General features: G+C 40.3%; 64 protein-coding genes and 1 pseudogene (1 of these 65 cut by a window edge). 25 read left to right on the forward strand and 40 right to left on the reverse strand.

Annotated features, from left to right (window positions below; all coding sequences use genetic code 11):
- Positions 1-373 precede the first annotated feature (373 nt).
- The 4 genes from CFT42_RS06245 to yugI all read right to left on the reverse strand — a co-directional run bounded on the left by CFT42_RS06245 (position 374) and on the right by yugI (position 3,583).
- Complete coding sequence (locus CFT42_RS06245; protein WP_088809834.1) at positions 374-1,132, reverse strand: DeoR/GlpR family DNA-binding transcription regulator; 759 nt, start codon at positions 1,130-1,132, stop codon at positions 374-376.
- Between the two features lie 64 nt (positions 1,133-1,196).
- Positions 1,197-2,549 carry a glucose-6-phosphate isomerase gene (locus CFT42_RS06250; RefSeq protein ID WP_088809833.1) on the reverse strand — a complete coding sequence of 451 codons (1,353 nt, stop codon included), beginning with the start codon at positions 2,547-2,549 and terminating at the stop codon, positions 1,197-1,199.
- 75 nt (positions 2,550-2,624) lie between these two features.
- The gene (locus tag CFT42_RS06255; RefSeq protein WP_088809832.1) at positions 2,625-3,047 is read right to left on the reverse strand and encodes an NUDIX hydrolase; all 423 of its coding nucleotides are present in this window, start codon (positions 3,045-3,047) and stop codon (positions 2,625-2,627) included.
- Positions 3,048-3,232: 185 nt separating this feature from the next.
- The gene (gene yugI, locus CFT42_RS06260) at positions 3,233-3,583 is read right to left on the reverse strand and encodes a S1 domain-containing post-transcriptional regulator GSP13 (RefSeq protein WP_088809831.1); all 351 of its coding nucleotides are present in this window, start codon (positions 3,581-3,583) and stop codon (positions 3,233-3,235) included.
- A gap of 165 nt (positions 3,584-3,748) precedes the next feature.
- Between yugI and CFT42_RS06265 the strand changes: the two genes are divergently transcribed.
- The 3 genes from CFT42_RS06265 (at position 3,749) to CFT42_RS06275 (ending at position 6,922) form a co-directional block, all read left to right on the forward strand.
- Positions 3,749-4,918, forward strand: a complete 1,170-nt coding sequence (locus CFT42_RS06265; protein WP_088809830.1) for a MalY/PatB family protein — start codon at positions 3,749-3,751, stop codon at positions 4,916-4,918.
- A 226-nt stretch (positions 4,919-5,144) separates the two neighbouring features.
- Positions 5,145-6,242 carry an ABC transporter permease gene (locus tag CFT42_RS06270; protein ID WP_088809829.1) on the forward strand — a complete coding sequence of 366 codons (1,098 nt, stop codon included), beginning with the start codon at positions 5,145-5,147 and terminating at the stop codon, positions 6,240-6,242.
- Complete coding sequence (locus tag CFT42_RS06275; protein ID WP_088809848.1) at positions 6,242-6,922, forward strand: ABC transporter ATP-binding protein; 681 nt, start codon at positions 6,242-6,244, stop codon at positions 6,920-6,922. Before CFT42_RS06270 ends, CFT42_RS06275 begins: the two co-directional genes overlap by 1 nt.
- A gap of 37 nt (positions 6,923-6,959) precedes the next feature.
- Here the strand turns inward: CFT42_RS06275 and CFT42_RS06280 are convergent, their stop codons facing one another.
- Positions 6,960-7,271, reverse strand: a complete 312-nt coding sequence (locus CFT42_RS06280) for a PTS sugar transporter subunit IIB (RefSeq protein ID WP_088809828.1) — start codon at positions 7,269-7,271, stop codon at positions 6,960-6,962.
- 225 nt (positions 7,272-7,496) lie between these two features.
- Between CFT42_RS06280 and CFT42_RS06285 the strand changes: the two genes are divergently transcribed.
- Positions 7,497-8,858 carry an aspartate kinase gene (locus CFT42_RS06285; RefSeq protein ID WP_088815733.1) on the forward strand — a complete coding sequence of 454 codons (1,362 nt, stop codon included), beginning with the start codon at positions 7,497-7,499 and terminating at the stop codon, positions 8,856-8,858.
- Positions 8,859-8,894: 36 nt separating this feature from the next.
- Here the strand turns inward: CFT42_RS06285 and CFT42_RS06290 are convergent, their stop codons facing one another.
- The gene (locus CFT42_RS06290; protein WP_088809826.1) at positions 8,895-9,482 is read right to left on the reverse strand and encodes a peptidylprolyl isomerase; all 588 of its coding nucleotides are present in this window, start codon (positions 9,480-9,482) and stop codon (positions 8,895-8,897) included.
- Positions 9,483-9,720: 238 nt separating this feature from the next.
- Here CFT42_RS06290 and CFT42_RS06295 point away from each other — a divergent pair, with 238 nt between their 5' ends.
- The 8 genes from CFT42_RS06295 to mnhG all read left to right on the forward strand — a co-directional run bounded on the left by CFT42_RS06295 (position 9,721) and on the right by mnhG (position 17,530).
- A complete protein-coding gene (locus tag CFT42_RS06295) occupies positions 9,721-10,929 on the forward strand; it encodes a lmo2377 family MFS transporter (protein WP_088815735.1) in 1,209 nt (402 codons plus the stop codon).
- Positions 10,930-11,543: 614 nt separating this feature from the next.
- Positions 11,544-13,958, forward strand: coding sequence for a Na+/H+ antiporter subunit A (locus CFT42_RS06300; protein WP_088809824.1), 2,415 nt, complete (start codon positions 11,544-11,546; stop codon positions 13,956-13,958).
- Positions 13,945-14,367 carry a Na(+)/H(+) antiporter subunit B gene (locus CFT42_RS06305; protein ID WP_088809823.1) on the forward strand — a complete coding sequence of 141 codons (423 nt, stop codon included), beginning with the start codon at positions 13,945-13,947 and terminating at the stop codon, positions 14,365-14,367. The genes CFT42_RS06300 and CFT42_RS06305 overlap by 14 nt, the downstream gene beginning before the upstream one ends.
- The gene (locus CFT42_RS06310) at positions 14,368-14,715 is read left to right on the forward strand and encodes a Na(+)/H(+) antiporter subunit C (protein WP_088809822.1); all 348 of its coding nucleotides are present in this window, start codon (positions 14,368-14,370) and stop codon (positions 14,713-14,715) included.
- On the forward strand, positions 14,708-16,192 hold the full coding sequence (locus CFT42_RS06315) for a Na+/H+ antiporter subunit D (protein WP_088809847.1): 1,485 nt from the start codon (positions 14,708-14,710) through the stop codon (positions 16,190-16,192). Before CFT42_RS06310 ends, CFT42_RS06315 begins: the two co-directional genes overlap by 8 nt.
- 6 nt (positions 16,193-16,198) lie before the next feature.
- A complete protein-coding gene (locus tag CFT42_RS06320; protein WP_088809821.1) occupies positions 16,199-16,678 on the forward strand; it encodes a Na+/H+ antiporter subunit E in 480 nt (159 codons plus the stop codon).
- Positions 16,675-16,962, forward strand: a complete 288-nt coding sequence (locus tag CFT42_RS06325) for a Na(+)/H(+) antiporter subunit F1 (protein ID WP_088815737.1) — start codon at positions 16,675-16,677, stop codon at positions 16,960-16,962. The genes CFT42_RS06320 and CFT42_RS06325 overlap by 4 nt, the downstream gene beginning before the upstream one ends.
- Positions 16,946-17,530 (forward strand): monovalent cation/H(+) antiporter subunit G, encoded by a 585-nt coding sequence (mnhG, locus tag CFT42_RS06330; protein ID WP_088809819.1) that lies wholly within the window; start codon positions 16,946-16,948, stop codon positions 17,528-17,530. The genes CFT42_RS06325 and mnhG overlap by 17 nt, the downstream gene beginning before the upstream one ends.
- Before the next feature lie 41 nt (positions 17,531-17,571).
- On the opposite strand, the gene menI is transcribed toward mnhG, so the two are convergent.
- Positions 17,572-17,943: a 1,4-dihydroxy-2-naphthoyl-CoA hydrolase MenI gene (menI, locus tag CFT42_RS06335; RefSeq protein WP_088809818.1), complete on the reverse strand. Its 372-nt coding sequence runs from the start codon at positions 17,941-17,943 to the stop codon at positions 17,572-17,574.
- A gap of 118 nt (positions 17,944-18,061) precedes the next feature.
- Between menI and CFT42_RS06340 the strand changes: the two genes are divergently transcribed.
- Together CFT42_RS06340 and CFT42_RS06345 are read left to right on the forward strand one after the other, a co-directional pair.
- Positions 18,062-18,544, forward strand: coding sequence for a divergent PAP2 family protein (locus CFT42_RS06340; RefSeq protein WP_088809817.1), 483 nt, complete (start codon positions 18,062-18,064; stop codon positions 18,542-18,544).
- Positions 18,545-18,633: 89 nt separating this feature from the next.
- On the forward strand, positions 18,634-19,047 hold the full coding sequence (locus tag CFT42_RS06345) for a hypothetical protein (protein WP_244169939.1): 414 nt from the start codon (positions 18,634-18,636) through the stop codon (positions 19,045-19,047).
- Between the two features lie 128 nt (positions 19,048-19,175).
- Here the strand turns inward: CFT42_RS06345 and CFT42_RS06350 are convergent, their stop codons facing one another.
- The 7 genes from CFT42_RS06350 to CFT42_RS06380 all read right to left on the reverse strand — a co-directional run bounded on the left by CFT42_RS06350 (position 19,176) and on the right by CFT42_RS06380 (position 24,081).
- Complete coding sequence (locus tag CFT42_RS06350; RefSeq protein ID WP_088815739.1) at positions 19,176-19,481, reverse strand: DUF4176 domain-containing protein; 306 nt, start codon at positions 19,479-19,481, stop codon at positions 19,176-19,178.
- A gap of 179 nt (positions 19,482-19,660) precedes the next feature.
- Positions 19,661-20,299, reverse strand: a complete 639-nt coding sequence (locus CFT42_RS06355; RefSeq protein WP_088815740.1) for a DUF443 family protein — start codon at positions 20,297-20,299, stop codon at positions 19,661-19,663.
- Between the two features lies 1 nt (position 20,300).
- Entirely contained in the window at positions 20,301-21,551 is a 1,251-nt protein-coding gene (locus CFT42_RS06360) for a T7SS effector LXG polymorphic toxin (protein WP_088815741.1), read from the reverse strand.
- Between the two features lie 6 nt (positions 21,552-21,557).
- Entirely contained in the window at positions 21,558-21,908 is a 351-nt protein-coding gene (locus CFT42_RS06365; RefSeq protein WP_088815742.1) for a DUF3958 family protein, read from the reverse strand.
- Between the two features lie 11 nt (positions 21,909-21,919).
- Positions 21,920-22,204, reverse strand: a complete 285-nt coding sequence (locus CFT42_RS06370) for a TIGR04197 family type VII secretion effector (RefSeq protein WP_088815743.1) — start codon at positions 22,202-22,204, stop codon at positions 21,920-21,922.
- A gap of 241 nt (positions 22,205-22,445) precedes the next feature.
- Positions 22,446-22,703 carry a hypothetical protein gene (locus CFT42_RS06375; protein ID WP_088815744.1) on the reverse strand — a complete coding sequence of 86 codons (258 nt, stop codon included), beginning with the start codon at positions 22,701-22,703 and terminating at the stop codon, positions 22,446-22,448.
- A 166-nt stretch (positions 22,704-22,869) separates the two neighbouring features.
- Complete coding sequence (locus CFT42_RS06380) at positions 22,870-24,081, reverse strand: NAD(P)/FAD-dependent oxidoreductase (RefSeq protein ID WP_088809815.1); 1,212 nt, start codon at positions 24,079-24,081, stop codon at positions 22,870-22,872.
- A 425-nt stretch (positions 24,082-24,506) separates the two neighbouring features.
- Here CFT42_RS06380 and CFT42_RS06385 point away from each other — a divergent pair, with 425 nt between their 5' ends.
- Positions 24,507-25,502 carry an NAD(P)/FAD-dependent oxidoreductase gene (locus tag CFT42_RS06385; RefSeq protein ID WP_088809814.1) on the forward strand — a complete coding sequence of 332 codons (996 nt, stop codon included), beginning with the start codon at positions 24,507-24,509 and terminating at the stop codon, positions 25,500-25,502.
- A gap of 86 nt (positions 25,503-25,588) precedes the next feature.
- Here the strand turns inward: CFT42_RS06385 and CFT42_RS14750 are convergent, their stop codons facing one another.
- Positions 25,589-25,738: a hypothetical protein gene (locus CFT42_RS14750; protein ID WP_159458153.1), complete on the reverse strand. Its 150-nt coding sequence runs from the start codon at positions 25,736-25,738 to the stop codon at positions 25,589-25,591.
- Between the two features lie 221 nt (positions 25,739-25,959).
- Between CFT42_RS14750 and CFT42_RS06390 the strand changes: the two genes are divergently transcribed.
- Positions 25,960-26,589 carry an SDR family oxidoreductase gene (locus tag CFT42_RS06390; RefSeq protein WP_088809812.1) on the forward strand — a complete coding sequence of 210 codons (630 nt, stop codon included), beginning with the start codon at positions 25,960-25,962 and terminating at the stop codon, positions 26,587-26,589.
- 33 nt (positions 26,590-26,622) lie between these two features.
- On the opposite strand, the gene CFT42_RS06395 is transcribed toward CFT42_RS06390, so the two are convergent.
- Both CFT42_RS06395 and CFT42_RS06400 read right to left on the reverse strand, forming a co-directional pair.
- Positions 26,623-26,856, reverse strand: coding sequence for a YuzB family protein (locus CFT42_RS06395; protein WP_088809811.1), 234 nt, complete (start codon positions 26,854-26,856; stop codon positions 26,623-26,625).
- Positions 26,857-26,906: 50 nt separating this feature from the next.
- Entirely contained in the window at positions 26,907-27,236 is a 330-nt protein-coding gene (locus tag CFT42_RS06400; protein ID WP_088809810.1) for a YuzD family protein, read from the reverse strand.
- Between the two features lie 391 nt (positions 27,237-27,627).
- Here CFT42_RS06400 and CFT42_RS06405 point away from each other — a divergent pair, with 391 nt between their 5' ends.
- Together CFT42_RS06405 and CFT42_RS06410 are read left to right on the forward strand one after the other, a co-directional pair.
- The gene (locus tag CFT42_RS06405) at positions 27,628-27,864 is read left to right on the forward strand and encodes a NifU family protein (RefSeq protein WP_088809809.1); all 237 of its coding nucleotides are present in this window, start codon (positions 27,628-27,630) and stop codon (positions 27,862-27,864) included.
- Between the two features lie 87 nt (positions 27,865-27,951).
- Complete coding sequence (locus CFT42_RS06410; RefSeq protein ID WP_088809808.1) at positions 27,952-28,452, forward strand: phosphatidylglycerophosphatase A family protein; 501 nt, start codon at positions 27,952-27,954, stop codon at positions 28,450-28,452.
- A 46-nt stretch (positions 28,453-28,498) separates the two neighbouring features.
- Here CFT42_RS06410 and treC read toward each other — a convergent pair whose 3' ends face one another.
- From treC to CFT42_RS06445, 7 genes are all read right to left on the reverse strand, one after another.
- Positions 28,499-30,160, reverse strand: a complete 1,662-nt coding sequence (gene treC, locus CFT42_RS06415; protein ID WP_088815745.1) for an alpha,alpha-phosphotrehalase — start codon at positions 30,158-30,160, stop codon at positions 28,499-28,501.
- A 46-nt stretch (positions 30,161-30,206) separates the two neighbouring features.
- On the reverse strand, positions 30,207-31,664 hold the full coding sequence (gene treP, locus CFT42_RS06420; RefSeq protein WP_088815746.1) for a PTS system trehalose-specific EIIBC component: 1,458 nt from the start codon (positions 31,662-31,664) through the stop codon (positions 30,207-30,209).
- 171 nt (positions 31,665-31,835) lie between these two features.
- Complete coding sequence (gene treR / locus CFT42_RS06425) at positions 31,836-32,534, reverse strand: trehalose operon repressor (protein WP_088809805.1); 699 nt, start codon at positions 32,532-32,534, stop codon at positions 31,836-31,838.
- Between the two features lie 59 nt (positions 32,535-32,593).
- A complete protein-coding gene (locus CFT42_RS06430) occupies positions 32,594-33,883 on the reverse strand; it encodes a hemolysin family protein (RefSeq protein WP_088815747.1) in 1,290 nt (429 codons plus the stop codon).
- A 47-nt stretch (positions 33,884-33,930) separates the two neighbouring features.
- Entirely contained in the window at positions 33,931-34,695 is a 765-nt protein-coding gene (locus CFT42_RS06435; protein ID WP_088815748.1) for a TIGR01457 family HAD-type hydrolase, read from the reverse strand.
- 15 nt (positions 34,696-34,710) lie between these two features.
- A complete protein-coding gene (locus CFT42_RS06440) occupies positions 34,711-35,022 on the reverse strand; it encodes a YutD family protein (RefSeq protein WP_369821464.1) in 312 nt (103 codons plus the stop codon).
- On the reverse strand, positions 34,983-36,359 hold the full coding sequence (locus CFT42_RS06445; RefSeq protein WP_088815749.1) for a bifunctional metallophosphatase/5'-nucleotidase: 1,377 nt from the start codon (positions 36,357-36,359) through the stop codon (positions 34,983-34,985). Before CFT42_RS06445 ends, CFT42_RS06440 begins: the two co-directional genes overlap by 40 nt.
- Positions 36,360-36,494: 135 nt before the next feature.
- On the opposite strand from CFT42_RS06445, the gene CFT42_RS06450 reads away from it, so the two are divergent.
- Positions 36,495-37,331 carry a sulfite exporter TauE/SafE family protein gene (locus CFT42_RS06450; protein WP_088809800.1) on the forward strand — a complete coding sequence of 279 codons (837 nt, stop codon included), beginning with the start codon at positions 36,495-36,497 and terminating at the stop codon, positions 37,329-37,331.
- 30 nt (positions 37,332-37,361) lie between these two features.
- Positions 37,362-37,703: a DUF1634 domain-containing protein gene (locus CFT42_RS06455; protein ID WP_088809846.1), complete on the forward strand. Its 342-nt coding sequence runs from the start codon at positions 37,362-37,364 to the stop codon at positions 37,701-37,703.
- Between the two features lie 40 nt (positions 37,704-37,743).
- Here the strand turns inward: CFT42_RS06455 and CFT42_RS06460 are convergent, their stop codons facing one another.
- Genes CFT42_RS06460 through CFT42_RS06470 form a run of 3 tightly spaced genes read right to left on the reverse strand, consistent with a single transcriptional unit; the run spans position 37,744 to position 39,803 of the window.
- Positions 37,744-38,376 (reverse strand): DUF5105 domain-containing protein, encoded by a 633-nt coding sequence (locus CFT42_RS06460; protein ID WP_088809799.1) that lies wholly within the window; start codon positions 38,374-38,376, stop codon positions 37,744-37,746.
- A gap of 9 nt (positions 38,377-38,385) precedes the next feature.
- Entirely contained in the window at positions 38,386-38,922 is a 537-nt protein-coding gene (locus CFT42_RS06465; RefSeq protein WP_088809798.1) for a hypothetical protein, read from the reverse strand.
- Between the two features lie 59 nt (positions 38,923-38,981).
- Positions 38,982-39,803, reverse strand: a complete 822-nt coding sequence (locus CFT42_RS06470) for a YusW family protein (RefSeq protein WP_088809797.1) — start codon at positions 39,801-39,803, stop codon at positions 38,982-38,984.
- A gap of 215 nt (positions 39,804-40,018) precedes the next feature.
- Between CFT42_RS06470 and CFT42_RS06475 the strand changes: the two genes are divergently transcribed.
- From CFT42_RS06475 to CFT42_RS06485, 3 genes are read left to right on the forward strand one after another with little or no spacing between them, the layout of a single operon-like run.
- Positions 40,019-40,348 (forward strand): PadR family transcriptional regulator, encoded by a 330-nt coding sequence (locus CFT42_RS06475; protein WP_088809796.1) that lies wholly within the window; start codon positions 40,019-40,021, stop codon positions 40,346-40,348.
- Positions 40,341-40,823 (forward strand): DUF1700 domain-containing protein, encoded by a 483-nt coding sequence (locus CFT42_RS06480; protein ID WP_088809795.1) that lies wholly within the window; start codon positions 40,341-40,343, stop codon positions 40,821-40,823. The genes CFT42_RS06475 and CFT42_RS06480 overlap by 8 nt, the downstream gene beginning before the upstream one ends.
- Positions 40,820-41,905 carry a DUF4097 family beta strand repeat-containing protein gene (locus CFT42_RS06485; protein WP_088809794.1) on the forward strand — a complete coding sequence of 362 codons (1,086 nt, stop codon included), beginning with the start codon at positions 40,820-40,822 and terminating at the stop codon, positions 41,903-41,905. Before CFT42_RS06480 ends, CFT42_RS06485 begins: the two co-directional genes overlap by 4 nt.
- A gap of 62 nt (positions 41,906-41,967) precedes the next feature.
- Here the strand turns inward: CFT42_RS06485 and CFT42_RS06490 are convergent, their stop codons facing one another.
- The 4 genes and pseudogenes from CFT42_RS06490 to CFT42_RS06505 all read right to left on the reverse strand — a co-directional run bounded on the left by CFT42_RS06490 (position 41,968) and on the right by CFT42_RS06505 (position 44,990).
- On the reverse strand, positions 41,968-42,810 hold the full coding sequence (locus tag CFT42_RS06490) for a DUF72 domain-containing protein (RefSeq protein ID WP_088815801.1): 843 nt from the start codon (positions 42,808-42,810) through the stop codon (positions 41,968-41,970).
- Between the two features lie 108 nt (positions 42,811-42,918).
- Positions 42,919-43,677: a tyrosine-protein phosphatase gene (locus CFT42_RS06495; RefSeq protein WP_088809793.1), complete on the reverse strand. Its 759-nt coding sequence runs from the start codon at positions 43,675-43,677 to the stop codon at positions 42,919-42,921.
- A gap of 21 nt (positions 43,678-43,698) precedes the next feature.
- Positions 43,699-44,632 (reverse strand): annotated as a pseudogene (locus CFT42_RS06500) (ribose-phosphate diphosphokinase).
- Between the two features lie 133 nt (positions 44,633-44,765).
- Positions 44,766-44,990 carry a DUF896 domain-containing protein gene (locus tag CFT42_RS06505; RefSeq protein ID WP_088809791.1) on the reverse strand — a complete coding sequence of 75 codons (225 nt, stop codon included), beginning with the start codon at positions 44,988-44,990 and terminating at the stop codon, positions 44,766-44,768.
- A 154-nt stretch (positions 44,991-45,144) separates the two neighbouring features.
- Between CFT42_RS06505 and CFT42_RS06510 the strand changes: the two genes are divergently transcribed.
- Positions 45,145-46,110 (forward strand): cation diffusion facilitator family transporter, encoded by a 966-nt coding sequence (locus tag CFT42_RS06510; protein WP_088815750.1) that lies wholly within the window; start codon positions 45,145-45,147, stop codon positions 46,108-46,110.
- A 41-nt stretch (positions 46,111-46,151) separates the two neighbouring features.
- Here CFT42_RS06510 and CFT42_RS06515 read toward each other — a convergent pair whose 3' ends face one another.
- Positions 46,152-47,174 carry an SDR family oxidoreductase gene (locus CFT42_RS06515; RefSeq protein WP_088809789.1) on the reverse strand — a complete coding sequence of 341 codons (1,023 nt, stop codon included), beginning with the start codon at positions 47,172-47,174 and terminating at the stop codon, positions 46,152-46,154.
- Positions 47,175-47,283: 109 nt separating this feature from the next.
- On the opposite strand from CFT42_RS06515, the gene CFT42_RS06520 reads away from it, so the two are divergent.
- Entirely contained in the window at positions 47,284-47,715 is a 432-nt protein-coding gene (locus CFT42_RS06520; RefSeq protein WP_088809788.1) for a MerR family transcriptional regulator, read from the forward strand.
- Positions 47,716-47,732: 17 nt separating this feature from the next.
- Here the strand turns inward: CFT42_RS06520 and CFT42_RS06525 are convergent, their stop codons facing one another.
- The 8 genes from CFT42_RS06525 to gap all read right to left on the reverse strand — a co-directional run.
- A complete protein-coding gene (locus CFT42_RS06525) occupies positions 47,733-48,488 on the reverse strand; it encodes a carbonic anhydrase (protein ID WP_088815751.1) in 756 nt (251 codons plus the stop codon).
- A gap of 278 nt (positions 48,489-48,766) precedes the next feature.
- Positions 48,767-49,369, reverse strand: coding sequence for an SGNH/GDSL hydrolase family protein (locus CFT42_RS06530; RefSeq protein ID WP_088815752.1), 603 nt, complete (start codon positions 49,367-49,369; stop codon positions 48,767-48,769).
- A 61-nt stretch (positions 49,370-49,430) separates the two neighbouring features.
- Entirely contained in the window at positions 49,431-50,174 is a 744-nt protein-coding gene (locus tag CFT42_RS06535; protein WP_088809785.1) for an alpha/beta hydrolase, read from the reverse strand.
- Between the two features lie 225 nt (positions 50,175-50,399).
- Positions 50,400-51,692 carry a phosphopyruvate hydratase gene (gene eno, locus CFT42_RS06540; RefSeq protein ID WP_088809784.1) on the reverse strand — a complete coding sequence of 431 codons (1,293 nt, stop codon included), beginning with the start codon at positions 51,690-51,692 and terminating at the stop codon, positions 50,400-50,402.
- A gap of 561 nt (positions 51,693-52,253) precedes the next feature.
- Positions 52,254-53,786, reverse strand: coding sequence for a 2,3-bisphosphoglycerate-independent phosphoglycerate mutase (gpmI, locus tag CFT42_RS06545; protein WP_088809783.1), 1,533 nt, complete (start codon positions 53,784-53,786; stop codon positions 52,254-52,256).
- Between the two features lies 1 nt (position 53,787).
- Positions 53,788-54,543: a triose-phosphate isomerase gene (tpiA, locus tag CFT42_RS14960; RefSeq protein WP_088809782.1), complete on the reverse strand. Its 756-nt coding sequence runs from the start codon at positions 54,541-54,543 to the stop codon at positions 53,788-53,790.
- A 33-nt stretch (positions 54,544-54,576) separates the two neighbouring features.
- On the reverse strand, positions 54,577-55,767 hold the full coding sequence (locus tag CFT42_RS14965; protein ID WP_088815753.1) for a phosphoglycerate kinase: 1,191 nt from the start codon (positions 55,765-55,767) through the stop codon (positions 54,577-54,579).
- Between the two features lie 140 nt (positions 55,768-55,907).
- Positions 55,908-56,272, reverse strand: partial view of a type I glyceraldehyde-3-phosphate dehydrogenase gene (gene gap, locus CFT42_RS06560; RefSeq protein ID WP_088815754.1) — the end only. 646 nt of this gene lie beyond the right edge of the window; only the last 365 of its 1,011 coding nucleotides appear in the window; the start codon falls outside the window, past its right edge — the gene reads right to left on this strand; the stop codon is at positions 55,908-55,910.

Here is a 56,272-nt window from a genome sequence, read left to right on the forward strand (position 1 = left end):
CAGCGTTCGTCCTGAGCCAGGATCAAACTCTCTTTAAAATAAATCGAATTTGAATACTTATTCAACACCGTGAATAAGTTTCCTTAGCGTCACAAATTGACTTTGCTAGCTTGTTTCTTACTTTTTTGGAAACATCTTTTTGTTTCCTGTCCTATGAATTGATTGGTGAAACATCTGTTTCATCGCTTTTTCATCTTCGTTTTGTTCAGTTTTCAAAGGTCATTCTTTCTTTTGTCCTGTGCGCGCTTAACGCATCAGCAACGTTTATAAATATACCAACTTTTTATGCATTCGTCAATAGTTTTTCTCATTTTTTTTTAATATCCTGAAAAACAATTTGTTTTTGACTGTATAAATGATTATTTTAGCACGTTTAGGTAATGTATATTTGAACTCCTTTTTCTTCAAACTGTAGCTTTAGAACGGGATCAATTTCGCTTCCTGTAATAATATACGAGAGGTCATCGAGTTCTGCATATTTATATAGTGACAGTCGGCCGAATTTTGTATGGTCGGTCACGAGAATGACTTCGTCGGCGGAGTGGATCATTTCTTGTTTAGCGGGGACGAGATATTCGTCGTAGTGCATTAAACCTTTGTCGCTATCTAAAGCCGGAGTTGTCACGAATGCTTTGTGGACGTGCAAATTGCGCAGGGTGCCACTTGTAATCATGCCGTTTAAGATGTAGGTTTCTGGATAGACGACTCCACCTGTTACAATAATTTTTGATTTTGAGAAACGCAAAATGGAAGCTACATTGATATCATTTGTGATGACGGTGAGGCCTGAACGTTCTTTTAGCGCTTCTGCGATATGACCCGTTGTAGTACCAGCATCAAGTAGAATCGTGTCGCCTTCTTCGACCATTTCCGCGGCATAGGTCGCAATTTTCTTTTTTTCTTCGTAGCGGACTTCGCTTCGTTTCTTCCAATCGGGTTCTGAAACGACCTTTTCTTCTATCATAACGCCACCGTGGGTTCGCTTTAGTTTTTTGTCTTTTTCTAGTGCTGTTAAATCGCGGCGGATGGTGGCTTCGTGAACTTCAAAGTGTTTCGCAAGTTCGCTTACCGTTGCAATCTTTCTTGAGCGTACATATTGGACAATCGCGCGCTTTCGTTCAATAGAGAGCATTATTTTTTCTCCTTTCCTACAAAAGAAAAGAGCCCTTACGAAACGCAAGGACTCCTCGAACATTTTAGTCGTTTAAGCGTTTTTCAAGTTCCGCTTTTTTCTCTTCAAAACCTGGTTTACCTAGGAGCGCGAACATGTTTGCTTTGTAAGCTTCCACACCTGGTTGGTCAAATGGATTCACGCCGTTTAAGTAACCGCTAATGCCTACTGCTTTTTCAAAGAAGTAAACAAGGTAGCCGAATGTGTATGGGTCAAGCGCTGGCACTTCGACTACAAAATTCGGTACTTCGCCGTCAGTATGCGCAAGAAGTGTTCCTTCAAATGCTTTTGTATTCACGAAATCAACCGTTTCGCCTGCTAAATAGTTTAAACCGTCAAGATCAACTTCTTCTTTATTAATGGTTAAATTATGACGCGGAGTTTTCACTTTGACTACCGTCTCGAAAAGATTGCGACGACCGTCTTGAATGTACTGACCTAGTGAATGTAAATCAGTTGAGAAGCTCGCGCTGGACGGGTAGATACCTTTTTGGTCTTTCCCTTCGCTTTCGCCAAACAATTGTTTCCACCATTCATTGAAGTACTGCAAACCTGGTTCGTAGCTGATTAAAAGCTCTGTTACCTTGCCTTTTCTGTACAGCACGTTACGTGCTGCCGCATATTGATACGCGATATTTTCTTTTAAAGAAGGTTTTGAGAAGTCTTTAGATGCAGCTTCTGCGCCTTCCATCATTTTTTTAATGTCTACACCGCTCACTGCGATTGGTAGAAGTCCTACTGCAGTTAGTACAGAGAAACGACCGCCAACATCATCTGGAACTACGAAAGTTTCATAGCCTTCGTTATCAGATAATGTTTTAAGCGCGCCTTTTGCTTTATCTGTTGTGGCATAAATACGTGATTTCGCTTCTTCTTTGCCGTATTTTTTCTCTAAGAGTTCTTTAAATACGCGGAATGCGATGGCAGGCTCTGTTGTTGTACCTGATTTTGAAATCACGTTTACAGAGAAATCACGATCGCCAACAACTTCGATTAAATCGTGTAAATAAGTGGAGCTAATGCTGTTTCCTGCGAAGAAAACTTGTGGCGTTTTACGCTCTGCTTTATCCAGCACATTATAGAAGGAATGATTTAGTGTTTCAATCGCGGCGCGTGCCCCTAAGTAAGAGCCGCCGATACCGATGACGATTAAAACTTCGGAATCATTTTTAATTTTTTCTGCTGATTTTAAAATGCGTGCGAATTCTTCTTTATCGTAGTTACTTGGCAAATCAACCCAGCCAAGATAGTCACTTCCCGCACCAGTACCGTTATGTAACATATCATGTGCTGCTTTTACTGCAGGTTCCATGTACGCTAATTCGCGTTCTTCAAAAAAACGCAATGCTTTGGAATAATCAAAACTAATGTGTGTCATTATTTTCCCTCCAAAAATTATAAAGATTTCTGTTTTAACTTTATCTCAAAAGGCGAACTTTAGCAAGGATTGTCGCTAGCTGACAGGAAATTCATTATGATGATCATAGAGCACACCTTTGTCAAAAATCAGTTTATTGAGCGGCGTCTTTTCTAACTCGAGAAGGCTGTCTGCTGTAGGAATCGACAACCATTTCACACGAAAGACGCTTTCATCGTTTTCTGGCCAATTAAAATCCCCCATTGCAGTTGCACGGAACACAATTGTGCAAACGTGTTCCCACTCTGTCCTGCGCTCTTTACAAAAAAGGAGACTGTCGACGGAAATCGTCACATTCGTTTGTTGTTTCACTTTAAGAACGAGCGCTTCTTCCATTGTCTGGTCTTTCTCGACTACGCCCCCCGGGAACCCCCAAGAAAGATCCCGTTTACGCACTGCTAAAATCTCATCTTTTTTCTCATTGTAGATAAATCCTTCAACGTTAATCGTTCTTTTCATGGTATCCTCCCTTTTCGTTTGAAAATGATTAAACTACCTGAACTAATTAAAAACTGAAATGGCTATTACCCTAAATTTAGTTTGACTAATTGTCAATTGATGAAATACTGACTAAAACGTGAATTATCTGACTTTTTGAAATAAAGCTTCGGAAGCTCCTTGTCGAAAGAAGTTTCCAAACATGCTTACTTATCTGCTTTTTCAACCCATTCTTGCAGTTTATCTCGGAGTGTGTTAAAACCTTCGTCTGCACCTTTTGTTTCTTTTTTAGGCGAGGAATTTCTCTCTGGTTTTACTTCCTCGGTCGCACGAATCGAAAGACTAATTTTATTATTTTCTTCATCCATATCAAGAATTTTAACTTTCACTTCTTGTCCGATTTCTAAAAAATCATGGATATCTTTAACAAAACCGTGCGTCACCTCTGAAATATGCACAAGCCCTTGCGTTTTATCATCAAGCGCCACGAACGCTCCGTATCCTTGAATACCTGCGACTTTCCCTGTTACAACGTCGCCTACTTTAAATGTACTCATCTACAAACACACCCACTTTCCAAAATACCGATAATGTACAATTATACCACTTGCTTAAGATTACCACAATTATTCATTACTTTGATTAAAGCTGATGCAGCTTTCTAAAATTGTGTTACAATGGCATTATAAAAAAAGAAATGCTTGTCGAAGGAGGAACTAAATATGAGTCAATTTGATGAAGTAATTCCGCGCCTAGATACAAATTCTGAAAAATGGGACGGGGCGGAAGCCTTATTTGGAAGGAAAGATATTATCCCCATGTGGGTTGCTGATATGGATTTCCGGGCGCCGAAGCCTGTTTTAGATGCCTTCCGAAAACGAGTTGACCACGGTGTTTTCGGCTATACGAAATGTGAAGATGGCATGACGAAAGCCATTTTGAATTGGAATAAAACGCGGCACGGATTTGATGTGGATTCGGATGCGATTTTATATAACGCCGCTGTTGTCCCTTCGATTTCACTCGCGATTCGGGCGCTAACGAAACCTTCAGAGAAAGTCTTGATGCATTCGCCAATTTATCCGCCGTTTTTTAAGGTGACTGGCGATGAAACGAAACGCGAAGTCGTGCTTTCACCGTTAAAACACACGGGCACGCGGTTTGAAATTGATTTTGCCGACATGGAACAGAAGCTTGCCCAAAATGATATTCAGCTATTTTTACTTTGCAATCCGCAAAATCCGGGCGGAATTTCCTGGAAAAAAGAAGAACTTACGCAATTGGTTGAGCTTTGTGCACGTTATAATGTGCCGATTGTGTCAGACGAGATTCATGCGGATTTAGTGATGAAAAACCATGTACATACGCCGCTTGTTAAGGTGGCACCGTATTACAAGGAGCAAATTATTACGCTGATGGCACCGACGAAAACGTTTAATTTGGCGGCTTTGAAAGTGTCCTACTTGATTATTGATAATCCAGATTACCGGGCGAAATTCCGTGAGTTACAGCAATATGTGCATGCGCCAGGCATTAATGAATTTGGTCAAATCGCGCTTGAAGCGGCTTATAATGAAGGTGCGGAATGGCTAGATGAGCTGCGCGATTATATTTACGAAAACTTCCAATATGTCAAAGCGGAATTGAATACGCATTGTCCTGAAATCGGCGTGACGGAGCTTGAAGCGACTTATCTGATGTGGCTTGATGCACGGGCGCTCAAAAAAGATGAAGCGACGCTGTATCAAGATATTATCGATGCGGGTTGCGGCGTTCAAATGGGGTCAGGTTTTGGCGCGGTGGCCGATAAATTTATCCGCCTGAATATTGCTTGTCCGCGTGAAACACTCAAAAAAGGCGTGGCTGCACTAATTGCGGGGATTCAAAAATAGTAAACTAAAACCAGACTGAAATAGTCTGGTTTTAGTTTGTAGAAAAGGCTACATAAAAGGCATCTCGCCCGTTTAGCACGATGACAAGTGGTAAATATCGTCGTCTTTAAATCAGGTTTTTGGTAAACCACATGGAACCTTGTTATACTAAAATTGTAGTATGGTTTTTAGGAGGAACGAGGAAAATCGTTTTTTCTTTATTTTTGTAAAAGGAGTTGGAGAAGTTATGTTTTTAGGGCTACGTGAAATGCTCTATTCAAAATTGCGATACATACTTGTGACAGGCATCATGGTTTTGATTATGTTGCTCTCACTGATTTTATCAGGCCTTGCAAATGGTCTGGCATACGATAACGCTTCTGCAGTTGCGGATAACGGGGTTCCGTTTTATGCGATTGCGAAAGATGCGCAAGGTAAAGTGTCACGCTCACTTTTTGATGAAAGCGAGTTGGCAAGTGTTCAAGAGGATAAAAGTGTGAAGGAAGCAGCGGTGCTTGGGCAATCGATGCAAACATTGAAACGCGAAAGTGATGATAAGAAGTTCAGTATCGCTTTTTTCGCCATTCAACCTGGCACTTTCCTCGATCCAAAAATTTCATCTGGTAAAGGGCTTGAAGTGACGAAACCCGATGAAATCGTAGTAGATTCTTCTTTGAAAAAAGATGGGATTAAACTTGGCGATATTTTGATGGACGACCAACTTAACAAAGAGCTAACGGTTGTTGGTTTTACGGAGAATAAAAAATATAGTCACGCGCCCGTTGTTTACATCAACATGCCGACTTGGCAATCCATTAATCCAGTTTTATACCACCAAAAAACACCGCAAGTTAGCGCGATTGCAATCCAGCCTAAAGGCGATACTGTCAATTTAGCGAACAAAGACTTGTCTGTTTTAACGCAAGCTGAATTTTTAGACCAGATTCCGGGCTATTCGGCGGAACAAATGACGCTAAATATGATGATTTATTTCTTAATTGTGATTGGCGGCTTTATTTTAACGGCGTTCTTCTATGTGATGACGCTTCAAAAGACGACACAATTTGGGATTTTAAAAGCGCTAGGCACCAAGTCCGGCTATATCGCGGTGAGCGTGATCACACAAGTTATCGTGATTTCCCTCATAAGCATTTTAATCAGTGTTGGGGTTACGCTCTTGTTGCCGAACGTGTTGCCTGAGGCGATGCCGTTCCGCTTGTCGAGCTTCACAATTAGCTTATATAGCGTGATTTTCTTCGTTGTAGCGCTGATTGGTTCACTGCTTTCGATGTGGAAAATTAATAAGGTTGATGCGCTTGATGCAATTCGCGGAGGTGATGAATGATGCGTCCAATTTTACAATTTGAAGGTGTAACGAAAAACTATAAATCTGGTCCCACTACGATTCATGCTTTGCGTGAGACCCATTTTGAAGCAAACAGCGGTGAGCTCATTGCGATTGTTGGACCGAGTGGATCTGGTAAGAGTACTTTCTTGTCACTGGCGGGGGCGCTACTTACGCCTACAGATGGCAAAATCATTTTAAACGGGCAGGAAATTAGTCAGCTAACGAAAAAAGAACAGACGCAAATTCGTCTGACGGAAATTGGTTTTATTTTTCAAGCGGCGCACTTAGTCCCTTACCTTCGCGTGGTGGACCAAGTCCGTTTTATCGGGCAACAAGCGAAGCAAAATAAAGATGCGGTGACCGAAAAGAGTGTCTCCCTTTTGAACCACCTTGGTCTCGAAACTCGGACAACTTTTTATCCAAAAGATTTATCTGGTGGTGAAAAGCAACGGGTTGCGATTGCGCGGGCCTTAATTAATTCGCCGTCCATCATTTTGGCGGACGAACCGACGGCAAGCTTAGATACTGAGCGGAGTCGAGAGGTTGTACAGTTGCTCCGTAGCGAAGTAGAGGGCACGGAGCGCGCGGCGATTATGGTGACGCATGATGAGCGCATGCTTGACTTATGCGACCATGTTTACCGCATGGAAGACGGGCGTTTGACGAAAGAACGTTAACAATAAAAAAGTGTAGGAACGATGTTCCTACACTTTTTTATTTATTTTCTTCAATCAATTTAAGCGCTTGAGCGTAAACTGTTTCGCCGTCCATTTTCCCGTATGCCATCATATCAATAACATCAACTGGAATGCGTCCTGCGGCTGCATCTTTAACTGTTTTTTCTTGGTAACGCACTTGCGGACCAAGCAACACGACATCAGCATCTTTAATAACTTCATTAATTTCAGCTATTGAGTAAGCAGCAATTTTTGCTTCATCGCCTTTTGCAGCGGCTGCTTTTTCCATTTTTGTAACGAGTAAGCTTGTGGACATCCCTGCCGCACAGATTAAAACGATATTATTCATTTCTATTCTTCCTTTCCAATTAAACGGCTATTGTTGTAACACCTTCATTATACAATACGTGTAGTATTTTAAACAAGTAAACGTTATCAACAACTTTATCTCACTAAATACACACGCATTTTTAAAATAAACTAAAAATAGATTGCACTTTTCCCCCAAAAGAGTGATAATAGACAGAAAATACGTAAAATTTCGCTTAAATTAAACTAGACAGGAGCTGTATACATGAAAGTCGTTAAATTTGGTGGAAGCTCTCTAGCTTCCGGACTTCAACTGAATAAAGTATTAGATGTAATGAAAAGTGATGCTATGCGCAAAATCATTGTCGTTTCTGCGCCTGGAAAGCGTTTTTCAGATGACACGAAAGTAACTGACCTTCTCATTGATTGCGCGGCAAAGGCCTTGCTTTCGGAAGACACGACGGATATTTTCAATCAAATCGTCGCACGCTATCACGATATTGTGTTGGACACTGGTATGAGCGAGGCCGTCATATCGGAAATCAGCGACAATTTAACGACCATTTTGCAATCTGATAAATCCAATCCCGACCAATTTATGGATAAAATGAAAGCGAGCGGCGAGGACAATAACGCAAAATTAGTTGCCGCGTTTTTCAACCACAAAGGTCTTCCTGCAACTTATGTTAACCCTAAGGACGCGGGGCTTTTCGTGACCGAAGACCATGCTCATGCGCGTGTTTTGCCTGAGTCTTATGATAATCTTTTCGCGCTTCGCGATTACCCGGGACTTGTTGTTTTTCCTGGTTTCTTTGGCTATACGAAGTCTGGTGAGATTACAACATTCTCACGTAGCGGTTCAGATATTACGGGCGCGATTGTCGCAAACGGGATTCAAGCGGAACTTTATGAAAACTTCACCGATGTTGATGCCGTTTTTGTTGTAAACCCTGCTATTGTTAAAAAACCCCAGCAAGTGGCTGAACTTACGTACCGCGAGATGCGTGAACTTTCTTATGCCGGCTTTTCTGTGTTCCATGACGAAGCGCTCATTCCAGCGTTTCGGGCGGGTATTCCAGTCCACATAAAAAACACGAACAACCCCGAAAGCACTGGGACGCGTGTGATTCATGAAAGAGATACTTCGAATGGTCCTGTTGTAGGGATTGCCAGCGATGACGGATTTTGCAGCATTTACATTAGCAAATATTTGATGAACCGCGAAATCGGTTTCGGTAGACAAGTCCTCGAGATTTTAGAACAAGCGGGACTAAACTATGAACATATGCCGTCTGGAATCGATGATTTAACGATTATCTTGCGGGAAAATCAACTCGATGCGGCGTTAGAAAAAAAACTAATCCACGAACTCACGCACAAACTAAATGCCGACCTAGTTTCCATCCAGCACAACCTCTCCCTCATCATGATTGTAGGCGAAGCAATGCGTCAAAACATTGGGACAACATTCCGAGCTAGCCGCGCCCTCTCTCATGCAAACGTCAATATTGAAATGATTAACCAAGGCTCTTCCGAGGTTAGCATCATGTTCGGCGTCAAAAAAGAAGATGAACGTACAGCCGTTCAAGCCCTTTATAATGAATTTTTTCAAGAAGTAGAGGTATAATAAAAAGCGAGGACAATTTGTCACTCGCTTTTTCTGTTATTCAACAATATTAATTTTTTCGATGACAACATCATGGACTGGTTTATCTTGTGCGCCTGTTTGAACGCTTGCGATATTATCTACAACGTCCATTCCTTCGATGACATGACCGAAAACAGTGTGGCGTCCATCTAACCATGGTGTCCCACCTTCTTTGTAAGCTTCAATAATTTCTGTAGGGAAACCAGCTTCTTCCATTTGTCCAATCATTTCTACTGGCATATCCGGTTTTTGTACAATGAAGAATTGGCTTCCGTTTGTGTTCGGACCTGCATTGGCCATTGATAAAGCACCACGCAAGTTAAATGCGTTTTTTGAAAACTCATCTTCGAATGCCTCACCCCAGATGCTTTCACCGCCTGTTCCGATTCCGTCAGGGTCGCCGCCTTGAATCATAAATTCAGGGATAACACGGTGGAAAATCAAGCCATCGTAGTAGCCATTTTTTGCGTGTGTCACAAAGTTCTCAACGGTTTTTGGTGCCACCTCTTTGAAAAGCTTCAGCTTAATTGTGCCGCGATTTGTAACCATTTCAGCTAAGATTTCGTTCTCAGCGATTTCTTTTGATAATTGTGGGTATGTCATATATGATTAGCTCCTTTGTCATAATTTACCTTCCAAACCAGATTATTAAAAGATTTACGAAAACCGCAACCATATAAAGCACTAAAATTGTTGCGAGTGTCCATATGATAATTTTTTTAACCATGAGGCGCTCCTTTTGTTAGAAGAGCGACTCTTGCCGCTCTGATTTATTCAGTACTTCTTTATTCTAATAAAAAACTGCGCGTTTTGAAACTAAAACGAACGGAGATGTCAAAATATGTCAGTAAAAAAACGCAATTTATACATTTGCATGCTGGCGAATTTACTTATGTCTGCTAGCACAACGATGATTATGCCCTTCTTATCTCTTTATATTGAAACTTTCGGTGACCATGATCCGGCTTACGTACAAAAATGGGCTGGCTACATATTCGGCGTCACCTTTCTAGTCGCCTTTATATTTTCACCGATTTGGGGACGGATTGGCGACCGATTTGGCTATAAAAAAATTCTCATCTTTACTTCATTTGGTATGGCGATTAGTATTTTTCTAATGGGCTTTGCTCATTCCGTGACATACTTATTTATTTTGCGAATCTTCATGGGGATAGTCACTGGGTTTATCGGGATTTCAAACGCGTTTATCGCGCGCCAAACGGATAAGCATGAGGCCGGCAAAATCCTTGGTACGCTCCAACTCGGCGGGGTTACAGGAATGCTATTCGGTCCGCTAATTGGGGGTGCTATGGCGGATTTATTTGGTTTTAAAAACACCTTTACTGTAACGGGAATCGCGATTTTAATTGCTTCATTTCTCGTTGCCTTTGGTTTAAAGGAAGTGCGAAGCGAAACACAAAAAACAGGTCGGCCAATTTATTCGCGGAGAGCCGTCTTGAAGAAAATTATCACCCTAAGAGTGCTCTTTACAGTGATGGTCATTACAGCGCTTATCCAAATTGCGAACTTCAGTGTTCAACCGCTCCTTGCGCTTTATGTGGGGGAGATGACGCATTCGTCTAACGTCGCTTTCATGTCTGGGCTTGCCTTCTCGGCTACTGGGTTTGGTAATCTTGTTATGACGCGTAGTTGGGGGCGTCTTGGCGATAAGTATGGCTATGAGAAAATCTTAAATATTTTACTAATACTTGCGGCGCTCACAGTGATTCCGCAGGCGTTCGTCTCGCATTTATGGACGTTCATTATTTTTCGCTTTTTATTCGGCATTGCGATTGGTGGTATGGTTCCTTGTATCACGGCGTATATTCGACTCGCTGCTCCTGGTGCGATGCAAGGCGAAATGCTTGGTTATAACCAAAGCGCGCGTTTTTTAGGAAATGTCATTGGGCCAATTCTTGGTGGAACGCTCGCGGGCTTCGTTGGCATCAACAACGTCTTTTTATTCATGAGCGGCATGTTTTTCGTCGCCTTCTTCATTTTACTCTACGCACTTCACGCGGATAGAAAACGCCATCTGAACGTGGATTGATTAGAAAAATGAATTTGCGCCATTCAAAACGGACTACACACAATCAGACTGATGACAAATAGTGAGAATCTCACGCATTGCCGAGTACTGCACCGGAGCGTACTCGAGTACGTGATGACTGAAAACAGGAAGGGCGTAGTTTGCCCGACCATGTGAGAAGTTAGGCGAAGCGGAGCGGAACGCAGGCAAAAACTCCGAAGATTGCCGTTTGTCATCTGTATGAAAGGTAAAAAAACTCTAAACTTAAGCCAAACAAAACGGACTACGCGCAATCAGACTGATGACAAATAGTGAGATTCTCACGCATTGCCGAGTACTGCACCGGAGCGTACTCGAGTACGTGATGACTGAAAACAGGAAGGGCGTAGTTTGCCCGACCATGTGAGAAGTTAGGCGAAGCGGAGCGGAACGCAGGCAAAAACTCCGAAGATTGCCGTTTGTCATCAGTCTGAAAGGTGGAAAACTTGTTAAGAGAACAAGTTTTCCACCTTTTTTTCCACCAAAAAAGTATGCTATAATAAATTGTATTTGCTTTTTTTCAAAAAATGTAAGTACTTGCTTAAAAAATAAAAACGTTACGTTTGAAATAGATTATTAAAAAGGAGGAACCGACTTTGTCATTGTTGCATCTTGCAATCATTCTGCCATTTATCGTGGCACTTATTATCCCGCTTATTTATAAGTGGACGAAAAAAATTCATACTGGTTGGCTTGTTCTACCGGTTCCAATCGTGCTCTTCATTTACTTTTTAACTTTTATTCCGGAAACAATGCAGGGAGCTACAACAGAAACCTTTGCTTGGATTCCTGAATACGGAATTAACTTCACTGTCGTTGTAGACGGTCTTAGCTTATTGTTCGCCCTTTTAATTACGGGAATCGGTTCGCTTGTTGTGTTCTACTCTATTTATTATTTAGGAAAAAACAAGGAACGCTTAAACAATTTTTACGCCTTTCTGATGATTTTTATGACAGCGATGCTTGGCGTTGTACTTAGTGATAACCTCATCGTTCTTTATCTATTTTGGGAATTGACGTCCATTAGTTCTTTCCTTCTCATCGGCTACTGGTATCACCGCGAGCGTTCTCGTTATGGCGCTAGAAAATCAATGATGATTACTGTTTTTGGCGGTTTAATGATGCTCGGCGGATTCCTAATGCTGCACATCATGACGGATAGCTTTTCCATTCGGGAAATCCTCGCAGCTAGTGAAGCTATCTCACAAAACGCCCTTTTCATTCCCGCAATGATTTTAATTTTACTTGGCGCGTTCACAAAATCCGCTCAAGTACCTTTTCATATTTGGCTTCCTGACGCGATGGAAGCTCCCACACCTGTCAGCGCTTATCTTCACTCCGCTACAATGGTTAAAGCAGGTATTTACATCGTAGCACGCTTTACACCGCTTTTTGCCGTTTCATCAGTTTGGTTTTGGACGGTCACCATTGTCGGCAGCATTACACTCCTTTGGGGCTCGATTAATGCGACGAAGAAAAATGACTTGAAAGCCATTTTAGCTTACTCCACCATCAGTCAACTTGGTTTAATCATGACACTGCTCGGAGTCGGGGCCGCCAGCTTACATTTTGATAATTTAAGCGATGATATTTACGTTCTTGCCGTTGTCGCTGCCGTCTTCCACCTTTTCAACCATGCAACATTCAAAGGAAGCCTGTTTATGATGACGGGGATTATCGACCACGAAACCGGCACACGTGACATCAGACGCCTCGGCGGACTTATGCGCATCATGCCTATCACCGCAACAATCGCGTTCATCGGAACATTCGCGATGGCCGGATTACCACCTTTTAACGGCTTTTTGAGTAAAGAAATGTTTTTAGAGAGCCTTGTTAACCTCACGCACCTTAATCTTTGGAATGCGGATACTTGGGGAATATTTATTCTAATTAGCGCGTGGATCGCTAGCGTGTTTACGTTTACGTATAGCATGATTATTTTCTTTAAGACTTTCACTGGCAAACAAAAGCCGTACTTATTGCCAAAGAAACCACATGAGGCACCTTTTGGCTTATTGCTACCTCCATCGATTTTAGCATCACTTGTACTTTTGATTGGGCTATTTCCCAATTTGATTGCCGCACCAATTTTAGAACCAGCTGTGAAATCCATTGTGCCATCGCTTGCGACAAATGATGATTTCCACATTCACATCGGCCTTTGGCACGGCATTACACCGGCCTTACTTATGACTATAGGCATCATCATTGTTGGAACACTAGTTTATAAGACGCATCGTTACTGGAAGCCATTTATTACAACACGAGTACCTAAAATGCTCCGAATTGGCAAAAGCTATGATAGAGGCATGTCTTACCTTGAACAAGGTTCCTACCGCATGACGATGACCATCATGACAGGGTGGCTACGCACCTATTTGAACTACATGTTATTTGCTTTTATTGTTCTTGTCCTTGGGTCACTCATTCTGACAGGCTCACTAAATTTTAACTTTGATAACTTAACGGCTATCACACTTGTGGACTATGTTTTAGCCGCGGTAATTCTTGTGACCTTAGTAGGTACGGTCTTCTCGAAATCGCGCATTACGTCCATCATCTTGCTTGGTGCGATGGGCTACACGATTAGTATTTTCTTTGTAATCGCTCGTGCTCCAGACCTTGCGCTAACGCAGCTCGTGATTGAAACGATTTCTGTTGTACTCTATTTACTCGTCTTCTATCATTTGCCACAGTTTAGTAATATTGAAGAAAAGCCGCGATTCTTTTCGGTTAAAACGTTTTTAAGTATTGGGGTCGGCATCACGATTACACTCGTCGCATTATCTGCCTACGATACAACGTTTTATGATTCTATTTCGCAGTACTATATCGATAACACATATAAAGAAGCTGCCGGAAAGAACATTGTAAACGTGATTCTTGTTGACTTCCGTGGTTTTGATACATTGTTCGAAACGACTGTTCTTGCTATTGCATCTATTGGGATTTTCCAAATGATTAAACTACGACTTACGAAACGGAGGGATAAAAATGAAAACCAATGACGTACTGCTCCGCAATGTTACAAAAGTGGTGGCATTCATCATCTTTTTATTTTCACTGCACCTCTTTTTCGCGGGGCACTATAATCCCGGCGGCGGCTTTGTTGCTGGACTTACGAGCGCTGGCGCCATCACGCTTACCCTCCTTGCTTACGATATTAAAACGGTGAAAAGCATGCTCAATATGAATACGATAATCATTACAGCTATTGGTCTTATTTTCGTCGTAGGTACTGGGCTGCTGGGTGTTTTCAGCGGAAAGCCGTTTTTGACGCATTTATATGGGCATGTCGACTTGCCCGTTCTAGGCGATACGTCCCTTCATACTGCGACACTATTTGACTTAGGCGTCTATCTTGTCGTTGTCGGCGTAACGCTGACGATTATTCAAACGATTGGGGAGAGTGACTAAATGGAATTATTAATGTCTATCCTCATCGGCTTAATGTTTGCCGCTGCTGTCTATTTAATTTTATCAAAAAGTTTATTGCGGATTATTATTGGAACGGCGATTTTAAGTCACGGCGTCAATTTGCTCGTTTTAACGATGGGCGGAATTAAACGTGGTGATGTGCCCATTTTAGGCTTGAAAGTCACCGCCTCTTATAATGATCCACTGCCACAAGCGCTCATTTTAACCGCCATTGTTATTAGCTTTGGTGTCACCGCTTTTTTCCTAGTTTTAGCTTACCGAGCTTATCAAGAATTAGACAGCGAGAGCGTATCCAAAACGAGAGGACATGAAGCCGATGATGAATAATATTATTTTACTGCCCATCTTTATCCCGCTAGTCGGCGCTATTATTTTAATGTTAGTGCCAAAAAAAGTCATCGTTCAGCGCACGATTGCTCTGATTATGAGTTTACTACTTGTTGCTTCAGACCTTTTCTTACTCTTTTATGTAAAAAATAACGGTATCACAACGCTCAATATTGGCAATTGGCGTGCGCCCTTTGGGATTACAATCGTAGCCGATATGTTGGCCGCTCTTCTAGTCGTAACAACAAGTTTAGTGTTAACTTGCGTTATCATTTATTCGTTTTACACTATTGGCAAAGCCCGCGAAAAGTTCCTTTACTACCCGTCAGTTCTGTTTCTCATCGTCGGTGTAAATGGCTCCTTTTTAACAGGTGATATTTTCAACTTATTCGTGTTTTTTGAAGTGATGCTCATGGCGTCTTACGTCCTGCTCGTCATTGGGGGCACGCAAATCCAACTGAAAGCGACCATTAAATACTTGCTCATCAATGTGGTCGGCTCTGCTTTTTTCGTCGTTTCAATCGGCATTTTATATTCAATGATTGGTACGCTAAACATGGCGGATATTTCTCAAAAAATCAATGCCCTTAACGGTGCAAATACAGGCATGATAAGCGTTTCCGCCGTTATGTTTCTGTTCGTTTTTGGGTTGAAAGCTGGACTCTTTCCGCTTTACTTCTGGCTACCGGGCTCCTATTTCGCGCCACCAATGCCAGTCCTCGCCCTCTTTGGCGCACTTTTAACAAAAGTTGGCGTTTATGCAATTATTCGGACGTATAGCTTATTTTTCGCAAAAGAAACCACATTCGCGATGCCACTCCTCGGGGTTTTGGCGCTCTTAACTATTATTCTAGGCGTAATTGGGGTTATTAGTTATTACGATATGAAAACTATCGTTATCTATAACATTTTAATTGCGATTGGCGCGATTTTGTTCAGTGTTTCCATCATGACTCGCGAATCCATGACCGGTGCCGTTTACTACCTGATTCACGATATGATCATTAAATCGGCGCTTTTCCTCATAATCGGGGTTATTATGGCGATTACTGGCACGTCTACGGTGAAAAAATTCAGCGGTTTAATGACCGTAAAGCCGACACTTGGCTGGTCGTTTTTCATCGCGATTTTAGCGATTGCCGGGATTCCACCACTGAGCGGATTTTTTGGAAAACTATTGATGGTAGAAGGCGCCTTTAGTACTGGCGAAATTTTCGGGGGTATCGTCATCCTGCTATCGAGCTTATTCGTTTTAATGTCACTCATCAAAGTGTTCACTCGCGGATTTTGGGGTGAGAAAAGCGGCAAATTCAATCTCGCTATTCCCTATAAAAAAATGATGTTTCCGGTCGTTATTTTACTCGCTTGTTCCGTTTTATACGGCGTCTTTTCAAACGCGCTTTATCCGTTTATAAGCGATGCAGTTGATCCAATTATCGATCCGAATATTTATATTAATGCTGTGATAAAGGAGTGATGACACATGGCGTTTCAATTGATTATTAACGTTATTTTAGCTTGCTTTTGGATGTTCCTTGAGTCATCCTTCACGTTCGGTACATTTATTATCGGCTTTGTGATAGGGATTGTGCTACTGTTCTTCATGCGTCGTTTTCTTGGCTCAACGTTTTACTTGTTCCGTCTTTTTGCGCTCATTAAGTTGCTATACAATTTTTTGCGCGATTTAATTGCATCGACCATTCATGTGAGCCGCATTATTTTAAAAAAGGATATGAACATTCGTCCAGGGATTTTTAGATATGATACTTTGTTAGAAACTGACTGGGAAGTAACCATGCTTGCGCTTATGATTACGCTCACGCCTGGAACGCTCTCCATTGATATTTCTGACGATTATAAATCGATTTATGTTCATTCGTTACATGTTCCAAATATCGAAGAAGAAATTGCCACCATTCGAAAATCATATGAGGGTGCCATTATGGAGGTGTTTCACGGATGATTTTAAAGATTGCCCTATCCATCGCACTTTTACTTTATTCCATTTCCACTTTCCTGTACTTGTACCGTATTTTAAAAGGTCCTACTACGTCAGATAAAGTCGTGGCACTCGATTCTATCGGCATGAATTTAGTCGCCACTGTCGCACTTCTATCAATGTTTTATGACACAAATGCCTATTTAGACGTCATTCTTTTAATTGCGCTTCTTGCGTTTATCGGAACGGTTTCCTTCTCCAAATTTATTGAGAAAGGCAAGGTGATTGATCGTGAACGTGATAATTGAAATCATTATTTCTATTATGGTTCTCCTCGGCGGTTTATTAAGTATTTTAGCCGCTATTGGTGTCATTCGCCTGCCAGACGTCTATACGCGCACACATGCGGCTGGTATTAGTAATACATTCGGTGTTAGCATTCTCTTATTCGCAACTGTTGGGTTCTTTTTCCATTCCGGCGAAGGTTTCAATGCCCGCGTTTTGCTCGCCGTTTTCTTTATTTATTTAACGACGCCTGTCGCTTCCCATCTTATCAACCGTGCTGCCTATGACACAGGCGTGCCGCTTGCAATTCGGATTCGCGACCAATTGCGTTCGGTCAAGAAAGATGAAATTAAAGCAAGGAAAAATTTAATTATTCGTCAGGAGCAAATTGAAAAAGCACGTCAGGAGAAAGAGGAACTCGAGGACCGCCTAGACTACGAGCTTCGCGAGGAACAAATTGATGCCCGCGAACGCAATGAGGACTTAGAGCGCGAGCATGACGAGCAGACCATCGAGGAAGAGGCGGATGATTCGGAAAATCAAATCATCGAACAAGAAGATAGCCATACTGAAAAGAAACAAGACGATTAAATTAAAAAACCCGATTCCACGTGAGGATTTCGGGTTTTTGTTTACTCAATTCGTTTTTTCTTGACGGCAATTGTTACGCGGCTCACGCAAATGATTTGGTCTTCGCTTTCAATTTGAACTTGCCAAACTTGGGTGGTGCGACCGATATGTATAGGTTCTGCTATAGCGTAGATGTCGCCACTCTGAACGCTCCTCAGATGACTGGCGTTGATGTCTAGCCCGAAGGCGATTTCGTCTTCTGCGACTGATAGCGAGGCGCCAATGCTTGCTGCGTGTTCTGCGAGCGCCACCGAAACGCCACCGTGCAGAAAGCCAAAGGGTTGTTTCACTTTATCCGTAACTGGCAATTTTAGTTTAACGTAACCTTTTTCAGCGGACACAACTTCAATTCCGATATTTTCTCCAAAATCCATATTTTCACCGTCCTTTTTCTTTTATTATAAAGCTTTTCGGGAATTTGGCAAAAATTGGGTTTTCATTATTTTGATTGTGGTAAAATAAGAACAAAGAAGAAAGACTGGGGAGATTGCTATGACCATTTTTGAAAATGTACCTTTGGTAGCCTCGATTGTTGCCATTTTGTTTGCTCAATTTGTTAAAGTTCCGATTCGTTTGATGATTTCAGGAAGGTTTGAATGGGGACTAATGTTTTCAACTGGTGGCATGCCTAGCTCCCACTCTGCTGCTGTGACTGCTCTCATGACCACGCTTGCGATTGAACATGGCTTAGGTTCGCCATTTTTCGCGATTGCTGTAGTATTTGGCATCATCGTCATGTTTGACGCGACCGGCGTTAGACGCCAAGCAGGGGAACAAGCTGCGGTTTTAAATAAACTTGTGAGTGATTTCCAAGAATTTGTGGAACATGCGAAAGGTTTAACGGCTTCTGAACAAGCTGAAAAACAAAAACATTTAAAGGAACTTTTGGGGCATAAACCGATGGAAGTTTTCTTCGGCGCCATCACTGGTATAATAATTGGCTTTTTAATCGCCTTTTTGATGGGAAGTTTGTAAAGATTCACCAATCTGTCACAGCATTTCTATTTTCATCATGCTAAAATGAAGATAATGCTGGAACAGAGGAAGTGATATTTTTGATTACCGTGGTAAAATTCTTAGACACCCGAACCGAAGAACTCGTTAATTACTGGTTGAGCACCTATTATGTTCGCTCAGAAGAATATGCGATTCGCAGACACGCGATAGGTTTTTTAGATGCCGAGCGCCGCGAAGCTATCCTTCTTTTTAAAAAAACACTGCACTGTTTTGGGAAAAACGAGAGTATTCCTTACCTTAATGAAATTGTTGAAGACCGCCGTGATATGCAAACACCATTTCATGACGCTTATATAAATTTAGAAACTTTTTTTACAGCAATGACCGAGTTCTTAATGATTCATTACGAAAAGAAAACATTAATGTGCTCACAAGAAGCGCTTTTCGAGGTGATTTTAGAAATCCGTAGAATAGAAGCGTCAGCTTGCTTGACATTGGTGAATGGGTATCATTCAGTGTGAGGCATCGAAAAGATATGAAGAATCGTCCTTCAATAAGACTAATTTTTAAGGAAAAAGCATAAATCTAGTAATAATCACATTTTTAAATGGATTTTACTGGACTTATGCTTATTTACTTTCCACAGGCATTAAACTCTTTCTTCACCTTCATTTACTATATGATAGTAATGAACCCCATGTTCTTTCTTCCAATTAGTAACAAGTTCTTGATATCTATGCTCCTCTTCATCAACGTATCCCTTAAATACAACTCGGTCTATATTTTCTTCATTAAAAAAGAAAGTTTCTTCTGGATGAATCCCTTCTGGATAAGCACATGCCACATAATCAAAAAAGATCTCTTCCTTGTCTTTTTTAATTGCTTGATTACGACCAATGACCATTAACTTTTTATTACCTTGTTTTAAATAAATAATTGTCCCAAGTTCTAGCATATTTTCCTCCTTCCTCTCTATGATTGCACATGTATTCTTTTAAAGAGCAATACTATCTTATCAGCTTAGAAATTACAGATATATTTAATGCTAGCGAAGGATATATCACTTAGCATAGCATTTTTTAGTTGCCTTTATACCTGATTTAAACGTAAATTAAGCCTTTTTACTGCTGTTTCTCATTTACTCTCAGTAACTACAATACTATATACTTTAGGCAATCTCATAGTACCAATTCCAGTATATAAACAAACCAATAAGAAAAAAATAAAAATAAAATAAAATATTAGAGAATGATATAAAATAAACATGATGCATCCAAAAACAACAAAGAACGTAAGAATCAAAAAGATTAAAATATTTTTCATATAGAATAGAAATGCATCAAAAGAGGATGATTTAATCTGAATATTTATCGTTTCACTTCCAACTAGCTGTTTGAGAATTTGTTGATTTCTCTTAATTACAAAAAAATAACTCAAAAAAATCAACAAAGCACTCACTGTCAGAAGAATGATTGAAAACAAACTAGATAAGTTGGTATCCAAAGCATTCACGTATTTCCGAGAAGAAAAACCGCCTATAGCAACCACACTCAGAACTATTCCTGTAACTAAGCTTGAATCTACAGGTCGCTTTTCGAGAATAGCCTTGCTTTTATCTTCTGCTATTAGTAAGTATGCATTTTTTTTCCTAGACCAAGTAAACACCGAAGCTAACCAGCCTTTTTTGGAAGCCATATCGATAATATATTGCTTATTATTATATTGTATAATCTTAAATTGAGTATTTTTAGTTCCCTTTATTTCTTGATTCATATTACCGCCCTTTCCACATCGGTCCGGTTATTACTAATTTATCAGCAGATTCTACAACAGCTTGTCCAAAATCATCTAATTTATTACCTACATAGTCAACACCGTCTTGAATTTTCAAAAAGTTATTTTGATATACCCAATCTGCTCCATATGATACCGCTACCCCTACACCAACAGCAAGGCTAGCTACCCAGCCACCTGGATTAGAAAATGCCACAAGTGTCAATCCAGCCCCCCCTAATCCTGCTCCAGCAGTAAAAGTTCCATGGGCAATACCTTGACCAATTGTTTTCCCATCATTCACATCTTGCCAGGTACCGATCCCAATTCCAACAGCTGTCGAGGCATATCCTCCATACTTCGCTACTTTTCCTAAGCTTTTCCCAAAACTAATAGCTCCTGGATCTAATGTTTTTGCTCCAGCAAGTTTTCCAGATTGTTCAATTGTAAATAGCAATAATTCATTACCTGTGTCAGCCAAGATACTGTCTTTATTATCCTTCAAATATTTCATAATAGGCTCCGGAATCTGGTTACCTGGATTTTGGCCTATATAAGCATCAAGACGACTAATATCCCGTTCACTTAGATGAGGCACTTTCTTCGCAATAGCATCGATTTCTGCTTTCGATACGACATTCAGCTTATTTAACTTATTAAGCCAATTTATTGACGCATCAACAGCTGGTACAAATGAATGAGTTGAATTATCATAGCTTCCACTATTCAAATAAGAAATCCCTGTTGAAACATGCTCCAGTAATTGATTAGATAAGTCATATAGTTGAGCACAGCTCGAATCAAAATCATGTAGCTTTTGAATTTGTTCAATTACTTCTTGCGTTCTCATTAATCGATTTTGTGAAACTGCAATGTAGTTTTGATTAGTTGACTGTGCTTCATTTAAATAATTAGATAATGAATTCATTTGAGTAACTAAGCTTTGTATATTATCAGCATCAATTTTTGCTGATGGAGAACTATCTACTTGTACCGCAAATTGTTCTTTAAAAACTTGATTGGCATCTATAATGGCATCATTAGCTGCAATTAGTCCGTCTATGATAGGTATATGTATGTTAATGAAGTGATTTCTCATATTCTCATAAGTTTTTCCCTTTAAAGAATCTATTTGATGTAGCTTAGAGAAAGTAGCTTTCAACTGTTTGTTAGCTTCATTTTTTTGTTTTAGAATGGCATCAATACTTTTAATTTGTTCATTAATCTCAGACATATCAATTCTTAATCCCATTTATTACTAATCCTCCCTCGCCTCAGTTCTATAGTTTTTTTCTAGCTCTCTTATACTTTCTTGTAATTGTATCTTGTCCCTTTTCATCTCATCATAACAATCATAAAACTGCTCATTTGTCATTTTTTCTTCTTGAAATAGTTCATCCTTTGCCTGAAAAATAAAATGCTTTGCTTCTTCACCCTGCCAATAATATTCTAGTTCGTCAAACAGTTGCTTTCCTTTACGTAAAGCTAACTGATAGTCTTGCTGCGCTTCTTTCAACTTTGCTATTCTTGCATCATGTTTTTCATATTCTTCCTCTGCTACTAGCAATTGATAGCGAATTATTTTTAGCTTCTCAAATAAATCATTCAACTTAATCACCTCTATTTAATCCAGCGCATCCCGGAAGCAATTTCGTGATCCATCTCGGAAAAAGTTGTAGCTGTCTGAATTATCCTTTCAATGCTTTCTTGTACGGAACTGGCATATTGATCAGTATAAAGCAAACTATTACTGAAAGCTTCTTTCATTTTTTCACTTGGTGTAACAGTTGAAAATGATCCATTTGGTGTGATTTTTTTTGTTTCTTGTAGCTTTTCACACTTCCTTTTCAAATCATCAGCAAATTGTTGAGCATCTCTTTGATTCGATTTAATTTCTGGCATCATAACTCACTCCTACTAAACTTATATCACATTTGTACTTTAGAATACTTGTACTACATGATTGTCTTTGCGTTTGGAATACCCCATAATCAGTTACACAATTCACAATACCTCCTGAATATCCGACGAATAACAAAATTACTTCATTCCTAAATACAATTTTTTCTTTCATTTCGGTTTATTTACTCATATGTATACGATACCATAAATTAATTGGCTTGTCTGTATTGAATTCGTGATTTTTTTAACTTCTTGTTTCAGATTTTTTATCCGCTCGCTTCCAGAGCTCATTCAAAATAATAATGACAATACTACCCATAAAAATACTTGTAGCAAGAAGCAAGAAATTCCCGGTAAACAAAGTCGAATAATGATTTTCAAGAACTCCTGACACCCTTCCCGAGTAACCAGCAGCAATTGTAAAAATAAAAAGCACAGCAAGATATCCGTAAACTAATAACTCAGTAATTACCAAAAGAAAGTTCATGCTAAATTTGTTCAAGTATATACCTCCTAGTTTTAATTTTCAAAAATAACACATCTACAATTTCAATATATATTAACCTCCCATTAAAAAACACTCCCTTTAAAGTAGATACTAGAATTTTTTGATTTCTAGTATCTACTTTAAAGGGAGTGTTTCACTCATTTAGATAATGTAATAGCTGCTATTTATAAAACTTAAACTTACCTTTATTCACCATCACGCTAGGTCCGCCGATTTGGAGCAGTGCCCGGTCATCGATAACCTTTTTCATCACAGATGCGGGGTAGCCTTTTAAGTTTTTGCCGAACACAATTCCGATGGCGTCGTTATCGCCGATAGAACAAACTGTTCCTTTTTCGTGATACTCGAAATCAACAAGATCCGTGTCGCCAGTTGCAAGTTTCGCTAAATTTATAGCCGCGATATCGGCTTGTTGCATCGCGATTTGTGCAGTTGGTGGGTACGGACGATCATTGGCTGGGTTAATGATTAGTGAGCAATCGCCTACGATAAGAATTTCTTCATTGCCTGGCACAGTTAAGTTGTTATTCACTTTCACACGGCCGCGGCCTTGTTCAAATCCAGAAGCTTCAATTACACTGTTGCCACGAACGCCGGCTGCCCAAATAATTGTGCCCGCTTTAATTTCTTTCACTTCATTTTCACTTGCAGCATATTTCACGCCTTCTGCGGTCGCTTCTTTTACTGGTTTCCCAACTAAGAATTCTACGCCGCGGTCTTCCAAAACGCCCACGCCATAATCTACTAATTTCGCATCAAATTGTGGCAATACTTTAGGCGATGCTTCCAAGCAGAAAATGCGTACTTTTTCGCGCGGTACGTCATACATTTTCACAAGTTCAGGAATACGATTAGTTAGTTCCCCTAAGAACTCAATGCCCGTAAATCCTGCACCACCAACGATAATCGTTAGCAGTTCGTCTTTTTGCTCCGTTTTCCACTTCGCAAATTGTGATTCAATGTGGGCGCGAATTTTCTTAACAGATTCCACACTCGTAATCGTTAACGCATATTCTTTCAATCCAGCAATACCGAAAGTTTCAGCTTCCGAACCTAAACCAATTAACAGATAATCATAGGAAACCTCACCATTATTCGTTAAAGACACCGTTTTCTCTTCTTTATTGATTTTTACAACCGTATCTTGAATAAAAGTGGTTTTGCTTGGATCAATGACTTTGTCTAAGGGATACACGAGTTTTTCAGGTTCAAGTGTCCCTGCCGCTGCCTCATGCAACCAAGTCGTTTCGTGGTGATAGTCATTCTTGTTTACAAGTACAAGTTCAGCATCTGCATTTGAGTTTTGCAATTTCTTTAACGTTTTTAATCCACCGTAACCAGCACCTAGAATGACGATTTTCGGTTTATTCATCTGTAATCACATCTACTTTCCCTTTATATTTTTTTCACAAACTAAATTAAATCGCGAATATTCTCCGTGTTTCTTATGTAGATTGCGCTAAAAATCTACCTTAAGTGAAATGTTCCACTTATAGTTTCTATGATAGACGTTTTAGGCAAGTATTTCAAGAATTGATGCTTAGAAAAATTGGTACATTTAAGGCTTTCTAAGTGGTACAGTCATTTTTCACACCTTGAAATGCAACTGCTAATTATTTAGACCGTTTTGTTCATATTTTAACAAAAATTGGTATGGTGTACTGGAAATTTCCCCCATATAGTCCTCCTACCCAACATTGTGAAATTCGAAACATATGGTTTTAAGCAAAAGTTGCATCGCTTTTAATTTTTTTATGCTAGAATGGATATATTATTTGATTGAAAGGGGAGTTTATTTTGGATGATAAAACCAAAATTTATGATATAACCATTATCGGCGGCGGCCCCGTTGGACTTTTCGCAGCTTTTTATGCCGGCATGCGCAAAGCCAATGTGAAAATCATCGAAAGTTTACCCCAACTAGGTGGCCAATTAACCGCGCTTTATCCTGAAAAATATATTTATGATATTCCCGGATTTAAAGCTGTGCGTGCCCAAGAACTTATCAATAATTTAACTGAGCAAATGCAACCGTTCAATCCTAGTATTTGTCTTGAAGAAGCCGTTTTGCAAGTGGAAAAACAAGCGGACGGCACATTTGAAATTACTACGACGAAAGATGTTCATTATAGCAAGACCATCATTATTACAGCCGGAAACGGTGCGTTTGAACCGCGTAAACTTCAATTAAAAGAGGCGGAGCAATTTGAGGGTGCGAATTTGCACTATTTTATCAACGACTTAAATCGCTTTAAAGGGCGACGTGTTGCTGTTTGTGGCGGCGGTGATTCAGCAGTCGACTGGGCATTAATGCTTGAACCTATCGCGAAATCAGTTACGATTATTCATAGACGTGGAGCGTTTCGCGCGCATGAGCATAGTGTCGCAAACCTTGAAAAGTCTTCCGTAACAGTTTTAACCCCATTCATTCCAACTGCGCTACACGGGACAGAAGCGGGCATCGAACGAATTGTTTTAGACGAAGTAAAAGGTTCTAGAACAGAAACGCTCGAAATTGATGATTTTATCGTTAATTACGGCTTCGTGAGCCAACTTGGTCCTATTAAAGACTGGGGTCTAACTATCGAAAGAAACTCCATTGTCGTGAATTCAAAAATGGAAACATCGATTCCCGGCATCTATAGCGCAGGCGATATTTGTACGTATGACGGCAAAGTTAAACTCATCGCCACTGGATTTGGCGAAGCGCCGACAGCCGTCAATAATGCCATTAATTTCATCGACCCGACAGCACGCGTTCAACCGATGCACTCCACATCCATGTTCGCTTAAACCAAAAAGGAACCTAGCTCTTCAGCTAAGTTCCTTTTACTCGTAAAAACCCTATCATAGTGTCTTTCTTTTCATCATCTTTTTATTTATTGATGCTTAATTAAGCGTCTATCTTTATCATTGTAAATCTGTTCCTGAATGTTCCGCATTCTTACCTTAAGCTCTGCCAACTCACGTTCCATCGTGGCACTTTCTTCTTTTTTCTCTCTGAGTTTTGCGCGTATCCTCCTTAACAAATTTATCACCTCATATATTCTTTTTTCTCTATGATTAAATGGTATCATAAAACGAGGCTTCAAAACGTAAAATACCCTAGAAACCCTATTTTTAGTCCTAAATAACAAATGTAAGCATAATTTTCACATTTTGTGTAGACTGTTCAGAATTTTCAGCCTCAGTTTTATTTTGCTCCGTCAGGGGAAAAAGACAACTACCAAAACTAAAAGGAGGCCAATTTATGAATGTTTTAGTTATTGGAGCAAACGGTCAAATTGGAAAGCAAATTGTGCGCGAGTTGGCACTGGAAAAAGGTTTCTTTGTGCGCGCCATGATTCGTAAAGCAAGCCAAATGGACGAATTAGAAAAACTAGGTGGCAAGCCCATTATTGCTGATTTAGAAAAAGATTTTAGCTACGCTTACGATGAAATCGACGCCGTCATTTTTGCCGCCGGTTCTGGCGGGCATACAGGTCCCGAAAAAACCATTAGCGTTGACCAAGATGGCGCCATCAAAGCCATTCAATTTGCCGAAGAAAAAAATATTAAGCGTTTCATTCTAATCAGCTCCATTTTAGCTGGCGAACCTGAAAAAGGTCCCGCATCGCTCGCAAATTACTTAACCGCAAAAGGTCATGCCGACAATGCGCTGTTAGCAAGTCAGTTAGACTTCACCATTTTGCGTCCCGTCACTTTAACAAACGACTCGCCTACGGGGCTTGTGGACGATGCTAGCGAATTTGGCCAAGCTACTATCACCCGCGCTGATGTCGCACAATTTGCGTGCGCTATTTTGTCTGAGGCGACCACATACAGGAAAATTTATACTTTCCAAAATGGCCAAACTCCTATCTCCAATTATATTCACTAAAAAAGCCGAGGATTTCCTCGGCTTTTGATTTATTTAAATTGGATTTTCTTCAAGAAATGCATAAATGTTACGTAATAGTTCAGCGGCATCATTTCCGCGCACCACTTCGCCGTCCACAAGCGCAAAAAGACTTGTCGCACATAAATCGCAGTAGGTGAGGCAGTCATATTCCACGACGTCCAAATTTGGATCTTCATTCAAACGCTCATAGACTTCCTGTGCCCCGCTCGCTAAATTATTGACGCAAAATTCCACAATCGGATTCACGTTTTTTTACTTCCTTTCTTTACAACGGAAGCCTTTCACACTTCGTCTTTCTACATCGTCGGAACATAGCCACGATCAGTCATCACTTTATAAATATCCTTAAGTCTTGGGTTTCCTTCTGCAATAATTTCATCGTCCACCACAATGACGGGGTACATATAATCTTCATCGACAAATTTCCTCGCTAAGTCCCTTACATTAGAGTCAACTTGCTCTGGGTCAAAAATATCGACATATTCAACTTCAAACGGTTGATCTTGAAACTTTCTCGAAACAGCTGCACGTAGCCATTCTTCCGTTTCTTTTGAAGAAGGTGCACCCACACAGCTCGCGCAAATAACAGAAGAACCATACACATAAAGTTTCGCTTGATTTTCCATCACAACTCACCTCAAACACATTGTACTAAAAAAAACTAGCAAAATCGACTTTTCTGTTTCAAATGAATAAATGTGAATTTTACTGATTAGATATTCATTGACAGTGTTTAAGCAGTATATTATAATAATTAAAACAATTCTGTCACTTTAACGCTTGTTGGTGATAAAGCGGCAAATGAATACTGGTTGTTTCCGTGAAAAATCACGGTTTATATAACAACACTCCCTTTTTGGCTGGTTAAATAACCAGTCTTACGCGGCTTTACCTACCGCGTTTTGCCCGTTCCTTTCTGAGCCTTAGGAGCGGGCATGTTTTATGTCAAGTGCTTCCATCTCTCCTTCACTCCTGTTATAATAATGAATATCACTTGAAAAGGAGTTTTGTTTGCGTATGGAAGAAATTAGTTTTGATGCAGTTGACAAAGCTTTACAAAAGTTCCGTCCGTATTTACTCCGAGATGGTGGCGATTATGAACTTATTGATGTGACGCCAGATGGCATAGTTAAAATTAAACTTCTTGGCGCTTGCGTAACCTGTCCCAGTTCGGATATGACTCTAAAAATGGGCATTGAACTCACACTTTCAGAGAAAATTTTTGGCTTTAAAGAAGTCGTTCAAGTTTTTTAAGGAAAATGTTAAATGAAACGTAACCGCGCCATAATCTGACTGATGACAATGCGGATTGTCGCGTTTTAGTACGAGGAGGAATTTTACATGGTAGAAAAACAAAGTGTTTTAGAACAAAAAGCGCGTACAATGCTGACTGAACGCGGCGTAACAATTGATGACATCGCCGATTTAGTTTTATTTCTACAAAAAAAATATCATCCGAAGTTAGAACGATCGGTTTGTATTGAAAATGTCGAACAAGTTTTAAGTAAACGCGAAGTGCAAAATGCCATTTTAACAGGCATTCAATTGGATATTTTAGCCGAAAAAGGCGAATTAATGCAGCCGCTACAAAATATTATTAGTAACGATGAAGGTTTGTATGGTGTTGATGAAATTTTGGCGTTGTCCATTGTTAACGTCTATGGCTCCATCGGTTTTACCAATTATGGCTATATTGATAAAGTAAAACCTGGCATTTTAGGAAGGCTGAATGAACATAATGGTCAAGACGTTCACACCTTTTTAGACGACATTGTGGGAGCTATTGCAGCTGCGGCCGCGAGTAGACTTGCCCATAGTTATCACGATGATATTGTGCAGTGAAATGAAACAAAGCCTAGCAGCTCGCGATTGCTAGGCTTTTACTATTTTAATCTGATATTATTAGCGCTTCATATGGTCTTAGTTGAAGCGTGCCTTTTAGTGCTCGGCCTTCCTGTTCGTAGTTAGCAAGCAATACTTGTCCGCCTTTGTCTAACCATGTTAATTCGCGCAAGTCGATGGTCGCTGACTGCTCATAAAAGTTAGCAACGACTAATAAATGGCCCTTTGCTGTATTCCGCGTATAGGCAAAAATTTGGTTATCGTGAAGGAATAGCGGTTGATAATCTCCTTCTGCAAGAATCTGTTGTGTTTTACGAAGCTTAATGAGTTGCTGATAATATTTAAACACTGACTTTGCCGCTGCCTGATCCGCCGCAGCATTCACTGTTGTTGCGTTTTTGCCGGCGCCAATCCAAGGTGTACCTGCAGTAAAACCATTTGCCTCACTCGTATCCCACGTCATTGGTGTGCGACCATTATCCCGCGACTTATCCGCTAAAATGGCCAATGTTTCTAGTTCGCTATTTCCAGCCATTTTGAGCCTCTCATAGGCATTCAGTGATTCCACATCACGATACTCATCGATTGAACGGAAAGCAGGATTACCAGTAGCAAATTCTTCCCCTTGGTAAATATAGGGCGTCCCTTGCATACCATGCAACACTGTGGCTAGCATTGTTGCACTTTCATAGCGATATTCTTCATCGTTACCAAACCTCGTTACTGCGCGTGGCTGATCATGATTATTCCAAAACAATGCGTTCCAGCCTCCGCCTTGATACATGCCAGTCTGCCAGTCTGCAAATAATTGTTTCAATTCAATAAAATTAAATGGTGCTTTAGTCCACTTTGCTTTATCTTTATAATCAACTTTTAAATGATGAAAATTAAACACCATATCTAGTTCTTCATTCTCTGGATTCGTATAAGCGACACAACTTGGCAAACTTGTTGAGGACATTTCTCCAGTTGTTAGTGCATCTGGAAAGTCGGTTAAGACTTCTTGATACATTTCGTGTAAAAATTCATGAATTCTCGGACCATCTGTATAAAACTTGCGGCCATCATCAGTCGCCGATAATAGGCTATCATCTAAGAAGCGCTGATCTTTCGATAGTAAATTGACCACATCTAGACGAAATCCGTCAATTCCCTTTTTAAGCCACCAACGCATCATCTGATAAATTTCTGCGCGCAACTTCGGATTTTCCCAATTCAAGTCAGCCTGCGTCACATCAAATAAATGTAAGTAATAATTTTCAGTTCCCTCGTTGTATTCCCATGCGCTACCACCAAATTTTGACTGCCAATTATTCGCTTGCTCGCGCCATATATAATAATCATAATAGGGATTCTCGCGTCCCGTTTTTGCCTGTATAAACCACTCATGTTCCGTTGAAGTATGATTAACAACTAAGTCCATAATGATTTTTATTCCTTTTTGATGCGCTTTAGCAAGTAATTCATCAAAGTCAGCCATCGTGCCATATTGGGGGTCAATATTATAATAATCAGCAATATCATAGCCATTATCGCGCTGCGGCGATACATATATCGGCGTCAACCAAACATAATCAACGCCTAGTTCCTCTAAATAATCTAAACGTGCAATAATTCCTTGAATATCCCCTATGCCATCACCATTACTATCCTGAAAACTTTTCGGATATATTTGATAAACAACAGATTGTTTAAAATTTGTACTCATTTCTTAGCCTCTCTTCAATCAAATGCCTTTTGGTATTTTATCTGTTCTACATACCGAAATCTGTATCCTCTGGCGTTATTATTTCTTGTCCGCCAGCTTTTTTCACTGCCATTTTATGGAATACAAAAGTTAGCGTCATCGGCACCGCAATCGCTACAACCATTGCAATGGCGAACGGTAACCAATCTTGCGGTTGAATGGATAGAATTCCTGGCAATCCGCCGACACCGATAGCATTAGCCATTACACCGCTGACAGTGGATACAACGGCGGCACAAGCAGATCCAATAATCGCAGCATAAAACGGATAACGGAATTTCAAGTTGACTCCGTACATGGCTGGTTCAGTTACGCCAAGCCAAGCTGAGATAGTTGAAGATGTTGTGACTGATCTCGTTTTCGAATCTTTGTATAAGAAGTAGCATGCAAAAGCGGCAGCACCTTGCGCAATATTGCTTAAAGCAATCATCGGCCAAATCATTGTTCCACCAAGATTAGCAATCAACTGTAAATCAACTGCAATAAAGGTATGATGTAATCCCGTAATCACAAGCGGCGCATATGCTAGACCAAAGATAATCGCTCCAATGAAGCTGAACGACCCTGTCAACAACCATTCAAAGAAGAAGGCAATGCCGTTCCCTACTTCTCGTGAGATTGGTCCAATAATCGTATAGGATAATACTAACGTAACTAATAAAACTGTAATTGGAATAATGACCATTTTTAAAGCATCGTGGATATATTTGTTTAAAAACGTTTCCATTTTGGCAAGGACAAGACCGCCAATTAAAGCTGGTAGCACTTGTGCTTGGTAGCCCACTTTTTGAATCTCAAACCAGCCGAAATCCCAAACGGGTACTTCACCTGCTGCATTAGCTGCTGCATAGTCGTAAGCATTCAGCAATTGCGGGGATACTAACATAATTCCGAGCGTAATTCCAAGTACTGGTGTTCCACCGAATTTTTTCACAGTAGACCAACAAATCGCGACCGGGAGGAAATGGAAAATTGCTTCCCCGGGAACCCACAAGAATGCATTCAGCGAATCCACCCATGGATACATTTGTGCTAACGTTAAACCGCCATCAAATTTGATTTCACCAATGATATTGCGCAATCCTAAAATTAAACCGCCTGCTAATAAGATTGGAATAATTGGTACAAAAATTTCTGCCAGGTTAGCAATTAGGCGTTGCACGATATTTTGATGTTGTAAAGCGTCTTGTTTTACTTCTTCCTTACTTACTTTTTCAACACCGCTAACTTCCGCAAAATCTTTATAAAAGTCAGCAACTGCATTTCCGATAATGACTTGAAACTGTCCTGCACTCGTAAAAGTTCCCTTCACGTCGTCAAGCGTCTCAATTTTTGCTACATCAGCCTTGCTTTCATCTTTTAAAACAAATCGAAGTCGTGTCACACAATGCGTTAATGACACAATATTCTCTTTTCCGCCAACATAATCAAGCAACAGCTCAGCTTGTTCCGTATATTTCCCCATACTTTACCCTCCTAAATTGAAAGCCTTTACATAATACTATAACTTGTTCGAACATGATTGTCAACATGTTTAAACAAGTTTGCGTGGAAAATAATTTTAGGCATAAATAAAATAAGCATATATTCAGTAAAAGCCCGTTTATAATAGGGAATGATTACTGAATGTATGCTTTTAACGCCGGGCAATGTCGGTAAAAACAAAGCGGTCCGGGCGATGTCTTGACTGAGTATATTCAAATAATACGCCGTTTTGTAAGTAAACAAAGTTATGGACAACCGCAACTAGATCAAAATCAAGCATATCAAGATGTTCATAATCATCAGCTGTTGCCCGTTCAATCACAATATTTTTTTTGGCAATACCAATTTCAATCGCCAACTCTTTTTCTATAAATGTATAAATCGATTTTTGAGCAATTTCTGGGGTTAATCCCGGTATGAGCTCCCGCGCAAAATAATTCACATCAAGAATAATCCGTTCATTTTGGAGCGAACGTACTCGCTTAATATGCGTTAATACAGTATTAGGCGCAAAGCCGCTCTTGTTTGCCAACTGCTCATCAGCAATCATATGTTCAAACAAGGCTACATCAGTTTGGAAGTTTTCCTTCGTGCGCACCATAACTTCTTGAAAGCTTTCAAGACCGTTAATGGCAAACTCAAAAGAACGATTTTCCAGCACAAAAACACCCTTGCCTTTCTTGCTCACGACTAAACCATCACTAATTAACGAATCGATTGCTCGGCGAATCGTATTTCGACTTACACCATACTTTTCAGTCAATTGGCTTTCAGAAGGCAGCTGTTGCTGATATTCATTATTTATAATTTTAGTTTTTAAATCCTCATAGATTTGATAATATTTGTTCATGTTGCAAAGCACCACCTAAACCGTATTTTATCATACATCGCGAATTGTTGAAATCAAATTTAGTTGGCAGATTTCCGTATTTCCACCTGCCGAACGGAGTTTTTGTTCATCGCTAAAATGGTAAATTGCCAGCCAGATTCTTCTACGACATCGCCGCTATCCAAATTGAAATTTTGTAAAAACAGCCAGCCGGATAACGTGTGCACGCCTTGCCCGACAAGTTCGATTCCTAAAACTTCCTCTACGCTAACAAGCGGTTCCGAGCCTTCCACAACAAAATGGTTTTTTGCAAGTCGGCGAATCCCTTTCGGATTTTTCGCTTCCTCCATATCGCCGACAATAATTTCCATCACGTCTTCAAGTGTCACAATGCCCGAAGTCCCGCCGTACTCATCTGTCAAAACAGCGAAATCCGCCGCACGCTCCTGCATTTTCACAAGCAATTCTTCGAGCATAATACCTTCAAACATTTCAAGCGCTTCTGTTATAAAGGGGCGAATTGATTTTCCTAGGATATTCTGGTCTTCTCCAAGCCCTGCCATGACACCGCTCACTTGAAGGATACCGACAATTTTATCTTTGTTGTTTTCTTCGGTGACTGGAAAAATGTGATACGTATGTTGGGCGGTCAATTTTAGTAAGTCAAGAACTGTAGCCGTTTCGTCAATCGTAGCGACTTTCAGGCGGGGGATCATAATTTCATTTGCGGGGACGTCCGCAAGTTTGAAAATATTTTTCATATATTTGAATTCTTGCTGATTTAAAAGTCCTTGGCGGTAGCTATCTTCGAAAATAATCTTTAACTCAGTTGGCGTCATTTGCTCACTATTCGCTTGATTTTTAGCCCCAAAAGGTTTTGTAATGAGGTTGGCGGAGCGATTTAGTAGCCAGTTTAGCGGGAAAGTTAACTTATACCAATATACGAGCGGACGCGCGATAAGGAGCGCCACTTTTTCTGTGCTTTGAATGGTCAGCGTTTTCGGTGCTAGTTCACCTAGAACGACATTGAAAAATGTGATGAGAATGAACGAGACAAAAATGGAGATGGGGCCTTCGAGCGAACTCGGCAGCGGCAACCATTCAAATACTGGCGCAAGGAATTTTTGCATAGTCTCTTCGCCAATCCAGCCCATTGCAAGTGCTGCTAGTGTATTGCCAAGCTGGCAAGCCGCCAAATAATCGTTCATATTTTGCGTCACGCGTGCAACGTATTTTGCGCGCTTATTGCCACTTTCGATAAGACTTATAACGGTTGGCCTGCGAATCGCGACAATGGCAAACTCAGATGCTACGAAAAATGCCGTTGCTACAATTAGAAATACAACAAAAAGGTCATTCAAAATATCCACGCTCACCCCTCCTTTTTCCCAAGTAAAAAAGCGTCACAAAAACGCTCTTAAAATTGCCACTCTGCTAAACTAGAAAGCGCATAAGTAGGCTGAATTTCCTTTTGTGCCAGCGCTTCTTTGGAAGTAAAACCTGTGTGGACAATAAGCGTGTCCATCTCCGCATGAATCCCCGCTAAAATGTCCGTTTCATAATTATCGCCAACCATAATCGCGGCGTCCTTCGTTACGCCAAGCCGCGCGAGCGCTTGATTCATAATAATTCGCTCGGGCTTTCCGATGATTGTGGGCGCCGTTTCACTCGCAACCGATACCATCGCCGTAATCGAGCCGTTTCCAGGGAAAAGTCCACGTTCAGTCGGAATTGCCGCATCGGCATTCGTCGAAATAAACCGCGCCCCGCCGCGAATCGCAAGCACTGCCGTCGCCACTTTTTCGTACGTCAAGCTCGTGTCCATGCCCACAACGACAAACGCCGGGTTCTCCGTCTGCACCTCAAATCCCGCATCAAACAATGCCGTTTCAAGCCCTTTTTCTCCTATGAAGAAAACGCTTCGTTCATCGGTTTGTTGCGTCATAAATGCGGCTGTCGCCTGCGCCGAAGTAAAAACATCCTCTGGTGTGGCTGGAATTCCCATTTCATTCAAGCGTTCGCTCACCTGTTCAGGCGTTTTCGTTGAATTATTCGTCACAAATAAATGTGGAATATTTTTTTCATTCAACGTTTTAACGAACGGAATCGCATCTGGAATCACCGCTCCGCCGCGATACATCGTTCCATCTAAATCAATTAAATACGCATCGTATGGTTTCAAACTAAAAACGCCTTTCTATTTCTTAACTTTTTTCAAAACAAAGTATGCACAGCCAAAATTACAGTATTCGTATAAATATTCTTTTAGCGTGCTAATTTTATTGTCGTAAGTAGATTTGCGATTGTTATCTTCAAAAAAACCTTTTAGACGCAGTTGGTCGTAACCATAGTCACCAACGATATAATCATAGCGAAGTAAAATATCGCTAAAGCGTTCCATTAGTTTTTCTTCATCGAAACATTCACGGTAATTCGTTAGCAGTTCATATTCTTGTTTTTCTATTGTAATCATTCTTTTTCCTCCCCGTACAGTTTTTTTAGCTGCCATGTTAAAATATCACGGAGTAATTCCGGTGTATATACTTCTTTTTTCTTTACTTGTTTAATAATCGGGAAAAATGGTGCGTAAACGAACGTATCATGGGTCACAATTCGGTAGTTCCGACTAGGGTCAATGGGTTTTCCGTCCCAGAGTGGCGCGCTAGAAGTGGGGTCAAAGCCCATGCGTTTCATTAAAACGGCACCGAAAATTTCGCCGCGAAAGCCAAATCCTTTTAAGGGGAATTCTCTAAGCTCGTCTTGTTTACGGACGATTTCCTGAATTAAAACTTCAAGCTCTTGCCCTGAAAGCGTCACCGCAATTAAATTCAGCGGATGCGGTAAGAGTTGGTGGATGTCAAACGCGGTTACGTCACCTTTTTCAAGGTCCGACATATAAATTCCGGCATTCGTTAAAAAGGTATCCGCCCCGCTAAAAGCGCAAGCTGCCTCGTAGAATACCTCTGCGATTTTTGACTCTCCAAACCAATTATGCTCTAACTTTTCAGGGAGTGCAACCACTTTTTTAGAAAGCATATTTTTTCCTTTTTCAAAAAAGGCGGCAATTTGCGCCTCCTCATCATTTGGCGCGGGGAGCGTCTCCGTTTTGTATACTGTAGCTGTTTTCCCTAAAACCGCGTTTTCATCACTGAAGGTCACGGTCACTTCTCCAACATATTCGCCCCATCTGCCGCACGCGGCAAGTAGCGTCGAGCCAATTGTTTTCCCGTTTTCAAGAAGATGATGCGTATGGCTTCCTAAAATCACGTCAATTTCGGGAATTTCCACTGCGATTTGTTCATCGGACGGCAACCCAAGGTGCGAAAGCAAAATGATGAAGTCAGTATCTGCATCAAGCGCCGCAATTTGTTCGCGGATACACTGGATTGGTTCTCTAATGCCCCAGCCAAGCGATTCATAATACTCGCTAAACGCCGCCGTCACACCAATAACCGCCATTTTAATCCCGTTAACTTCCTTATAAATAAAAGGCAACGCCCAGTCCACTCGCTTTGTTCTTGCCACGTCGCTATATACATTCGCACATACGACCGGAAAATTAGCATTATCATAAAGCGTTGAAAGCTGTTCATGGGACAATGTTGTACCTTCATTATTTCCAATTGTCACCGCATCATACGCTAATTCATTTAGCAATTCCACATTCGCTTTTCCCGCGCTGCCTTCTGTTAACGGATGAACGCGGTCCAAAAAATCACCAATGTCAAACAAAAGGCTGTCGCTCGCATTTTCTTCCTTTTTTTCAGCCAAAAAGGTTTTGATTCGCGGCCAATTTTCCAAGTGACTATGGATATCGTTCGTATGCCAAATTTGGAGTTTTTTCATAGCATCATCCCCTTTTTCTCCCTCTATTGTAGCTTAAAATCCTGTTTTTGACACGCAACTCCGCTCCCGCTCTTTTCATTTTACTTTTTTTGGCGTATGATAAAAAGATGATGACTAACAGAAAGAAGTGAACTTATGGACACGCAAACGATGATGATACTGATTATCGCCATTTTTGCCGGAATACTCGGGTCAATTCTCGGGCTTGGCGGTGGAATTATTATTACACCTGCGCTAACGCTCATTTTTGGCATCGACATTCAGTATGCAATCGGCGCAAGCATTATTTCCGTCATCGCGACCAGCAGTGGCTCCGCGATTGCTTACATAAAAGATCACATCACAAATCTCCGCGTCGGCATGTTTTTAGAAATCGCCACCACAATCGGCGCAATAACCGGGGCCTTCGTTGGCGGACTGCTATCCGCAACCGCGCTCTATATTATTTTCGGTCTACTCCTCCTTTATTCCAGCTATAATATGTTTAAAAAAGTAGGTTCCGAATTTCCTGTCAACGTAGAAAAAGATTCTATCGCTACCAAATTGAAACTCCACGATAGTTATTACGACAAGGCGCTTCGAAAAGAAATTCCGTACAATGTTGCAAACGTAAAAGCAGGGTTTGGCGTCATGTACGGAGCCGGCGTCGCAAGCGGCTTACTTGGAATCGGCAGTGGTGCGTTTAAAGTCATGGCACTCGACGTCTTCATGAAAATGCCGCTTAAAGTGTCCAGTGCAACGAGCAACCTTATGATGGGCGTGACCGCTGCCGCAAGCGCGACCGTATACTTATTCAAGGGCGACATCGATCCAACCATTGCGGCCCCAGTTGCCATCGGCGTTTTAATCGGCGCCACAATTGGAACGCGCGTTATGCAACGCCTAAAAAGCAAAGTCATTCGCATCGTTTTCATCCCAGTGCTTTTATACGTTGCTATCCAAATGATTCTTGAAGGATTGGGGTGGATTTAATTGGCGAGCGATAAACAAAAAGAAGAAGAAATGTATCACGTTGAAATTATCGTCGGCGGACTGCTTCGCATCGGTGTTTTAGTCAGCGCAGCAATTATAATTTTAGGCCTCGGTCTTTACATGGTCACTGGCGAAAGCGGCTATCCTGGGTCAACCTATCCAACATCATTCACAGCGATTTTTTCTGGACTTGCCGCATTAAAACCATTTGCGATTATGATGTTTGGACTGCTCTGCCTGATTTTCACGCCCGTATTTCGCGTTATCGTTTCCCTCTTTACTTTTTTAAAAGAAAAAGATTATTTATATGTTGGCATTACCGGTATTGTCCTTTTCATCTTGTTAATCAGCTTTTTAATTGGTAAAGGATAAAAAAATGAGATTTCCGCGTTTTAGGAAATCTCATTTTTATTTATAATCCAAATGCTTCATAAATATTTTTGAAGAAGATGTCTTCATTAACAATCTGCCATTTTTCTTTATCATCAGGATTTTGCTCCAGTTCAAGTTTAACTGTTACCGCCTTTTCTTCAGCAGGGCTTTCTAAGTACATCGTTTCAAGCGACTTATAACTCACTTCGTTAATCACCGCATTCAACTCTTCTTCCGAACTATCTGCCGTAATTTTCTGTTCTGTTTGATTAATCAATTTTTCGATTTCTTTATTGACAGTCCCACTATCCGTGTCTAGCCCTTTTACAGCAATCATCAAAGTCGCCTTTTCACTGCTTTCATCTTCAACTTTAATCGAATAGGAACTCACCTTTTCTAAATGTTTTTGTACCTCTTGCTGAAAGTCCTCCAGCTCTGACTTCGACTTATCTGGAAATTGTTCTTGAATAGATGATACAAATGTATTTTGATTTTCTTTAATCATACTTGCATCATCAATTCCAAAAATCGCTTTTAATTCAGGCGTCGATTCCTCATAAATATAACTTTGTATGAGTGCATCACCAGCTTTTTTAGCATCTTCTGGTTGTTTGCATCCTGCAAGCACGAGGAAAATGGCACCCAAAATCACTAAAAAGAAATATTTCTTCATTTTATTCTCCTAACGATGGCTTTGATTATATTTTTTCTTTTCTTCAATAATGCGTTGACGCTCTGCATCCGAAAGATTAGGATCGCTTAATTGATTTCCATATTCACGATTTTTCTCCCCAATTTCTCTTCCACTTTGGCTCGCACCTGTAGTCGCATCTGGCTGTTCGCTTTGCGTACTTGAAGACGATTTAGACTCAGCACTCTTTTCTGTTCCTGACTGGCTTTCTTGACCATTTGAAGTTGCAGCTTGTTTAGACTGTTCCGCTTGTTTTGCTGCTGCCTCCTCACGAGCTTCTTGCTCTTTCTTCGCTGCTGCAGCTTTCTCAGTAGCCACTTTTTTCTCTTCCACTTTTTTCACATGTGTTGTATCCACTTTTACTTTTACTTTCGCGCGAATCGCAGCAATTTTTTTCTGAATCGCAACCTCTTGCACTTTATTGAAAGTTGATGGCGCAGTTGCTTTAGCTGAGGGCTGAAATAAAATGGATAGCATTACGAGGAAGCAAACCATACAAACTGCTTTCACATATTTTTTTTGTAACATGTTCTACTCTCCTTTTATATCATGCAAAATGGAGCCCGAATAAACGGGACTCCACAGAATTATTTAACTTTAAATTCAAATTTTGCATTGTTAGTTTGTTTGACTTCATACTCGAATTTTTCAAAGTCTTTTTTAAGATTTAATTTAGATGTTACATGATTAATGATTTGTGTTTTATTTTTGTTTTGGAAATCGAAGCCGTTAAAGATTTTTTCGATAGCAACTTGTGCATCTTTACCTTTTAATTTTTGACCAGTGAATTCATTTTTGTATTCCGCTTCCACTTTACCATTACTTTTCACTTCGTAATCAATTTCAACATCTTTCTTTTTATACTCAATTTCAACTTCTAAATCTTTAATTTTTAAAGCAGTTGCTTTTGTTGTATCTTTATCAGGAGTTGGTGTTGCAGCTTCCTCTTCTTTTTCAGGAGTTGGGGCTGGTGTTGGAACTACTGTAGCCGTTGAATATGTTCCAAAGTTCACTTGCGTTGTCCAGTTGTTAGCCACATAAATGACTTTAAGACCTACTTTTTCTCCTTTAGAAATCGAAGTTAGAATACCTTTTAATTGGTTAGCGTAGCTTATAGAAGATGCTCTTGAAGCAATTACTTTCGCTTGAGCTTTCGTGAAGCCAGCATTTTCCCAAGTTTTAGCTACTTTAAATTGGTTGTAAACTTTTGTGATATTCGCTGTTGTAAGTTTGATACCTGTAATTTTTTCTACATCAGCTTTACTAAATTCAACAACTTTCTTATACGCATCTTGATAAACAATTTTCCCCGGTACTGTCGCTGCTTCGGATACTGTTGGAGCTAGCGTTGCTACACCTATCGTTAAGGCTAGCCCTGTGATTGCTGTTACTTTTACAAATTTGTTCATGTCTCATTTCTCCTTTGTCCTATAAATTATGTAGTATTGTTTTATTTATACTAGCTAAACTTAGTATATACACTACCCTTTTATTCGTCAAGCTTTTTCTACTATTTTTTTTATAGTAGTGAATATTCATTTGTACAAAACCGTTGAAAATGCTATACTTAGAGATGTTCTTAACTAATATAAAAAAGTGAATAGCGAATGTAGGAGGAAAGAAAATGCGCTCATCCGCACAATTTAAAAAAGGAGTTCTCGATATTTGTGTCCTTTACTTATTACAAAAGACAGATCGTTATGGGTACGATTTGACGCAACAAGTAAATAGTTATATTCCAATTACCGAGGGAGCTCTTTATCCATCACTAAGACGACTTGTAAAAGAGGGCTATTGTTCTACCTATTTGCAAGAATCCCCTAACGGACCGTCTCGAAAATATTATCATATTACGAACACAGGTCGAATTTACTTAGAAGATATGCTCGAAGAATGGGATGAGTTCGTCACAAGTTTTAACCAACTACGAAAGGAAGCGGATATCAATGACTAAACATCAATTCCTTAAAGAATTAGATAAAGCATTTTCTGGCTTACCTAAAGAAGAAAAAGAAGAACTTATTCAATATTACGAAGAATACTTAGATAACGCACGCTTAGAAGGAAAAACGGAAGCTGAAATCTTAGAAGAACTAGGGAAACCTAGTCAAATTGCTGAAGCTTATTTGGAAGCGAATAGCGTTGTCCCACTCGAGCAAAAAGCTTATGAGCAACTTGCTTTAAAAGGCTTTTGGAAAAGATTCTTCATTCAATTTCTCTTTATAGGTGGGCTTCTCTTACTTGGAATCATTTGTTTAAGTAGTTTTGTCAGCATTTTTCTCTTACTTGCAGATATCATCTTCTTTAGACAAATCATTCTGTTCCAAATCTTTATTTTATTATTCGCAATCGGCGTTTTATATATAACAATTCTTGGCATCAGACAATTGTGGTTCATTTACACAACACGAAGAGGGCGGTTTTTATGAAAAAACATGTTTGGGTTAGTAGTATCTTTTTAATTGTTGGCGGCATCGGGATTTTGTTCTGCCTATTCACGCAAAATTTTCAAGATAGCGGCAAAAATTATACGAATAACTGGCAATTTACCAATGAAGAATTTGCTAATTTAGACCTTTCTAGCGAGAAAAATGTGGCAATCAACATTGAAGAAGCCGATGTCGAAAAGCCCACCGTTACTATTTCCGGCAAGCTTTCGAATCGGGAAATTCAAGATTTAAAACCAACTTCTTCAAAAAACAGTACGGAAATTAAGATTGGGACTTTTCGGACGTGGCTAGAGCGCTGGCACCTTCCCGCATATGGCACGCAAAAAGTGCGCGTTAAAGTTCCGAAAGATTATTCTTTTAAAACCCTTTCGGCAAAATTAAACAACGGTAATGTCCACATCAATGAATTAACGGGCGAAGGTCTTTCGATTCGGCTTAGCAATGGGGATTTTGTAGGAGAGCAAAGTGCCTTTAAAAACGCAAAAATCACAACCAATTCGGCTGGAACTGATTTGACGAACTGGACAGGAAATATCGCGTTAGTTTCTAGTTCCGGCAATCAAATTGTTAAGGATTCCACTGGTGACTTTTCGCTTCACAATTCGGATGGCATGTCACAAGTTCACAGGCAAAAAGCGGAAAAAGGTGAAATTGACAATACTTCCGGTAAAGTGATTACTACACGCATCAAGTCTGGCCTCCTTACGATTGATTCTCAAAATGGAACAAACATCATTGAACAGCTCGAAGGAAAACTATTTTTAACTTCTTTAAACGGAAAAAGTATTTTAAGAGCTAATTACGGCGAGCAAATTGTGGAGAGTAAAAACGGTGATATTATTGTGGAGGAAAATGCGGTTAGCGGAAATATGAATATTAAGAGTGAAAATGGGCTAATCAAAATGACGCTTTCAAATGATTATCATCAAGAGAAATTCCAAATTGTTGCGCCGCATGGCCAAGTGACATCTGATTTTTTATGGCAGGACAATGCAAAAAACGCTACGGTGAAAATTCAAACTTTGCGCGGTGAAGTAAAAGTTTTAGAGGGCGATGCATAAAATTTAAAAACAACACGTGCAATCAGATTAAACGGAAGCGGACTTTGTCCACTTCCGTTTTTTTATTCTGAAAATAGGTCCATTTGCATTGGCGCTAGACCAGTGTATTCGATTTTCATTTTTTCTTGTAAATGCTTGGCGTTATCTGCTGCATCACCGCCACTGTTATTATTGAAAATGACAACAACCTCGCCTGATTCTTTTTGTAAATGTGATACATATTTCGCCCATTCAGAAATTTCTTCCTCGTTATAACGATAGAGCGTTCGTACCTCTCGCCACTCTGGGCTGTTCGCTTTCATCCAACCATATTGGTTTCGACCGTGTAAGCGAACTAAAGTTACATCCTTATTCGTTCCGCGTAGCACGATAGGGACACTGCCCGAACCAACTTGCGGCTCATCCACTACGACATGAATCAAATTCAATTCTTTTAAAAAAGCGAGCGTTTTTTCTTTATTCGCTTCGCTGTACCAACTTGCATTTCTAAACTCAACGGCAACAGGTAAATCTCCCATTTGTTTGGCTAAATGGCGTAAATAAGCCACATTTTCCCTTGTGCAATTAAAGTACGGCGGAAACTGGCATAACACGGCTTTTAATTTTCCACCTTCACTTATTGGTGCGATGGCATCCATGAAACGACGATACATTTCAATTTCCGAATCAAAATAATCTTGCCATTTTTTATGCGTTGTCATGGCGCTAAAAGCCTTGACGACAAAGAAAAATTGTTCTGGCGTATCATTTACCCAATTCGCTGTCGTACGTGGTGACGGAATGGCATAAAAGCTAGTATCAATCTCAACAAGCGGAAAATGCGCCGCATAATCGACTAATTTATGTTTATTGGAAAGATTTAAAGAGTCATGGTCACTAAACCCCGTCAAACCAATCGTTATCATCTGCATCCCAACCCTTCTCGTCATTTTATTTTATTATACCGCAAAGCACAAAAAAACAGAATGCATGTGCATTCTGTCAGCATGTCATTCATGCGCAGGCAAGAACTATCAAAAGAAGAAAAATCGTTTCTTTAGCTCAATTGGATCATAAGGATTGAATACTTTATCATTCAAGAGCGCTTTCGCGTTATTTAAAAAGTAATTGCTTTTTTCTCGACCCTCTATTCGACGAAGTTTTTGGAGCCCATCTCGCATATCCAGCGAACGTCCCGCATATGAATGCGCATCTGTTGCAATAAAGTGCACGAGATTAGCTTTTATCAACTGGTCGCTCAGCTTCTTAATACTTTTATCTATCGCTCCCATATAAGAACCCCACGTTAACTGCGCAAACGCCCCCGCATCAACCAGCTCATACAAACTTTCTAAATCACGCATGACCTCCCGATTTCTCTCGGGATGCGCAATAATTGGTATATAGCCTTTCATTTGTAAATTAAAAAACAACTCTTGGGTGAAAAGGGGGATGGAGTCTGTCGGGAATTCGATTAGGATATACTTCGTTCCGCCAAGCGTTAGCACCGAACCGTCTGATAGCCCTTCAAGCATTTCACCGTGAATGCGGACTTCCTGACCTGGGTGAACGGTTAGCGGGATTCGCTCCGCAAAAAGAATCTCATTGAACGCTTCCACTTGCGCCTTGACTGCATCGCCTGGATTAACAAATTTTCCTTTTAGATGATGGGGCGTTGCAATTATGTCATTGAAACCTTGTTCTACAGCTTGCCTAGCCATTTCCAAGCTCACTTCTATACGTTTAGGGCCATCATCAATTCCATGTAATATATGGCAATGAATGTCTATCATCTTACGCCAACTCCTTTTAATCTAAAAAAGCGGATGAAGCGAGCGATTTTCTTGCACGCCTGAAATCGCCCTTGCTAATATCTCACCAATTGTAATCAATGTCATTTTATCTTGCCATTTTTCTTCTGGAATATCAATGGCTTCTGTTAACACAAGTTCTTGTATCGGCGAACTAGCAAGCCGTTCTGCTGCGTCTCCTGCTAAAACAGCATGAGTGGCACAAGTTACAACTCCTGTAGCGCCATTTTCAAGCAATTTTTCAGCGGAAGTAGTTGCTCGATATCCGGTATCAATAATGTCGTCTACGACAATGGCAAGCTTGCCGGCTACATCGCCGATTATACTTGAAATTTCACGTTCGTCTGGACGCGGTTTTCGGTTTAAAATCGCGATTGGCGCATTCATTTTGTCGGCCACTCGGCGAGCACGAACAACTCCGCTGTGGTCTGGCGCCACAATCACCACATCGTCGTTTCCATATTTTTCAACCAAATGCGCGGTTAAAAGTGGTACAGCCGAAATGTGATCGATTGGGATATTGAAGAAACCTTGGATTTGTGCAGCATGTAAGTCAACTGAAATAAGTCTTGTTGCACCAGCCTGTTGCAGTAAATTAGCGATTAATTTGGCCGTTATCGGCTCTCTGCTTCGTGCTTTTCTGTCCTGCCTAGCATAAGGATAATAGGGCATAATAACGGTTATCGAATGCGCTGAAGCACGTTTTAATGCATCAATCATAATAAGCATTTCTATAAGGCGTTCATTTACATTGCTATTCGCCGACTGGAGTACATAACAATTGGTTCCGCGAACGCTTTCTCATGTTGATTTTAACTTCGCCATCACTAAATTTTTGCAACTCAATCTCACAAAGCGGCACGCCTAGTGCTTTTGAAACTTTAACCGCAAGCGGCCGTTCATTTGTTACAGAAAAAAGCCTCATTTCATTTGACATTCTTATCCCCTTCCAGCAAACTAATTTGACACTTAATATTATATAAAACAAGTTGAGTTGTCGCAACCATATTCATTTAATATAGAAAAAGGCATACCCGTTCTATGATAAATCGGTATGCCCTTTGCTTCATTTATTTTTTTAAATCCGCTTTAATTTCTTTTAATCGATTCGGTGTTACATCGTCGCCTAATGGATCTACAATGGTCACATGATGTAAATTATCTTGAAGCGTCCCGCGAATCATTTGGCAATATTCTTTGCGAAGTTCTGCTTGATGCGCTTTTTCAGCTGCCGTAAGCCCTTCGCTTTTTTGTTTTGCCCCGTAATGATTGATTTTTGCTAATAATTCTTTCATGTGATCCCTCCTCTAACTGGTTACCCTTAGTAAGTAACTAACAAAATAATAACACATTGGTCAAAAATAGTCAAATCGTATTTGTTTTGCTATTATCGCACCATGTTTCATGCTAAAATAATGAAAGACAACTTATCCGAAAGAAGGAGACAATTTGAAAGAATTTTTTCAGCTATTAAAACACGGAAATAAATCGGCACTGATGGCGGCAATTGTAAATGCAGTCGTTTCACTCGTAAAAGGCATAACTTATATGTTTACTGGCAATGTGGCGATGTTCGCTGAAACGCTACATAGTTTAGGCGATGCTGCCAACCAGCTTTTTGTTTTCACAGGATCTGCTCTTAGTAAAAAACGCCCGACGAAACGCTTTCCAAAAGGCTTTGGCCGTGTCGTCAATTTAGTTTTACTCGGCGCTGTCCTTGTCGTTGGCATCATGGCGTACGAAACCATTAAAGAAGGCATCACCCATATAATCCACCCCAGTGAATCGACTGGTTTTTTAATCAACCTAATTGTTTTACTTACTTGTACGCTTTTAGAAGCGACTGTCCTCGTGAAGGCGATGCGCGAAATTACGCATGAGACGGGCGTTCAAGCGAAAGGATTCAAACTTTTCCCTGCTGCGATGAAAAATTTAAAGTCAGCAAAAGCCGCTACTAAGCTTGTTTTTATGGAAGATTCTGTTGCAACTGGCGGTGGGCTTTTGGCTGCCCTTGCTGTTGTGATTTCCCATTATACACCATTCCATCAAGCAGAAGGAATTGCTTCGATTTTAATTGGCCTAATGATGTTTATCGTGGTTGGCGAAGTGTTCCTAGACAACGCTGCTGGTGCGATTGGAGAGTCCGACGAAGGCATGCACCTCCAAATTGGGCAGCTTATTATGACCGACCCTGATGTGAAAGATATCCAAGTTTTAACTGTTTTAAAAGAGGGAGATTCTTTCCATGTCGATGCTGAGGTTGAACTTGACTCCTCGCTCACGCTTGCTGAAATCGACCAAATTCGCGAACGTATTGAAGATTCTGTCGCCACCATTCCACACGTAGCCGACGTTATGATTACGTTTGATGAAGTGGATTCCGTTATGGACTGGGAATTCGGCGACGGAAGATAAAACTAAGAACGGAAAATCAACAAACTGATTTTCCGTTCTTTTTAAATTAAATTGTATTTTTTCAAACTATCTATTGCCGAAAGAACGGCCTCTTCCTTCGTTGCAAGTTGCTCCCAACCTAAGACTTCTTTCGCCTTGGCATTACTGATTTTCCGGTTCATCTCTAAAAGTAACAACCCTTCTTTCGCTTGACGGTTAAACCTCGCACCAATTTTTATGAACCAATTAGGAATGGTTCTTGTCGTTACTTTGTCTGCTAACTCTGGTCGTGCTTTTTTTAGTAGTTTAGCTATTTCTAGCATGGAAATTTCTCCGTCTGCCGAAGCAATAAACCGTTGCATTGCCGCATCTTTCGTTGTCATAGCACGAATATGCATGCTAGCCACATCACGAACATCTACCACATTAAGCGGTATATTGGGAACTTTTTTTACTTTTGGGTCTAGTAGCATTTTAAGCAAACCAAAACTCCCCGAGACGTGACTATCTAACGCAGGTCCAAAAACGGCTACCGGATTAATTGTCACTAGTTCTAAATTCGGATTCTCATTAGCAAACTCCCAAGCTGCTTTTTCTGCCAAAAGCTTAGATTTTTCATAAATTGAAAGCCCTGCCTCATGTTCGTTCGTCCAATTTTCTTCTGTAGTTGTCGAATTTAAATCCTTATTACTAAAACCTACAGCTCCGAAATTAGATGTCATTACAACACGTCTTACACCTGATTTATGTGCAGCCTTTAAAATACGTAAGACTCCTTCAATCGCTGGCCGAATTGCCTCCTCTTCATTTTTAGGTATATCGAAAAAAACAGGCGATGCAACACTTAGTACATATTCACAATCTTTCATATTGTCTTCCCAGTTTTTGTCGCTAGTTAAATCAGCTTCAACAAATTCAAGCGTGTCCACACCCACACCATGCTCTAGCAAAGTATCTAAAACTCTTTCTTTACTATTAAGATTGCGAACAGTGGTTTTTACATTATATCCTTGCTGCAATAATTGTAAAATAATTTGCATACTCATAAAACCTGTTCCACCAGTTACTAAAACTTTATTTTTCATGCCAATTCCTCCAAATATCATCTTTATTTACTAAAATAACTTTTTAAGCTATTATTAGAATAAACCCTAGACCATAGTCTAGAGCAAGCGTTTATTTTTAGGAGGAACTATGACTTATACAATTAAAGAAGTCTCTGAAATGTTTAATTTAAGTATCTATACAATTCGTTACTATGATAAACAAGGATTACTGCCATTTGTTTCAAAAAATAAATCTGGCTACCGAGAGTTTACGGAATCGGACTTACAGTTCATCCACACAATTTGTTGTCTAAAAGCGACTGGAATGTCAATCAAAGATATTCGGACTTACATTTCATACTGTATGGTCGGAACTGAATCGATTGCTTCGCGAAAAAAATTACTTTCTGATCATCGTGATAAAGTTTTAGAAGAAATAGCACTATTACAACAAAATTTAAAGGGTGTTGAGCAAAAATTGGATGTTTACAGCTCCCCAATGGCCGCCGAAATTATTGAAGCACAGCGCAATTTTGTCCGAAGCGAAAAGGAAAAAGCAGCTCTTTTTAACCCCTACTAAAAAGCTGCCTTTTCCTTCTATTCTTTATGTTCTAACACTGTACGACCGTTAAGCTTTTGAATTTCCCTATTGTTTGCATCATAATATCGGTCAAACTCCTTAATTTGTTCACTTGAAACTTCTACGGGATTTGCCATCACATACCATTCCACATTTTCTGAAAGAGGAGGAGTTGTAAGCGATCCTAAATAATGATAGTAACTTTTATTTTCTGGAAGCATACTTGCCACATTAATCGTATCTCCAACTTTTACTTTTTCACCTTTTTTAATATTCGCAAGCACCGTATTAAAACCTGCGTTTTCCTTACCCTCTTTAAAGAACACACCAATTACGGCGATTCGTCCATCTTGCGACTGGTTGACAAAATGCGCTTCAATCGGATAATGCTCCCCATTCAGCGTGTGCTCACTTTTTGCGTGGAAATGGAACTGACTAAGTTCAAAGTTACGCCCGTTAATCTTCGCCGTACCCGTATCATCAACTTGAATGCTATGCCCGTTATCCACCTCATCTACTACAGCATCTGAATAATCAAGCTCAATTTCTCCAGAATCTTTCATCGGCTCGGTTTTAGCAGTTTCAATATTAATTGGTGACTGCGAATCCCCAGACTCAAATTTCCAATCCTTTTGATTTTTATAATCGATATGGTCACTTGATTCTTTCTTCACCACTTTTTCGCTCGCTTTTGGCTCTGTATCATTCGAACAACCCGTAAGAAACGCCACGGCCACAAGCATTGTAGCTGGAACTAACAACATTTTTTTCATTTAATTAACCTCCGTAATATTTAATCAACCTAATTAACATACCAATAATGACACCTAAATGCTGTAGACAAATTGTGACGTTTTTCACAAAAAATGAGACTTTTAGCGCCGAATATACACAAAAAAAACACCCGCTTTAATAAACGGGTGCTCCTGTCTTTACGAGACATAATGCGGTTTTCTGCGGGTCTCCACAAACCCATAAATGCAGAAAACACTCGGCAGCTAAAAATCACGCTGCATAAGGCTCATCGCATGACCTTTAATATAGCATTTTTTTATTTTTTTGTAAAGCTAGCAAAAGACGAACACCAAGCTTCCGCAATCAACTCGTGTCCTCTTTTTGTCGGGTGAACCCCGTCAGGCGCAATTTCAGCATATCCTTGCGCGATCCCCGCTGCGTTTAACATCCCATCAAGCGGCACATACAACGCCCCGTACTCATCAGCAAGCTCCCGCACAGCATGAATTTTCGGATCCAAGTCAGCCCGCCAGTCTTTCCTATCCGCCGGAATTGGCAATACAAACGGCTCCATTAAAATTAGCTTCGCCTCCGTATTTTGAGTAGCGTCCTCCAAAACATCTGCATACACCGCTTTGAACGCGCTAGTCGAAGTATCCCGCCATTCCGAAAAGCTCCGCCAAGTATCGTTAACCCCAATTAAAATCGACAAATAATCCGGCGCAAGCCTAATTGCGTCTTGTTGCCAGCGCGCACGCATATCCGTCGTTAAATCACCAGAAACACCACGATTAATCACCCGAAATTCAGGCAGCATTCGCGAAATCATGGCCACATAACCCTCGCCTAAACTCCCACTATCCGCGCGATTCCGTCCCGCATCCGTAATACTGTCACCTTGAAAAAGTATCGTTTTCATAAAACTCCTCCTAATTTATAAAAAAACACCAACAAGTAGGTGCTCGTCAGTGTTCATCACATCATACAACTTTTTCTTCCAACCAGTTTAAATCATCCAAGAAGTAAAGCAAATCTTCTTCTAAAATATCACGTTCACAGTCGTTCACAATATCGTGACCACTTCCTTGATAAAAACAAAGTTGTTTTTCCGCCGTATGAATATTTTTGAAAATATAATTCGCGTTATCCGCGTCAATTTCCTCATCTTGGCAACCTTGCCCAATCATTGTTGGCACATGGATTTTTTCAATATTATCCGCCACAAATTTATAAAAATCAGAACGTGCGTCTGCCATCTTTTTAATTTCCGGTTCATAGCTTTTTAGCATCGCTTCCGCAGACGCCGCTTCAAAACCTTCTTTTGCAAGTTGTTTTAGCAAATATTTCTCTACTGGAATATAGCGCATTTTGCGATTAACGTTCGCACATAAAGGTACAATCGCTTTCGGTGAAAATGATTCCGCCATTTTAAGCGCAAACACGCCACCCATCGCAACACCAATAATCGCAATTTCATGGTATCCTTCTTTTTCCAAAAACTTATACCCAGAAACAGCATCTTCGTACCACATTTCAGGCGTCGTTTTCAAGAATAACGCTGGCTCATCTCCGTGTCCACGGAAATTCGGAGCATACACCGTATACTCATTTTCAGCTAAATATTCTCCTAAACTTTTGACATCTTCTGTAGTCCCTGCAAAGCCATGCAAGAGTAAAACAGCACGATTTCCCGCTTTTAACATAAAGCTACGATCCGCACTCATTTTTCAGCAGTCCTCCTACCCTTAAAATAAAGGTTTTGTGAATTACAATAGACCTATCATAACGCGAAGTTTGGCAACTGTCAACCCTAAAAATCAACTGCTTTTTCCTAACTAAAACAAAGTTAAAAATCCCACAAAACACCCCCTTCCCCGCCTAAAATCCCCCAATAAAAAAAGCCCGGCGAGCCATGCGTTTCCGCATCGCTCACCGAGCTCAGAATTCAATTATTTTTTCAAGTTGTAGAATGCTTTAAGACCACGGTATTCCGCAAGATCTTGAAGGTTATCTTCAATACGTAATAATTGGTTGTATTTCGCAACACGGTCAGTACGAACTGGCGCACCAGTTTTAATTTGACCAGCATTTGTTGCAACTGCGATATCAGCAATTGTGGAGTCTTCAGTTTCACCAGAACGGTGAGAAACAACTGCAGTGTATCCAGCTTGTTTAGCCATTTCAATCGCATCTAAAGTTTCAGTTAAAGTACCAATTTGGTTAACTTTGATAAGGATAGAGTTCGCGATACCTTTTTCGATCCCTTGCTCTAATTTTTCAGTGTTTGTTACGAATAAATCGTCACCAACTAATTGTACTTTAGAACCAATACGTTCTGTAAGAAGTTTGAAACCATCCCAGTCGTTTTCATCTAAGCCATCTTCAATAGAGATGATAGGGTATTTGTTAATCATTTCTTCATACCAAGCTACCATTTCTTCAGAAGTACGTGTTACGCCTTCACCTTTAAGTTCATATTTACCAGATTCACGGTTATAGAACTCAGAAGATGCAGCATCCATTGCAATACGAACTTGTTCGCCTGGTTTGTAACCAGCAGCTTCAATTGCTTCGATAATCGCTTCAATTGCTTCTTCATTAGATTCTAAGTTTGGCGCGAAACCACCTTCATCACCAACACCAGTGTTAAGACCTTTACCTTTAAGAACACCTTTAAGCGCGTGCACAATTTCAGCACCCATACGTAAAGCTTCTTTAAAGTTAGCAGCACCTACTGGCATAACCATAAATTCTTGAATATCAACATTGTTATCAGCATGTTCGCCGCCGTTTAAAATGTTCATCATTGGAACTGGAAGAACTTTCGCGTTCGTTCCACCAATGTATTCGTATAAATGTACGCCTAATTCGTCAGCAGCAGCACGAGCAGCAGCTAAAGAAACACCAAGGATAGCATTAGCGCCTAATTTACCTTTGTTCGGTGTACCATCTAAGTCGATCATCGCTTTATCAATACCAATTTGATCAGTAACATCAAAACCGATAATTTTATCAGAAATAATATCATTTACGTTTTCAACAGCTTTCAAAACACCTTTACCAAGGTAACGACCTTTATCGCCATCACGTAATTCTACAGCTTCGTATTCACCAGTAGACGCACCACTTGGAACAAGCGCACGACCAAAAGCACCAGCTTCTGTATAAACTTCTACCTCAACAGTTGGATTACCACGAGAATCAAGAACTTCGCGAGCATATACTTCAGTAATAATAGACATTAATATCTTCTCCTTTGTTGGGACTCTTCGAACAAAGTGAGTTAGAGTCCCAATATGCATGTGAGCAAAGCGAACATGTAATCCTCAAAAGACTCTTCGAACAAAGTGCCTTCCAAAATCACAATCCTCAAAAGCCCTTCGAACAAAGTACCTTCCAAAATCACAATCCCCAAAAGCCCCTTCGAACAAAGTGCCCCTTCCAGAACCACAATCCTCAAAAGCCCCTTCGAACAAAGTACCTTCCAAAATCACAATCCTCAAAAGCCCCTTCGAACAAAGTACCTTCCAAAATCACAATCCTCAAAAGCCCCTTCGAACAAAGTACCTTCCAAAATCACAATCCCCAAAAGCCCCTTCGAACAAAGTGCCTTCCAAAATCACAATCCCCAAAAGCCCCTTCGAACAAAGTGCCCTTTCCAGAACCACAATCCCCAAAAGCCCCTTCGAACAAAGCAACTCCACCACACACATATTGGTATTCTCTCAACTCGTCCAATCCCACATTTTAAATTACATTTTTATTGTAGCTTTGTTTTAGTAAAAACAAAAGTAAAAACTGTTTTATTTCTCAATTAAACTTTCACCAGTCATTTCAACTGGCTTTTCTACGCCTAATAAATCAAGCATAGTTGGTGCCACATCCGCCAAACGGCCGTCAGCGCGTAATGTTGCACCTTTTTTCGTTACGATGACCGGAACCGGAACTGTCGTATGCGCAGTATGCGGTTTTCCTTCTGGAGTCGACATCGTTTCAGAGTTTCCGTGATCCGCGAAAATAACAGCAGAACCACCTTTTTCTAAAATTAAATCAACTACACGACCTAGATTTTCATCCACCGCTTCAATCGCTTTAATTGTTGGCTCAAGCATACCAGAGTGACCAACCATGTCCGGATTCGCGAAGTTTAAAATAATCGCATCGTGCTTGTCGTCTTTAATATCTTGAACAAGTGCGTCTGTTACTTCATAAGCACTCATCTCTGGTTTTAAATCATAAGTTTCAACTTTTGGCGAGTTGATTAAAATCCGATTTTCGCCTGGAAATTCTTCATTTCTTCCGCCATTCATAAAGAATGTAACATGTGGGTATTTTTCCGTTTCAGCAATTCGCAGTTGCGATAACCCGGCATCAGATAATACTTCCCCAATTACGTTTTTCATTTCAATTGGCTCGAAAGCTACTTCAGCGTCAATACTTGGATTATACAAAGTCATCGTCACAAATTTCACGTTTTTAGGATGTTTCTCCCCACGTTCAAAATGTTCCCATTCTTTGTCTGTAAAGGCATTTGAAAGTTGGATAGCACGGTCTGGACGGAAGTTAAAGAAGATGACTGCATCATTATCTTTCACCGTCGCAGTAGCTTCACCGTCTTTCGCAATAATTGCCGGCACAACAAATTCGTCGTTTTTCCCATTTTCATAAGAAGTTTCAACTAATTTAATTGGATCCGCAAATTTTTCACCTTCACCGTACACAAGCGCTTTATAGGCTTTATCAACACGTTCCCAGCGCTTGTCGCGATCCATCGCGTAGAAGCGTCCAGATACAGTCGCAATCTCACCATATCCAAGTTTTTGAATAGCTGTTTGAAGTTCTTTTAAATACTCAACAGCAGACTGTGGCGCCACGTCACGACCATCTAGGAAAGCGTGGATATATGTGTTTGGAACACCTTTCGCTTTCGCTGTTTCAAGTAGTGCAACAAGATGGTTAATGTGACTATGAACACCACCGTCAGAAAGCAAACCGAACAAATGCAAATCGGAATTGTTTTCCTTCGTATGATTAAATGCGTTGTTAATGGCTTTATTTTCTTGGAACTCGCCTTCCGCAATTGCTTTATCAATACGTGTTAGGCTTTGATATACGATACGACCTGCACCGATATTTGTATGCCCTACTTCTGAGTTACCCATTTGTCCATCTGGAAGACCGACATCAAGACCCGAAGCTTTTAACGTACTATGCGGAAATTCAGCCCAGTAACGGTCGAAATTTGGTTTATTTGCTTGTGCAACAGCATTTCCAACTGTTTCAGCACGTTGTCCAAATCCGTCCAAGATAATAATCGCTACAGGAGATTTACTCATTTTATTTTACTGCCTCCAATAAAGCTAAGAAAGATTTAGGTTCTAAGCTTGCGCCCCCTACAAGAGCGCCATCAATATCTGATTCTGCCATGTATTCAGCAATATTTTCTGGTTTTACACTTCCGCCGTATTGAATGCGAACCGCTTCTGCCGCTTCTTTAGAAACAGCGTCAGCAATTTCCGCGCGGATAACCGCACAAGTTTCGTTTGCATCTTTACTTGTAGAAGATTTACCAGTACCGATTGCCCAGATTGGCTCATAAGCAATAACTGTTTTCTTCACTTGTTCTTCAGTAAGCCCTGCAATAGCAGAACGAATTTGACCACGAACCCAAGTTTCAGTTTGACCAGCTTCACGTTGGTCAAGTGTTTCACCACAGCAAATGATTGGTGTCATGCCACGTTTGAAAATCGCATGTGCTTTTTTATTAATATCTTCATCTGTTTCATGGAAATACTCACGACGTTCAGAGTGACCGATAATCACATAAGATACACCAAGATCAGCAAGTGCAAACGGACTTGTTTCTCCAGTGAATGCACCTTCATCTTCTGAATAGCAGTTTTGAGCAGAAATTTGCAAATCAGTTCCTTCCGCTAAACGAGTTAAGTCACGAAGGAATAAAGCTGGGGAAGCGACTACAGAATCAACCGCGCTTTTAGCTGGCACTTTCCCTTTCACTTCTTCTACAAATTCTGCAGCTTTAGCCGCTGTTTTGTTCATTTTCCAGTTTCCAGCAATAATTGGTTTACGCATGAAAAACATCCTTTCGAACTAAAAAATTTGTTTTTATTTATCGCTAATAGATGCAACGCCTGGTAGTTCTTTACCTTCTAGATATTCTAGAGAAGCACCGCCGCCAGTTGAAATGTGCGTGAACTTGTCAGCAAATCCAAGTTGCATAGCTGCAGCTGCCGAGTCACCACCACCAATAATTGTTGTTGCATCTTTTAAGTTTGCGATAGCTTCACAAACACCAATTGTACCTTTTGCAAAATTGCTCATTTCGAAAACGCCCATTGGACCATTCCAAATAACTGTTTTCGCTCCTTCAAGCTCTTTCGCAAATAGTTCGATTGCTTTTTCGCCGATGTCAAGTCCTTCTTCGTCAGCAGGAATAGCATCAGATGCAACTGTGTGGAAAGGAACATCATTGCTGAACTCTTTCGCTACAACAGTATCAATTGGAAGAACAAGTTTATCACCAGCTTCTTCCATTAAACGTTTTGCAAGATCCACTTTATCCGCTTCAAGAAGAGAAATACCGACTTCATAGCCTTTTGCTTTCATGAATGTATAAGCCATACCGCCACCAATTAAAAGTTTGTCTGCTACTTTTAATAAGTTTTCGATAACGCCAATTTTATCGGATACTTTCGCGCCACCTAAAATTGCTACAAGTGGGCGATCTGGGTTTTCAACAACCCCACCGATAAATTTAATTTCTTTTTCCATTAAGAAACCAGCTGCAGAATCTAAGTTAGAAGCAATTCCAACGTTAGAAGCGTGCGCACGGTGAGCTGTACCAAAAGCATCGTTTACGAATACATCGCCTAAAGATGCCCAGTATTTGCCAAGCTCAGGGTCGTTGCCGCTTTCTTTTTTACCTTCAACGTCCTCAAAACGCGTATTTTCAAATAAAAGAACGTCTCCGTCTTTCATATTAGAAATAGCAGTTTCAAGTTCAGCGCCGCGTGTTACAGGAACAAATTTCACTTCTTTGCCAAGTAATTCGCTTAAACGTTCAGCAACCGGGCGAAGGGATTTGTCTTTTTTATCTTCTTCAGTTTTCACTTTTCCAAGATGGGAGAATAAAATTGCTTTTCCGCCTTCTTGTCCAATATATTTAATAGTTGGAAGAGCAGCTACAATACGATTATCGTTTGTGATTTTGCCGTCCTTCATTGGCACGTTAAAGTCAACGCGAACAAGTACTTTTTTGTCTTTTAAGTCTAAATCAGTCACTACTTTTTTAGCCATTTGGATTCCTCCTGATAATAACAAAATACACAGTCGCTCGTGTAGTTTGAGTTTGTAACATAAAACTAAATAACTTCAGAAAACAAGCGGAAACAAATACATGTCTCCGCCTATTCGTTTAAAACTTATTTAATTCAGGCTTATTTTGCAATTTTAGCGAAGTATTCTAAAGTACGAACTAATTGAGCAGTGTAGCTCATTTCGTTGTCATACCAAGAAACAGTTTTAACTAATTGTTTGTCGCCAACGGACATAACTTTAGTTTGAGTTTCATCGAATAAAGAACCGTAAGTGATACCTTTAATATCAGAAGATACGATTTGGTCAGCAGTGTAACCAAATGTTTCTGGATCGCTTGCAGCTTTCATTGCAGCATTTACTTCGTCAACTGTTACTTGTTTGTCTAAAACTGTTACAAGTTCAGTAAGGGAACCAGTTGGAACTGGAACACGTTGAGCAGCTCCGTCTAATTTACCTTTAAGGCTTGGTAATACTTCACCGATTG

This window comes from Listeria goaensis (assembly GCF_900186125.1).
GTDB classification, from domain to species: domain Bacteria; phylum Bacillota; class Bacilli; order Lactobacillales; family Listeriaceae; genus Listeria; species Listeria goaensis.

Excerpts from the sequence above, each read along its gene's own strand:
- CFT42_RS06245 (WP_088809834.1), bottom strand. The coding sequence starts at position 1,132 with ATGCTCTCTATTGAACGAAAGCGCGCGATTGTCCAATATGTACGCTCA.
- CFT42_RS06250 (WP_088809833.1), bottom strand. The coding sequence starts at position 2,549 with ATGACACACATTAGTTTTGATTATTCCAAAGCATTGCGTTTTTTTGAA.
- CFT42_RS06255 (WP_088809832.1), bottom strand. The coding sequence starts at position 3,047 with ATGAAAAGAACGATTAACGTTGAAGGATTTATCTACAATGAGAAAAAA.
- yugI (WP_088809831.1), bottom strand. The coding sequence starts at position 3,583 with ATGAGTACATTTAAAGTAGGCGACGTTGTAACAGGGAAAGTCGCAGGT.
- CFT42_RS06265 (WP_088809830.1), top strand. The coding sequence starts at position 3,749 with ATGAGTCAATTTGATGAAGTAATTCCGCGCCTAGATACAAATTCTGAA.
- CFT42_RS06270 (WP_088809829.1), top strand. The coding sequence starts at position 5,145 with ATGTTTTTAGGGCTACGTGAAATGCTCTATTCAAAATTGCGATACATA.
- CFT42_RS06275 (WP_088809848.1), top strand. The coding sequence starts at position 6,242 with ATGCGTCCAATTTTACAATTTGAAGGTGTAACGAAAAACTATAAATCT.
- CFT42_RS06280 (WP_088809828.1), bottom strand. The coding sequence starts at position 7,271 with ATGAATAATATCGTTTTAATCTGTGCGGCAGGGATGTCCACAAGCTTA.
- CFT42_RS06285 (WP_088815733.1), top strand. The coding sequence starts at position 7,497 with ATGAAAGTCGTTAAATTTGGTGGAAGCTCTCTAGCTTCCGGACTTCAA.
- CFT42_RS06290 (WP_088809826.1), bottom strand. The coding sequence starts at position 9,482 with ATGACATACCCACAATTATCAAAAGAAATCGCTGAGAACGAAATCTTA.
- CFT42_RS06295 (WP_088815735.1), top strand. The coding sequence starts at position 9,721 with ATGTCAGTAAAAAAACGCAATTTATACATTTGCATGCTGGCGAATTTA.
- CFT42_RS06305 (WP_088809823.1), top strand. The coding sequence starts at position 13,945 with ATGAAAACCAATGACGTACTGCTCCGCAATGTTACAAAAGTGGTGGCA.
- CFT42_RS06310 (WP_088809822.1), top strand. The coding sequence starts at position 14,368 with ATGGAATTATTAATGTCTATCCTCATCGGCTTAATGTTTGCCGCTGCT.
- CFT42_RS06315 (WP_088809847.1), top strand. The coding sequence starts at position 14,708 with ATGAATAATATTATTTTACTGCCCATCTTTATCCCGCTAGTCGGCGCT.
- CFT42_RS06320 (WP_088809821.1), top strand. The coding sequence starts at position 16,199 with ATGGCGTTTCAATTGATTATTAACGTTATTTTAGCTTGCTTTTGGATG.
- CFT42_RS06325 (WP_088815737.1), top strand. The coding sequence starts at position 16,675 with ATGATTTTAAAGATTGCCCTATCCATCGCACTTTTACTTTATTCCATT.
- menI (WP_088809818.1), bottom strand. The coding sequence starts at position 17,943 with ATGGATTTTGGAGAAAATATCGGAATTGAAGTTGTGTCCGCTGAAAAA.
- CFT42_RS06340 (WP_088809817.1), top strand. The coding sequence starts at position 18,062 with ATGACCATTTTTGAAAATGTACCTTTGGTAGCCTCGATTGTTGCCATT.
- CFT42_RS06350 (WP_088815739.1), bottom strand. The coding sequence starts at position 19,481 with ATGCTAGAACTTGGGACAATTATTTATTTAAAACAAGGTAATAAAAAG.
- CFT42_RS06355 (WP_088815740.1), bottom strand. The coding sequence starts at position 20,299 with ATGAATCAAGAAATAAAGGGAACTAAAAATACTCAATTTAAGATTATA.
- CFT42_RS06360 (WP_088815741.1), bottom strand. The coding sequence starts at position 21,551 with ATGGGATTAAGAATTGATATGTCTGAGATTAATGAACAAATTAAAAGT.
- CFT42_RS06370 (WP_088815743.1), bottom strand. The coding sequence starts at position 22,204 with ATGATGCCAGAAATTAAATCGAATCAAAGAGATGCTCAACAATTTGCT.
- CFT42_RS06380 (WP_088809815.1), bottom strand. The coding sequence starts at position 24,081 with ATGAATAAACCGAAAATCGTCATTCTAGGTGCTGGTTACGGTGGATTA.
- CFT42_RS06390 (WP_088809812.1), top strand. The coding sequence starts at position 25,960 with ATGAATGTTTTAGTTATTGGAGCAAACGGTCAAATTGGAAAGCAAATT.
- CFT42_RS06400 (WP_088809810.1), bottom strand. The coding sequence starts at position 27,236 with ATGGAAAATCAAGCGAAACTTTATGTGTATGGTTCTTCTGTTATTTGC.
- CFT42_RS06405 (WP_088809809.1), top strand. The coding sequence starts at position 27,628 with ATGGAAGAAATTAGTTTTGATGCAGTTGACAAAGCTTTACAAAAGTTC.
- CFT42_RS06410 (WP_088809808.1), top strand. The coding sequence starts at position 27,952 with ATGGTAGAAAAACAAAGTGTTTTAGAACAAAAAGCGCGTACAATGCTG.
- treC (WP_088815745.1), bottom strand. The coding sequence starts at position 30,160 with ATGAGTACAAATTTTAAACAATCTGTTGTTTATCAAATATATCCGAAA.
- treP (WP_088815746.1), bottom strand. The coding sequence starts at position 31,664 with ATGGGGAAATATACGGAACAAGCTGAGCTGTTGCTTGATTATGTTGGC.
- treR (WP_088809805.1), bottom strand. The coding sequence starts at position 32,534 with ATGAACAAATATTATCAAATCTATGAGGATTTAAAAACTAAAATTATA.
- CFT42_RS06440 (WP_369821464.1), bottom strand. The coding sequence starts at position 35,022 with ATGGCAGCTAAAAAAACTGTACGGGGAGGAAAAAGAATGATTACAATA.
- CFT42_RS06445 (WP_088815749.1), bottom strand. The coding sequence starts at position 36,359 with ATGAAAAAACTCCAAATTTGGCATACGAACGATATCCATAGTCACTTG.
- CFT42_RS06450 (WP_088809800.1), top strand. The coding sequence starts at position 36,495 with ATGGACACGCAAACGATGATGATACTGATTATCGCCATTTTTGCCGGA.
- CFT42_RS06455 (WP_088809846.1), top strand. The coding sequence starts at position 37,362 with ATGTATCACGTTGAAATTATCGTCGGCGGACTGCTTCGCATCGGTGTT.
- CFT42_RS06460 (WP_088809799.1), bottom strand. The coding sequence starts at position 38,376 with ATGAAGAAATATTTCTTTTTAGTGATTTTGGGTGCCATTTTCCTCGTG.
- CFT42_RS06465 (WP_088809798.1), bottom strand. The coding sequence starts at position 38,922 with ATGTTACAAAAAAAATATGTGAAAGCAGTTTGTATGGTTTGCTTCCTC.
- CFT42_RS06470 (WP_088809797.1), bottom strand. The coding sequence starts at position 39,803 with ATGAACAAATTTGTAAAAGTAACAGCAATCACAGGGCTAGCCTTAACG.
- CFT42_RS06475 (WP_088809796.1), top strand. The coding sequence starts at position 40,019 with ATGCGCTCATCCGCACAATTTAAAAAAGGAGTTCTCGATATTTGTGTC.
- CFT42_RS06480 (WP_088809795.1), top strand. The coding sequence starts at position 40,341 with ATGACTAAACATCAATTCCTTAAAGAATTAGATAAAGCATTTTCTGGC.
- CFT42_RS06485 (WP_088809794.1), top strand. The coding sequence starts at position 40,820 with ATGAAAAAACATGTTTGGGTTAGTAGTATCTTTTTAATTGTTGGCGGC.
- CFT42_RS06490 (WP_088815801.1), bottom strand. The coding sequence starts at position 42,810 with ATGATAACGATTGGTTTGACGGGGTTTAGTGACCATGACTCTTTAAAT.
- CFT42_RS06495 (WP_088809793.1), bottom strand. The coding sequence starts at position 43,677 with ATGATAGACATTCATTGCCATATATTACATGGAATTGATGATGGCCCT.
- CFT42_RS06505 (WP_088809791.1), bottom strand. The coding sequence starts at position 44,990 with ATGAAAGAATTATTAGCAAAAATCAATCATTACGGGGCAAAACAAAAA.
- CFT42_RS06515 (WP_088809789.1), bottom strand. The coding sequence starts at position 47,174 with ATGAAAAATAAAGTTTTAGTAACTGGTGGAACAGGTTTTATGAGTATG.
- CFT42_RS06520 (WP_088809788.1), top strand. The coding sequence starts at position 47,284 with ATGACTTATACAATTAAAGAAGTCTCTGAAATGTTTAATTTAAGTATC.
- CFT42_RS06525 (WP_088815751.1), bottom strand. The coding sequence starts at position 48,488 with ATGAAAAAAATGTTGTTAGTTCCAGCTACAATGCTTGTGGCCGTGGCG.
- CFT42_RS06530 (WP_088815752.1), bottom strand. The coding sequence starts at position 49,369 with ATGAAAACGATACTTTTTCAAGGTGACAGTATTACGGATGCGGGACGG.
- CFT42_RS06535 (WP_088809785.1), bottom strand. The coding sequence starts at position 50,174 with ATGAGTGCGGATCGTAGCTTTATGTTAAAAGCGGGAAATCGTGCTGTT.
- eno (WP_088809784.1), bottom strand. The coding sequence starts at position 51,692 with ATGTCTATTATTACTGAAGTATATGCTCGCGAAGTTCTTGATTCTCGT.
- gpmI (WP_088809783.1), bottom strand. The coding sequence starts at position 53,786 with ATGAGTAAATCTCCTGTAGCGATTATTATCTTGGACGGATTTGGACAA.
- tpiA (WP_088809782.1), bottom strand. The coding sequence starts at position 54,543 with ATGCGTAAACCAATTATTGCTGGAAACTGGAAAATGAACAAAACAGCG.
- CFT42_RS14965 (WP_088815753.1), bottom strand. The coding sequence starts at position 55,767 with ATGGCTAAAAAAGTAGTGACTGATTTAGACTTAAAAGACAAAAAAGTA.